The following is a 56054-nucleotide window of genomic DNA, read 5'->3' as shown; positions in this document are numbered from 1 at the left end:
ATCAAGTGTTGGGTTACGAATCAAGATGGAGTTCAACTTCAAAACATGCTGTATTTGACGTGGAGTGCACATTTATAGATGCGGAAGTAGCTCAGCGGTAGAGCACCACCTTCCCAAGGTGGGGGTCGCGGGTTCGAGTCCAGCCTTCCGCTCCAATCTATTTTTGAAGATCTTGACCTGTTTCTTCAAATGTTATATAATAATGATTGTCATTCAAAATCTGCGGACGTGGCGGAATCGGCAGACGCGCTAGATTCAGGATCTAGTGGTCATTAGACCGTGGAGGTTCAAGTCCTCTCGTCCGCACCATATGTGCCCTTAGCTCAGCTGGATAGAGCGTCTGACTACGAATCAGAAGGTCGGGAGTTCGAATCTCTCAGGGCACGCCAAAAACGCACCAGAGTGATGGTGCGTTTTTTTGTTTTTCTCGCTATTAGCGAAAAGGATCTTGGTGAGTGCGGATCCCGGTTTTTTTACAACACTTTTAGCGGTCTTTTTTGTTGGTCTCTCGGATGACTTTCCATGTGTCCGGATCTTCCGCACCGAGATACCAATGAGCAATTCCTGCGAGATCTGGATCCTGTTTTAGGAGGAAGTTCATTTTTTGTCTGTATCCGACGGCATCCTGATAATATACGGTGTGGGTCTGTTTGCCTGCCGAGTATTGAAACCAGGGTTGGTCTCCCTCCCGTTGCGGGGATGCTTGGTGAACATGGATCAGATCTTGCGCCTCTTTAAAGGTCAAGGGGGCCAGCTGATCCGGTCCGGTCCAGAGGTACCCCTGGGCGGAAAGGCTGACATATATCTTGTTAGAGGGGATGTCGGCTTTGGCCTGTTTTAAAGTGTTCTCTAGCCAAGGGATGGGAGCCCCAGGTCCCGGTTGTTTCAAACTGTAATGATAGGCCATGATCTTGACACTGTCCGCTGCCTCGCTGATTCGCTTCCAGTCCTGCCCAGAAGAGGGATCTTGTTTTGAATCTCCCTTGGGCTGGAGGGCAACACTGAGCCAATGCTGTTGTTCATGGAGTTGCTCGGACAACTCTTCGACAAAGAGTGAGAACGAATCCCGGTCTTCCTCCAGGATCGGTTCAAACTGAAGTTCAATCCCTGAATAGCCTTGTTTTTCAACCGTATGAGCAATTTCTTTTATAAGCTGGGTCCGTTTCTGTGGTTGATTCAATATCTCGTGAAGGAGGGCGGAGGAATATTGGTTACCGATGATGGGCAGGAGACGGATTTTGTTTTTTTCCGCCATCTTCAGGACGGGTCCTGCCTTATCCGCCTTTCGGAGAGTGAGAGTACCGTTGGAGTGGATATCATACCAAGGAAAATTAAGCTCATCGATTTGATCGGCCACCTGTTCTAACCGCTCTGTCGCAACGGAATCCCAGTAGGGAATCCGAACTGTGATCTGTAACTTTCTGTTGGGCGGTTTCACAGAGGGTGCCTGTTGCATAGATGGATGAGATAGTGGTGGGACGGAGGGTAAGACGTTGTTGGCTCTCTCTCCCGTTGTGGGAAGGCGGTTCAGGTCTGGATTTCGCCAGTTATTGTGGAGGATGTGCTGGGAAGAGGTAGTGGGCGGTGCTGAAATGACTGGCTTTTTTCCATCCTTCGGGGTGGTTTTTTTATCAGGTGTGATGGAAGGATCCGCCGGATCCCACCAATCCTCGGGCCCCGGGGCGATAGAGTCGTCAGGCTCTTCCGGATGCTCTGCAATGGCGGGAGCTGGCCCAGTCTGGACCTTTTGGTTGTCAGCGGGAGATCCGGTCATGGTTAGAATGATCCAACCGCCGATAAAGATGGCAAGCACACAGAGCAGTCCGGCAAACATGCTCTTTCGCCTGTGTTTGACGGGTTTTCTTCTCTTATCTCTTTTTTTGCGGGAATATCGTTGTTCCCGGGAAGGTGTTTTTTGTTGAAGGTGAAATTGATTACGCAAGTGATTGTTTTCCCCCTTTCCATCTACTCCATATTTTATCTCGATCATCTAAATATTGACATATTTCGATACAAGAATCAATCCTTCGTAGGATTTAATTGAACCCCTTTCCTCTAAATTCGAAAAGGGGCAGGATTTGTTCTTCTTTGGGTCGTATTAGTTTTTAAAGTGTTTTAAAAGTTCATCAAGGGGGAAAACCATGAACAAAATATCTCGTGGTTGGATGTTGTCTCTTCTGCTTATTCTGGCTTTGTCCATAACGTCTCTTCCTGTTCAGGCCCAGATCCATACGGATGAGAAAGCGACATCGTCAAAATCAGACGGCGATTATTACTTTGTCGAGCTGAAGGATGATCCGGTGGCTACCTATGATGGTGAAGTAAAGGGCTATAAAGCCACTCAGGTGGAAGGGCAAAAGAAGCTGACAATGAAGAACAAACATGTAAAAAGTTATCAAAACTACCTATCCAAGAAACGGTCTAGCTATAAAAATTGGTTGAAGGGGAAATCCTCTAAAGCCAAAGTAGTCAAGGAGTATTCCGTCACCCTGAACGGGGTTGCGGTCAAAGCGGACGGGATCAATCCCGATACCTTGCGGAAAGGGCCAGGAGTCAAGAAAGTCGTGAAGAGCCTGAAGTACAAACCGGCGATGAACAAAAGCCACTCGCTCATCAATGACAAGCCCCTATGGAACATGGGTTACCAGGGGGATAGAGTCAAAGTGGCCGTGATCGACAGCGGGATTGATCAGGATCACCCTTTCCTGCAGGATCCCAATCTGAAGATGCCGGAAGGGTTTCCGAAGGTTCCCGAAGAGAATGAGGATTGGGTAGAATATACCACCAACAAGGTGATCGTTGCCAAGGTATTCAGTCCTGATAAAGAAGATACTCCCGAAGCGATCGGGTCTCACGGCACCCATGTGGCCGGGACCATCGCTGGGGTGGAGGATTACAAGGATCCGAGCGGAGCGGCCAAAACCCCTCTCTCTGGTGTAGCCCCCAAGGCTTATCTCGGCAATTACAACGTCTTCCCTTGTGATGGTGAAGATTGCGAGGCTGACAGTATCTACATCGCCGCCGCTGTCGAAGCAGCCGTACGTGACGGGATGGACGTGGCCAACCTGAGTCTGGGAGGTCCAGCGGAACCCGGATTCGACCTTTTAGCGGAAATCGTCAACGCTGCCTCTGATACCGGTATGACGACGGTCATCTCTGCAGGTAATGAAGGCCCCGGCCCGATGACGATCGGCTCTCCAGGCACCGCCGATAAGGTGATTACTGTGGCTGCTGTGGCAAACAGCCATTTTATCGGCCAAGTAATCGATATCACCGTGAACGGGGAGCGTAAGTCCCTGCCTGTTGCTACTTCCGATCCAGGTGGCCAGCTTACGGAAAGAAAAGAGGGATCCTTGGCCGTTGTGAAGGATGGAAATGGTCTGGCCTGCACCGGTATCTCCGAAGATCTAACAGGTAAGATTGCTGTTATCAAGCGGGGCGACTGTTCCTTTACTGATAAGGCTTACAAGGCCCAACAGAAGGGTGCTGCCGGTGTGATCATCGTCAACAATGCCCCCGGGGACCCCTCCGGGATGTCCGTGGAAGAAAAGGTGACTACTCCCGCAGTTATGGTTTCCCAGTCGGATGGGGAGTGGATCTTGAAGGGAAGTGAAGGCTCCGCTGTTTTAGAGCCTGCTGACCCCAAGGAGTTTGATAGTGAATACGGGAAGACGCTTATGGACTTCTCCTCCCGCGGTCCGACTGTCAACTATACCCTGAAGCCTGATGTGGCGGCGGTGGGGGGCAATGTATACTCCAGTGTCGTTGGTGGCGGATTGGCCTCCATGAATGGAACGTCCATGTCCGCTCCCCATGTGGCGGGTGCAGTCGCTCTTTTGAAGCACGCTCGCCCCGATTGGACGTCCCAGGATATCAAAGCGGCTTTGATCGGAACCGGGACCAACATCAAAGGCGGTCCGACGTTGCCACTGGAAGTGGGTGGCGGCATGATCCATGTCGCTAACGCCCTGAACACACCGGCGATGGCTTCCCCCTCTAGCCTCAGCTTCGGTCTGGTCAAGAAAGGGGATAAGAAAACGATTCAAGTCAGTCTGAAGAACACTTCCAACACCAAGCAAGTATACCGCCTCTCCGCCAATAAAGACTCGGATGTGAGCGTCAAGTCCCTTAAAGTTAAGAAAGGGGCCACTGGTAAGTTTAACGTCACAGTGAGGGGCAAAGGCAAAGCGGACACCGACTATCAGGGGTACATCAAGATCACCAATGATAGCGGCAAAAAGATCCGTATCCCATATTATTTCCGCGCTGTCAACCGATAAGTAAAACAGAGAAGAACCGTTCTTCCAAGGAGGAACGGTTCTTCTTCTTGGCACGTTTTTATAGGGTGAAAGTCCCGAGGGGTGAAGGTAGCAGTAGCCGTTAGTTTAAGGCAAGGGTGTCCACGACGAGGTGATGGCCATCTCCGTATTCATGTCTGTACCATTGCATTGTCCGCCTTTTCTGTGACCGGATAAATTCCGTGTCTTGATGTACGGGGTCGGATTTCCTAGGAGAGGAGGAACAAAGGCCGATTTTCCAGATCCGAGCTGTTGATCAACCAAGAAATGGGTGAAGGAAACAAAACTGACCTTACGCTCTTTCCCTTGCCCCATCGTAAAATATGGCTTGAGGGGACGGGGAGGGTGGGACGGCTACGATCTCTTGCCAAGAGCGCAAAGGCGAATCAAAGCCCCACCATCCCGACCCAATTCCTGCCTAAAGTATGGTTAATCAACACGCCTGATTCCAGATATCTAACCAGGCTACATAGGGAAGTCCCAAATCACCAGAAGATGGGGAAGCTCTCCGTCTTGAGGCGGAAAAAACCGCCCCGCTCAAGTCGGGACGGTGAAAGTAAATGTTCAGCGACAAAAGGTGGTTTGGATGATTCCTCCACCCAAACAGATTTCCCCGTCATAAAAAACAACAGACTGACCGGGAGTGACTGCACGTTCGGGCTGATCAAAAATGACCCGTACAGATCCGTCGTCCACAGGTTCGACAGTAACCCCCTGGTCTTGTTGCCGGTACCGGAACTTGGCGGTGCAGTGAAAGGGTTCCATACGTTGTTGGCGATCGACCCAGTGCACTTCTTCGGCGATGAGTCCATCGGAGAAGAGTGCGGGATGGTCATGTCCTTGTTCCACCAGCAACACATTATTCTCCAAGTCCTTACCAACGACAAACCAGGGTTCACCACTTCCGCTGCCACCGATTCCCAGTCCCTGTCTTTGACCCAGGGTGTAATACATCAGTCCATCATGATGCCCTTTTAATTCACCGGAAAGAGTTTGCATTTTTCCGGGACGGGCGGGAAGGTATTGACTGAGGAATTCCTTAAAATCCCGTTCCCCGATAAAGCAGATCCCGGTACTGTCTTTCTTACTGGCAGTGGCCAGACCCGCTTCTTCCGCGATTTCGCGGAGCTTTTTTTTATGCAGGTGGCCGATGGGAAACAGGGTTTTGGAGAGCTGTTCTTGACCCAGGGTATATAGAAAATAAGTCTGATCCTTATTGGGATCGGCCCCCCTCATCAGACGGTAGTTTCCATCCCTCTGATCCAATTGGGCGTAGTGGCCGGTGGCGATATAATCGGCTCCCAGTTGGAGAGCTTTCTCCATGAACTCGCCGAATTTAATCTCCTTGTTGCACATGACATCGGGATTGGGAGTTCGTCCCTTTTCATATTCGTCCAAGAAATATCGGAATACTTTATCACGATACTCTTTCTCAAAGTTGACGGAGTAGTAGGGAATTCCCAGTTGGCTGGCCACTCGTCGAACATCTTCGAAATCTTCGGTGGCTGTACAGTTTCCCAACTCATCGGTATCATCCCAGTTTTTCATGAAAAGGCCGATCACATCGTATCCCTGTTCTTTCAGAAGTAAAGCGGCGACGGATGAATCGACCCCGCCAGACATCCCCAATACGACTCTCGGAGACTTTGCCATCATTTTCACCTTCTATCGATCAAAACCCGCTTCAAAATTGAAGTCGAGATTTGGTTGGAATGCATCGGAGTCCTTAAATCCCGATGAAAATACTCATTTTACATAGTATAACATGTCCTGGCATGTCCTGAAATCGAAGAGGAAAGTTGACCCTGGACCAGGGCAGTTGATAACCAGAAAACAGGTGGTGGAAGGGAGTACACAGCGGAGAAACTGACGAGAGAGCCTGTTGTCAACAGGCCTGACATTAGAATGGTTCCCAGATTTCTGATAGCGTCAATCCCCGATCAGGGCTGGATTCTCATCTCCAGCGGATGTATAGGGCTTCAAGTTTATGACAGGAACTGAGCGATGGTTTTTGTTATAATTCTGATGGTGGGGTTCAACAAAGTTCTCATTTAACTTTTAACAATCATACCATCGACACCTCAACTTTTTTATGTGTTGAGTACGATACAATTTTTATTCTAAAAATTTCATTTGCAGAAACAACAGATATGGGAGGTAGGGGCATGGGAGAAACCCCCTTGTTTGATGAGTTGGGCCACCCCATTTGGATGGACAGGGAAGAGTTTCGAACGCATGTGATTCCAGAAAACATAGAAGCGGATTGGGACGACCCTCATAATCTTTATACCTTTACAGTTCAATTGTATAAGGATGGTTTTCTGAAAGAAGCGGAACAGGGAGTGAACCGTCTCTTGGAACTGACGGACCAAGAGGAGGAGGTCCTGCTGTTGCAGGCTCTGGTTCTGATGAGAGAGAACAACCCTGAGGAAGGGGAACGGGTGTTGCTTCAATGTATCGATAAGTACCCGGACAGAGGCGTCGCCCATACATACTTGGCTCGAATTCTGGATGCTCGTGGAGAACGGGAACAGGCAGTCCAACAGTTGAAGGAAGGCTTATCCAAAGAGCCGAATCAGGAGACCGCTCTTCGCATGTTTACAGAATGGGTCGGCGAGCAGGAAGAGGCAGCCCCCTTTTTGGAGCAGTTGTCGGAAACTACGAACTCTTGGTGGCCTCTGTTGGAACTTGGAAAGTTACACTTCAAAAAGAAGAGCTTCTCCGATGCGATGACTTACTTTCAAAAGTGTTTGGATCGAATTCGCGAGGATCGCACCGAAGAGGATTTGCCATCATGGGAAGAAGAAACAACCACGATGACGGTTTCATCTTTACTTCGTAAGGAAGGCTTGACTGAAGAACTGATTCAATTCAGTAAGAAATATTGGACACCCGCCTACATAACCCCTTTCCTTGGGATGGACTATGCCCAGGCTCTGTATGACTCGGGGGATCCTAAAGGAGCGGTGGATATTCTCGCCCGGATGCTGGAATATATCGCTCCCGAATATCAGCATATGGTCCATCTTCGGATGCAACAATTGGATCCGATCCCCGAAAAATCTTGAAATAAAGCTCCCGCCTCCAGGGATTTGGATGGTGGGTTTTTTGTATAAAAAACGCGCTTAAAAAGCGCGCGGACAGGCTTTCGATCTGTGGGAATGCCTGACTATTCAAGTGTTTTTTTGTGATCCTTCACTGACTTTGATTTCCTTGACGGATCTGCTTTTTCTGATGCGATATTAGCCAATTCACCGCTTTGTTCGTATGCAAATTGCACCGGATCTAGATGAAGATCCTTTGGGGCTTCTCTGCGCTCTTCCTCCTCGTTCATTTCGTAAAGCCTCCTCGGAACCTGGGATTTGGGGTAGAACCCTGGTTCTCAGTTTGTCTTGTGAAGAGAAAATTTATGCGAGGAGGGGAAACGGCGCATATTGTCGTACAGGGACGCGGGATCAGGGGGGATTCGGTGTTTGTATATGATAAAATGGATCTCAATGGTGGGAAGGAAAGGAGCAGGGGCATGGAGTACAGTGAAGACATGAAAAAACGCTTACGTCGGGTAGAAGGGCAGCTACGTGGGGTTTTGCGAATGATGGAGGAGGAGCAATCGTGTAAAGACGTGGTTTCTCAACTTTCTGCAGTTCGGTCAGCGGTGGATCGGGCTAGTGCCTATATCGTCAGTCGCAACTTAGAGAAACGAATCCGGGAGGAATTGAATAAGGAGGAAGGCCAAAATACCGAGAAATTAGTGGAGGAAGCGATCCATCTGTTAGTGAAGAGCCATTAATATATATCGGGTTATGGTCCCGATGTAATTTGAGAGCCCAAATCTCACCTGCAGTATGACTTTTTAAACAATGCGAATCTATCTTCCTTTTAATGTAGCTTCATGGTCTTTCATCCATCCCGAAAATATATGAAAATAAGCATAACGGATGATACAGAGGAGCTCAGGGAAGGGGAAAGAGGATGCGTACCATTTTGGCAGTGGATGATGACCGGGATATCGTTCATCTAATTACAGAAGGGTTTCGGTATGAGTCATCTTTTGAGGTGATTCCCGCCTATACGGGGGAAGAAGCCTTGAAAATCGTGAACAGCCGCCCGGTGGATTTTGTCATTCTCGATATTATGTTGCCTGGATTGGACGGGATGGAGACCTGCCGGCGCATTCGGCAACAGCATACCGTTCCGATTTTGCTGTTGAGTGTCCGGGACCGAGAATTGGACAAAGTCATCGGATTGGAAATCGGCGCAGATGACTACCTGACAAAGCCTTTCAGTCCCCGTGAGTTATTGGCGCGGGTAAAGGCACACTTTCGACGGGTGGAACGAATAAAGCAAGAGATGGGTCCTTCCGCTGGGTCAGGCCCTCTATCCATCAATGAGCAGACTTACGAAGTGGTGGCGGATGGGGAGAAGGTGGATCTGTCTGCAAAGGAGTTTCAAATCCTTTCCTATCTCGCCAAACATCCCAATCAAGTCCTTTCCAGAGAACAGCTCTATCAAAAAATTTGGGGGCAGGAATTCGGGGACCTGAATACGGTGACGGTCCATATCAAAAATATCCGTAAAAAAATAGGACGGGATTGCATCAAAACGATCTGGGGAGTGGGGTACAAATTTGCTTGGGAGAGTGAGGAAGGGTGAAGCTGAAGTGGAAGATCCCTTTCCTCTTTTTTTTGTTGGCCTTTGTGTTGTTTTTTGTCAGTGTTTTCTATCTTCGGGTGGAAGTGATTGAACGCATCTGGGAGCGGGTCTCGGACCGGCAACAGGTTCATCGTGAGAGTGAGGCGCAAATGATGAACCAGGTGGCTCGTCTCCATCCAGATATAGAGAAAATTCACTCTTATTTGCAACAAAGGGCTCTTCGGGAACAACTCTCCGTAACTTTGTTCCAGGCGGATGGGGTAACCCCTCTCCTGAAAATTTCCTCTGCACAAGACGGAAAGACCTCGGAAGAGAGGTGGTTTCCTGTCAGAAGCCAAGGGAAAACGGTTTATTTGATCCAGGTAATCCGTCCTTTCCGGGAGGAGGAGATCGGGTTGGAGGAGGCCCTGACGGACACATTTGCATTTCTGATGCTGCTTCTGTCGGGGTTGATTCTGCTGTTGGCCCTCTATTTTAACATGTTGATTATCCGGCCCTTGGCCCGGCTGAATCAACGTTTGGACCAGGTGAATCTGGAAAACCCGATGCCTCCTCTCACCAGTAAGCGTTGCGATGAAATCGGAGTTCTTTACCGCCGTTTCGGTGAGATGGAAGAGAGACTTCACCATGCCCATCGGGAGCAGGTGGATATGGTGGCTGCCATTACCCACGATCTCAAGACCCCTTTGACTTCCATCCGGGGTTTTTTGGAATTGTTACTCACCCGTCATGACATGTCTGCGGGAGAAAAGGAATACCTTCAACTAATTCGAAAAAAAGAGGAACAGATGAACCAATTGCTTAACTCCTTTTCCGAGTATACCCAAAAAGAAATACAACTAAAGGATGTGGAGTTAACGCAGATGCCGGTGAGCCCTCTGTTTCGATCCGTGGTAGAAGAATATGAAGCGGAGCTCTTCGGTTTGGGACATCGTTTGCTTTGTCGGAATCACCTCGGACTCGAACAAGTCCGGATTCATGAAGGGATGCTGAGACGGGTGTTTGCCAACATCGTCAGCAACTCAGTCCGGCACGGTGACAGAGCTCAGCTGACTCTAACCTGGACTGCTTTTAGTGAGGAGGGGCGAGTCTATTTTCGACTGGAGGATAACGGAAAGGGGGTTTCGCAAGGGAATCTATCGGAACTTTTCCAGCGTTTCTATACAGTGGATCCTTCACGGGGAAGTGGGAAAGGTTCTGGCTTGGGATTGGCCACCTGCCGTTCGATCATCCATCGCCATGGGGGAGAGATCTTCGCTTTCTCCTCTTCCATGGGCGGGTTGGGTATCTCTTTCAGCCTGCCGGTAGTTCATCAATCGTAAGTCGGATGGAGGGCGAAATTTACCTTTCTTCATTTTTGTTTTATCTTTGATTCAGTTTTCATTGGTAACATAAACCCATAAACTCAACGATATGGGAGTGAGGGAGAACCTTGAGGAAAATCATCCGTTGGAAGTGGTGGATCCTTGCTTTGTGGGCGGTCATCTCTGTCCTGGCTGTGATCACCCTACCGGATATGGGTGAGCTGGTCAGAGAGAAGGGGCAGCCTGCCATCCCGGAAAACTACTCATCCCAGTTAGCCGGGGATTTAGAGAAAAAACTAAATGAAACCTCCAGCAAGGGTAATGAGATGACCTTGATGGTCGTTTTCACAGGCGAACAGGAAAAACTGAGCTCCACGGATCTGAAGAATATTAAAAAATCCATTCAACGATTGAAAGATCAGGATCAAGAATTGGGAATTTCCAGCGTATTGACCCATTTTGACGAAAAGGCCCTGAAAGAACAGTTCGTTTCCAAAGATGGTACCACGATTCTCTCCGTTCTTTCCGTGGATCGGGGGCAGCGTTCGGTTCCGGAAGTGAGAGACAGTCTGGAAAAAGCTCTGGGAAACCCTGATGTCAAATATGAATTGACCGGGGCGGATCTGATCAATGAGGACTTCGCCCGCACCACATTGGACGGGGTCCGCAAAACAGAACAGATCACCGTGATTTTTATTATTCTAGTGTTGTTGCTCGTATTTCGTTCCCCATTGGCTCCCTTGGTCTCCCTAATTTCTGTCGGGGCTTCCTATCTGGCGTCACTGGCAGTGGTGGCCCATCTGGTAGATCAGCTTGATTTCCCCTTTACCAATTTTACACAGATCTTTTTGGTACTCGTCCTATTTGGAATCGGCACGGACTACAATATCCTGCTCTTTTCCCGGTTCAAGGAAGAGATGGCCCGGCGCAAGTCTGTCTCTCTCTCCATTGTAGAAACATACCGGACGGCTGGAAAAACTGTAGTTTACAGTGCTTTGGCCGTTATGATCGGATTTGCCAGCCTCGGGTTGGCCCAATTTTCCATCTATCAGGCAGGGGTGGCTGTAGCTATCGGGGTTCTGTTTTTGTTGTTGTCCCTGTTCACGATTATTCCTTTCTTCATGTCGATTCTAGGAAAAACCATGTTCTGGCCTGCTCGAAAGATGGAGGGACATACGGAAAATCGGTTGTGGACGTTTTTGTCATCCACCTCCTATCGACGCCCCTTGGTCTCTTTGTTGGTCGTCGTGATCTTGACCGTGCCGGTCCTGTTCCTCTATGAGGGAAATCTCTCCTACAACAATCTGGAGGAGATGGATAGTGAATCTCCATCTGTCCGTGGCTTCAATATGATCTCTGACCATTTCAGTCCGGGTAAAACGATGCCTGCTTCGGTGGTGCTAGAGAGCGACAAGCCTTTGGACAGCCCGGAGGGGATGGCTTTTATCGATCAGGTGACTGAATCGCTGACCCGGGTGCAGGGAGTGGAGGCGGCCTTTGGTCCCACGCGTCCCCAAGGGAAGCCCATAGAGGAGTTGTACATCGACAAGCAGACGAAACAGACCAAAGATGGGATTGGCGAAGCTGGTAAAGGAACCGGACAGATTCAACAGGGGCTGGATGAAACAGTTCAACAAATTCGGAAAGGAACAGACCAAGATTTCTCCCGGGTGGAAGATCTGGTGGAGGGTACCGAATCGGCTCAGATCGGAGTCTCCCAGATTCGCCAGGCGATGGAACAAATACAGGGGGGAGTGGGGCAAGGGGCCGGTGGGGCCCAGGAGGTTCATTCCGGACTGAAGCAACTGGAATCCGGGATGACCCAACTCTCGTCTTCTACAGATCAGTTATCCGGGGGGATCGGCCAACTAAATACCGGGTACCAACGTCTGGGAAGCGAGTATAAAAACCTGGAGAATCAACTGAGCGGGCTTCAGTCCCTCGCCTTGCAAATGACAAAACAGGTGCAGTCATTGGAGCAATCCCATCCCGAACTTTCCGCTGACCCGAATTTTCAGGGGTTAAAAGGGATGTCTCAAAAACTGGAGGGATCTTTGGGGCAGCTGGAATCGGGTTTGAATACTCTGAACAGCAACCTGGGCAAGACCAATGCCAGATTGTCTGAAGCCCACACCGGATTGAAACAAGTGGCTGAGGGGCAACGGAAAATGTTGGCCGGTATGCGCGAACTAAAAGCAGGTTCTTCTCAGTTGGCTGAAGGATTGCAAAAAGGGGCCCAGGGACAGAGTCAGGTGACTGACAGTCTGTATGCAGTGGAAAACGGTCTGGGAGAGATCACGCAAGGGCAGAAGCAATTGAATACCGGATTGCAAGGGCTGGAAAGCAATCTGAGCCAGTTAAGAAACGGTCTTGGAAAAAGTGCCGATGGGCTGGATCAGATTACAGAAGGATTGCAACAAGCCGAAGGATATCTCGGAGATATGTCCCGGACAGAGGCTTCCCACACTTTCTTTGTTCCGGAGAAGGTTCTCAAGGGAGAGGAGTTTCAAAAGGGACTGGATGCGTATATGTCCGATGACCGCAAGGTGATGAAATGGGAGATTATTTTAGAGGGGGATCCCTATGCTGAGGACGCGATGGATACGGCGGCTGAACTGGATTCCACAGTTTCCGGGAAACTGGAAAAGACCGAATTCGCCGATGCCCGTCACGGAGTCGGTGGAGTCTCTTCCCAAAATCGTGATCTGAACCAGATTTCCACCGGAGATCTAAATCGAACCGCTCTGTTGATGTTAGCGGGGATTACGTTGGTTCTGCTGTGGATTCTGCGTTCTTTTTGGAACACCGTCTATATTATCGGCTCGCTGATTTTGTCCTATTTCACAGCATTGGCGACTACGGAACAAATTTTCTCCAACTGGTTAAGCATCGGTGAACTGACCTGGTCGGTCCCCTTCTTCTCGATGATCATGGTGATCGCACTGGGAGTTGACTACAGTATCTTTCTCATGATGCGCTACCGGGAGTATCCGACGCTCACACCTGGCGAAGCATTCGCCCTTTCCGCCAAAAAAATCGGATCGGTGGTGATTTCTGCAGCGGTGATTCTTGCTCTCACCTTTGCAGCTTTGTATCCCTCTGGAGTATTAACCCTGATCCAGATCGCCACGGTGGTGATTATCGGACTATTCCTCCTCGCTTTTGTCATGCTCCCCATCTTCCTTCCCGCGATGATTTCCGTTACAGAAAGACTGAATACGGTGCCAGCACAGAAGAAGGAAGAGATTTCTTGACCCTATGCCCCTGCGGGGGCTTTTTACATGGGGTCACGTTCCTGTATGAGAGACAGGGGGATAGGAAAATATTTGTAAATGAATGTTTGAGCCGGATTATTATTTCCTTTCCAACACAAAATGATTATTATAAGATAGGATTGGTTCTAGATGAGTCCACTGGGAGTAAAAAATTGCCGTCCATTAGGGGGTATCCAGTTTGCTGTTTAATCGCTCAAAAGACTCTGTGTTCTATCAAACACTTGTGGAGGCGGCGGGGAATATCGTCGAGGCCATGCAGCTTTTCCGCCAAAACGTGGAGACGTTGGAGCACAAGGAGGAGTATGCAGAGAAGCTCAAAGACCTGGAGAACAAAGGAGATGAACTTACCCATCTGCTGGTGCGTGAACTGAACCAAACCTTTGTCACACCCATGGACCAGGAGGATATCCTGCAGTTGGCTTTAAAACTGGATGACGTGCTGGACGGGGTCGAAGCCTGCGCTTCCAGGTTTGTCTTTTGTCATGTGGACAAGACTACGCCTTATCTGATGCAGTTCGCGGAGATTCTGGAAAAGTCAGCTGAGTTCCTGCAAGAGGCTTTTATTTCACTGGAGAAGCGTGATTTTAACAGCATTCAGAAGTATGTGGTGGAAATCAATCTGTTGGAAAACCAGGCGGATCGATTGATGCGGGAGTCGGTGGGTTCTCTGTTTGAAAATCCGGTGGATCCGATCGAATTGATTAAGATGAAAGAAGTGTATGAGCGGTTGGAAGATGTGACCGATACCGCTGAAGATTTGGCCGATGTGCTGGAAAGTGTGGTTATGAAGTATGCTTGACCCGACCGTGTTGATCGTTCTGGTCGTCGTCCTTGCTCTGATCTTTGATTTCACCAACGGTTGGAACGACTCGGCCAATGCGATCGCCACCGTGATCGGGACCCGTGCCCTCACTCCTTTCAAGGCGTTGATGTTGGCTGCTACGCTCAACCTAGCTGGGGCTTTTTTTTCCACGGCTGTCGCGAATACGATAGCCAAAGGGATTGTTGACCCTGAATATGTCACCCAGCTGGTGATTGTGGCCACGCTGGTAGCCGCAATCATCTGGAACGTAGTGATGACACTGATGGGCTTGCCTATCAGTGCTTCCCACGGATTGATCGGGGCATTGGTTGGAGCAGCTGTTGCTTTTAAAGGCTTTGCCGCCCTCCAATGGAGTGGGATCATGATGATCCTGGTCGCTCTTCTGGTTTCGCCGATCCTGGGAGCGATCTTGTCATGGCTCATGATGAAGCTGATCCGGGAACTGTTTCGGAATACCGCCCCTTCCAAGGTAAAGCGTCTCTTCCGTCCTCTGCAGATCTTGTCGGCCTCATTTATGTCTTTTAGCCATGGGACTTCAGATGCACAGAAAGCGATGGGAATCATTACTCTGGCTTTGATTACCGGAGGATTTATCCCTGATAATGGAGGGGTTCCCTTGTGGGTGATCGCCTCCGCTGGGCTGGCGATGGCTCTGGGAACAGCCCTCGGCGGATGGAATGTGATCAAGACCCTGGGTATGCGCCTCAACCATCTGAACACTGCCCAGGGATTTGCAGCGGAAACTGCAGCGGCGGTCCTGTTGGCGACAATTTCCAAGATCGGCATTCCAGTCAGCACCACCCATACGCTCACCGGCTCGATCATCGGCGTGGGGGCTGCAGAACGGGTGAAATCGGTTCGGTGGGGTGTAGCTGGAAAAATTGTGTATGCCTGGGTTTTCACCCTTCCCGGAACGGCTGTGATGAGTTGGTTGATCTATCAGGTGTTGAGCATTTTAGAATAGAGCGGATGTTTTTGGACAACCTCCTGTCAAGACCGCTTGTCCGCAATCGAAGGCCCTCCCGATGGGAGGGTCTTCACTTAGTTCGGACCACTGGTGTGAACACGGGTCGCTCTTTTTTGTAGCTACCCTCCTTTCCTGTATCGCAAAAGAGGTTTCCCAATAAATCGTACAGGGTATCCTCGGCAATCTCGCCTTTCCAGAAAGCGAGGGTCCAGCGGAGAAGATCGGCTCCTTCCTCAAGGGCGGACTCCCAGAGTGTGAGGAAGCTATGTTCTTCTTTGGAAAAAGGGGGATGGACCCATTCACCTGACTCGTTCAGGAAATCCATCTCCTTCCGAACAGGTCGGTAACGGAAAGGAGAGATGGCTCCCAAGGTGAGCAACCATTTGAAACCCGTCGGATCATGAAAGAGGGAAAGGGCCCGCTTCATATCTTGATAGCTTTCATTCCAATGATGGGGTAAAACAGGTATTGTCTCTTGCGGGAAATGTTTTTGGGCAGCTCCTTGCAACACTTTCACCCATTGTCGGGGAAGGGAAGTTCCGATATCAATTCGGGGTACCACTGGACTCTTCCAAGTCTGAATCCCTTCCAAGTGTTGGGCCAACAAGGTGTCGATCATGGTATCAAGTTTCTGGTTGCTGTATTTTTTGTCTCCGGATGGATAGCGAATATAGAGATGGGTACGATGATCCAAGATCTGATGGGTGAGAAATCCGGACACATAGTCCCGCATACCGGGATGTTCCGCTGCGGCTAAGATCAGATCCATCAAGAATGGTCCGCAGTGCTTTTGATGAATGGCTCGGCCCAATCGACGCACAGATTTGTCCCGCTTCCAGGGCCAAAAGTTATGGTACAGGAGAAAATCAGAACCCTGACAGCCGAGGTGAAAGGTGCGTAAGTCGTCTGAAATGGACCATCCCGCCTGCTTCCGGACCCGGTCTCCGAACAGGATGTGACTCCATACATGGGGCAAAAGAGATCAGCTCCTTTCAAAGGCTGGATGAATACCGGGTCGGAAAGGAAAAGGTTGATCCATCTCTATTCGTTTTTTTGTGACAATATTCCTTTCTCTATTTTCATAAAAAAGGATATCCTGTTAGGTTCATGGAAAAGTGAGTTGAAGATCCATGAAGCAGCCGGTAATTGTAATGGGAAGAATTATGATAACATGAAGGAATCATGGTGAAATGAATCACTTTTTAAGATCCTGGTAGTGATTTACGTTTCGAATGGGGAGTCGTAAAGGAGGATGTAATAGTGTCGATCGATTGGCAACAACAGATGAGCAGGCTACAGGGAGAGATGATGGAACGGTTGAAGGAGCTCTGCTCCATTGAGAGCGTCTTGGACGAGTCCACTGCTGGACCCGGTGCCCCCTTTGGCAAAGGAATCGCTGAAGCCCTCAGCTATATGTTAGAACTGGGGGAACAAGAGGGGTTTCGCACTAAAAATGTGGAGGGTTACGCCGGCCATGTGGAGTATGGTGAAGGGGAAGAGACCCTTGGGATCTTGACCCATCTCGATGTGGTGCCGACAGGGGAAGGCTGGATATCGCCACCCTTTGCGCCGGAGATTCGGGAGGGGAAGTTTTATGCCCGGGGAGCTCAGGATGATAAAGGACCGGCTATGGCTGCTTTTTTTGCACTGAAGTTGGTGAAAGAGCTGGGCCTGCCACTGAACAAACGGGTCCGCCTCATCCTCGGCACCGATGAGGAGACCCACTGGCGGGATGTGGACTACTACTTCCAGCGGGAACCGATGCCGGAGACAGGGTTTGTTCCCGATGCGGACTTTCCCATTATCCATGCGGAAAAGGGATTGCTGGATCTGACTCTGACGGGAACCGTCCAGACCGCCACCGACGAGGAGAGAGAGTGGATACTGACCCGGTTTGAAGCCGGTCAACGAGTCAACATGGTGCCGGAACTGGCTGCTGCCCGCCTGGAAGGGGAAGGCGATGTTTTTGCCTTGAAAGAGAAGTATCAGGAATACCTACTCAGCCATGGGATCCGGGGATACGCCGAAGAGGCGGATGATCACCTGATGCTGGTGGTGGAAGGGGTGGCTCATCATGGATCCGAACCGGATCGGGGGGTGAATGCTGCCTATGGATTAGCCCGGTTTCTGGACGGACTCTCTCTGGATGAACCGGGAGGACGATATGTCGCTTTCATTAATGACCTCCTGGTGGATGCCTTCTTCGGCGAGCATCTGGGCATTGAGCAAGAGGATGATCGTGTCGGCCGGTTGACGGTGAATGGTGGTGTCTTTCGCTATGAGCCCGGTGAAGGACAACATGCGGAGTTGAATATCCGTTATCCCATCTCCGGCGATGTGGAGGCGATCCGTCGACAGGTGGAGGAAAAAACCAAGGCATACGGCCTCTTGATCTCAGAAGAGGATCACAAGCCGGGGCATTTTGTGGATCCGGAGGCTCCTCTGGTACAGACCCTGCGCAGGGTGTACGAAGAGGAGACAGGGAAAAATGGCGAGCCCTTCGCCATCGGGGGCGCCACTTATGCCCGGGCGCTCCAGAATGGAGTGGTTTTCGGGCCCCTCTTTCCAGGAACCACTGAGACGGCGCACCAAAAAGATGAGTTCATTCCGGTGGATGAATTGGTGAAAGCAGCAGCTCTGTATGCCCGGGCCATTTATGAATTGGCAAAATAAGGGGGCTGGGAGATTTGCGAGAGGCGAGACTCTTGTCGGTTCAGGTGGGGAAACCTCAGGTATACTCGGTGGATGGTAAAGAATGGATCAGTGCCATTGCCAAGCAGACGGTGGAAGGACCGGTTTTCTTGGGGAAGCTCCACCTGCAGGGAGACGATCAAGCGGATCGCAAGCACCATGGCGGCCCGGATAAGGTGTGCTGGCCTACGCTGCCTCCCACTATGAGATGTGGAGAAGACAACCGGATCTGCCAGGGATCGGCCCCGGTGGCTTTGGGGAAAATTTCACGATATCCCATCAAGATGAAGATAGGGTTTGCATCGGGGATATCTATCAAGTGGGAGAAGCTCGGATTCAGGTATCCCAACCCCGGATCCCCTGTTGGAAGTTGGATCGGCGCTGGGGAGTGAAGGGATTGGCTAAGCGCGTGGGGGATTCCGGTACCAGCGGTTGGTACCTGCGGGTCTTGAAAGAAGGTAGGGTGGCGGCGGGGCAGACGATGGAACGGGTGGAATGTTCCGATTCTCGCTGGACTGTCCGCCAGGTGAACGAGATCCTTCACAAACGAGACTCGGATCCTGGGAGGATCCGGGAGTTAGCTACTTTCCTGACTCTAGCTGAAAGTGTACGCCGGATCTTGTCGGACCGCTTGGAGAGAATGAACTGATCTTCAACTCCGGGGGGCATGTTTAAGGGGAGGCGAATGCATGGCGGAAATACTGGATATCATGGGGCCGGATCTTAGAGTGATCGGGGTGGCCGATCGGGAACGGGTGCACCAAGAAGGGCTGTGGCATCATACCTTTGACTGTTGGTTGTACCGACGCGTGGAAGGAAAGATCTATCCTTTGTTTCAACTGCGTCATCCTAGCAAGAAAGCCCATCCTCAACAGCTGGATATCACCGCCGCTGGCCATCTCCAGAGTGGAGAAAGCCGGAAGGATGGGGTGCGGGAGTTGGAGGAGGAGTTGGGAATTTCGTTACAAGCGGAGGAGCTGACTTACCTCGGGGTTCACCGGGAAGAGATGCAGGGGGAGGGATGGATTGACCGGGAGTATCGTCATGTCCATCTCCACCTCTTTAGGGGATCTTGGGAAGATTTTCGCCTGCAACCCACTGAGGTCTCGGGGCTGTTTGAGGCAGAGCTGTCGGAAGTGGTGCAACTGATGGAGGGAAAAAGGAGCACCGCCCTTTTTCAGGGGTTCACCGGGACGCAAACTGTGACTGGCAGGCATGGGGAGCGGCAAGTAACTTGGGAGGAGTTGGTTCCTCACTCCAAAGAGTACTACCAGATGGTGTTTAAAGCCTTGGAAAAGCAAGGGCAATAGAAATGAACAAAAAAGGAAGCCGGGTGACCCGGCTTCCTTCTTTTTATTCCGATTCCTGTTCATTTTTCTCTCCATTGCGGCGGTTTCGGAGGCGAATCAAGCGATAGGTGTGACTCACCACCACTTTGAGGACTGCGTAGGTGGGAACTGCCAGTAGCAAGCCGAGGAAGCCTCCCAAGCTACCCGCCACCAGCAGTAACAGGATGATCGTCAGAGGATGAATTTTGAGGCTCCTGCCCATCACCTGAGGCGAGATGAAGTTACTGTCTAGTTGCTGAACCACTACAATTACGATGAGCACTTTCAAGGCCATCCAGGGGGAGCCGATGATCCCTACAATTAGGGCGGGAATGGCGCCCATCAGGGGCCCGATGAAGGGGATCACATTGGTTAACGTGGTGACCAGAGCCAAAATCAGAGAATAGTCCAAGCCGATGATTAGATAACCGATATAGGTCAGAATCCCGACGCAGAGACTGACCAATACCTGTCCCTGGATAAAGGAACTGATCGCCTGATCCATATCATCCAGAATCCGTTTCCCCCCCGCTCGCTGGGTGGAGGGAAGCAAGCGGAGTACTTGTTTCGGAGCTTTTTCCCCATCTTTTAGCAAGTAGAAGAGGATGAAGGGCACCGTCACAAAAACGACGATGATGTTGGTCAGGACTCCGATGAAATTGGCAATGTTGGCGAAGATCACAGATGCGCTGCTGCTCAGATAGTCTGTGATATCTTGAGTCATACTTTCCAGATTTTGCTGTTCGAAATATTGGCCTAGATAGGGATTCTGTTTCAATTTGACCAAGTTGTTTCCCAATTTTTCAATGAGATCATCTGTGTTCGCCACCAGTCTGGTGACCTGCTCCTGCAGAGGGGATCCGATCAGGAAGACTGCTAAGATCATCAATCCGACGAACAGCAGGTAGATGAGGAGGATGGAATAAATCCGAGCCACTCCTCGCTTTTCAAAAAATCGGACTACGGGTCGGAACAGGTAATATAGCACACCGGCAAGCAGAAAAGGAAAAAAAAGTGTTTGTACCAGTACGACCAGCGGCGTAAAGATAAAGCTGATCTTCGTTCCGACAAAGATGATCAAAAAAGCCAACAAGATTCCGTATCCAATTTGAAAAGGTTTCGTTTGCGGCATGATGGCACGCCTCCTTTCAAAAAATCTCAGGGCTGTTGATTAACTATAAAGTGGATGATGGGAACGAAATGGCCCTTTCGCTCTTCCTATTGCCCCCAACGTTAAATATGGCTTGAGGGGACGGGGATGGTGGAACGGCTACGATCTCTTGCAAAGAGCGCAAAGGCTCTACACCCTCCCACCCTCCCGACCTTAGTTCCTTCCTAAAATATGGCTAATCAACACGTCTGAAAAAATCTATATATCCATCTTATCCAAATTACAGGATAGACCGTACAAAAAAACCCGTAAACCAGGCGGGCTTACGAGGCTTTTTTGTACGACGGAGTGAGTTATTCCACCTTTTCCCAATCATCTAGGATCGGTTTGAGAGGACATTCAGGCTTGGAATGATCCCCGTCTCCCTGTTCTGGATCTTCATCGGGCTCTTCCGGATCCTCACCGGGTTGGTCCGGATTTTCACCAGGTTGTTCTGGATTTTCACCGGGTTGTTCTGGATCTTCACCGGGGGATTCTGGATCCGGCTTTTCATTGTCAGGAGGGTTTCCCTCCTCGGGGGGATTGGGTTGGGGCTTGTTATCGGTCGGGTCCTTTGGTTTGTCTCCGTCACTGGGCTTTGAATCGTCCGGAACAGGCTTTTCCTTTCCAGGGTGGGTGACCGGAGTCGTCCCGGATTTCCCTGAGTTTTCCTGTTTTGCCGAACGGCTCATTTGCTGTTGAGTTGTCGTGTGAGTTCGGACGGTCTCAGAATGGCTTCTTTCCAACGAATCCAGTTTGGACTGGTTGTCGTTTTCCTGGGTTTCCTCCTTGTTACGATCGGAGTCTTCCACTTGGGAGAGCCGGATCCGTTTCTTAGTGGTCTGATCATCAGACACCGTTGATCCGACAGCTTTTTTTCCCCAGAGGCTCCAAGGATGTCCCTGAGGTGCCTGCGCTACCGGCACATATCCGGAAATCATCAAGGTTCCAACAAAGCTGAATAAAGCTACTTTACGAAATTTACGGGTCCGATAGAAGTTGACGGGCACTTTTAGTTCCCCTCCCTCCGTCAAAAGCTTACGTCGTTTTCCGCATCCATCCTAAGTGTAACAAAAACCGAAAGGGTTGTCTTGGCGAAAGTGAGATATTTCCCGATTTTTGATGGTAAAAGAGTTCATGAAGAGGATCAGGGGAGGCGGGAGCGGAGGTCAGAAACCGCCTTCTTTAATCTTTCGGTCAGGAGGTGGATTTCTTCTTCTGTAGTCTGGGGTCCCCAGGTGATTCGCAGACTTTGGTAGGCTGCTTCGTCGGATTGCCCCATGGCTTTCAAGACGTGGGAAGGTGCTTGTTTTCCGGAACTGCAGGCGGATCCACTGGATACCGCCACATTCCACCGGTTCAATTCTAAAAGCACGGCCTGTCCCTCCAATCGATCAAAGGAGATATTCAGATTGTTGGGGAGACGGTGAAGGGGATGCCCGTTTAAACGAGTGTCGCCTATCTCATTACAGATTCGCTTCCATAGCAGATCCCGTAATCGGGCCATAGTTTCCCGAGTCTGGTTTACTTCGGAGGCCGCCAGTCGGCAGGCGGATCCCAGTCCAACAATTCCAGGCACATTCAAGGTACCGGGACGAAGTCCCCGCTCTTGGCCCCCTCCGAACAGGATTGGATCCACCCGTACCCCCTTGCGTAAAAACAGAACCCCCGTTCCCTTGGGTCCTCCCACTTTATGGCCGCTGAGGCTAAACAGATCGACACCCCATTCCCGCACATTGACAGGAATTTTCCCAAAGAACTGTATGGCGTCAGTGTGAAACAGGATGCCTCGCTCCTTTGACAGAGAGGCAGCTTCGCGGATCGGCTGCAAGGTTCCCACCTCATTGTTGGCGGCCATGACTGAGATAAGAATGGTTGTGGGAGTGATGGCTCTTTCCAGATCCCTGATCCGAATACCTCCCCACTCGTCTACGGGCAAAAATGTGACGGAGAATCCTTCACGTTCCAGTTGGCGGCAGGTTTCCAACACAGAGGGATGTTCGACTTGGGTAGTGATGATATGATTCCCCCGTTGTCGATGTTTACGGGCTGCTCCCAGGATGGCCATATTGTTGGCTTCACTTCCTCCACCTGTAAACAGGATTTCCCGCGGGGAGCTGCCGATGGATTGAGCCACCTGAAGCCGGGCTTCCTCAGTTAATTCAAATGCTTGTTGTCCCGGATCGTGAAGACTTCCGGGATTGGCGAATGTCTCCATCATGGCACGGACCATGGATTCTTGCACTTCTTTTCGCAAGGGGGTGGTGGCCCCATGGTCAAGATATAATGATTTCATTTTTGTCAGCCTCCTGTGATGGGCCGATGGTATGGTTCGTGAGAATTTGGCGTGGGTTTCGGTTATAGATAACGAGAACCGAGAGGGCGGGGATTCATTATTGTGAAATAATGATCAAAAAAGCTTGACAAATCCCCTCTTCCTGAGAGAATAGAGATGACTTTTTGTTGAAATATTTGTGAATATAATCACAAGATGGTATCGATTTTGCAGTGTTCAGTGGGTGGGACTCATGGTGAGAAGGTGCGCCAGAGGGTCAGTGTGGAGAGATGTGAGCACCGACATGATCATTATTTCACAATCTTTTTATTGTGGGGTGTGAGCAAAGGTGGGCAGAGGTGAACCTTCGCATCGAAGTTTTCTGTCACCCGCTATATAGGGAGCGAGATGAAATCATCTGTGGAGGGGATGACAGTTGAACCGGTTACAACTGAGACCGCTGGTAAGTGAAGCATTGAATGAAGATATCGGAGCAGGGGATTGGACCACGGAATCCCTGGTGACGGTGGGGCAGAGAACCACAGGAATCTTCCTGGCAAAGGGAAACGGGGTGGTGGCGGGATTGCCGGTAGTGGAAGAAGTTTTTCGCCAATTGGACCCAAACATGCGGTTGATCTGCGAGGTGGCAGAGGGGGAGCGAGTTTCTCCCGGTGCCGTCTTGGCCCGGATAGTAGGAACCACCCAGGCTCTGCTCACCGGGGAACGGGTGGCACTCAATTTTTTGCAACGTCTGTCCGGGATCGCCACGGTCACTCGTCAGGTGGTGGATGTGCTGGAAGGATTGGACTGTCAGGTATTGGATACCCGAAAAACCACACCGGGGCTGAGGATGCTGGAGAAGTATGCGGTCCGGTCTGGGGGTGGGATCAATCATCGATTAGGGCTCAGTCACGGAGTGATGATCAAAGATAACCATATCGCCGTGGTTGGCAGTATGCGGAAAGCAGTGGAGCAGGTCCGCTCTCGGGTGGGCCACATGGTTCAAGTGGAGGTGGAGGCAGACACTCTAGAACAGGTAGCGGAAGCAGCCGATCTCGATGTGGATGGGATCCTGTTGGACAATATGGCCCCGGAGTGCCTGCGGGAGGCTGTATCCATCGTGGGTGGTCGTCGGGTCTGGACGGAAGCATCGGGTAACATCACCCCTGAAACTGCTCGTGAAGTGGCCAAGACCGGTGTGGATTTCATCTCTTTGGGATGGTTGACTCATTCGGTTCAAGCCTTGGATATCAGTCTGGAGATTCAAGAGAAGGAGAGATGATCGATATGGAACGGTTAAGGGCGAACTTATCTGTTCTTCCAGAAAGTTACCGCCACTTGTCCAATAGGGAAATGGATGAGCGGATTCAGCAGGCCAAGGATACACTGGGCCGAGATTTGGTGATGATGGGGCATCATTATCAGCGGGACGAGGTGTTTCGCTTCGCCGATTTCACTGGGGACTCCCTGGAGTTGGCCCGAATTGCTGAAAGGCAGAGCCGAGCCAGCTATATCGTGTTTTGTGGCGTTCATTTCATGGCTGAAACGGCAGATATCCTGACCAAGGAGGAGCAGATCGTGATCCTCCCTGACCGAAGAGCCGGTTGTTCTATGGCGGATATGGCTACCATCGATGAGCTTGAAGAGGCTTGGGAAGTGATGCAGCAAGAACTGGGGGATACGATCCTGCCTGTGACCTATGTTAATTCCTCCGCTGACATCAAGGCTTTTGTCGGTCGTCATGGTGGGGTGACCTGTACTTCTTCCAACGCAGCAGGGGTGTTGAAATGGGCCTTTTCTCAAAAGAAGAGAATCCTGTTCCTTCCGGATCAGCACCTGGGACGGAACACTTCCCATGCCATGGGAATCCCCTTGCAACAGATGGCCGTCTGGGATCCGATCTATGGACAGTGGGAGGAAGTGAAGGGACCGATGGAGGAGCTTCGTGTTCTGTTGTGGAAGGGATTTTGCTCGGTTCATACCAAATTTACTGTGGATCAGATTCGCCAAATGCGGGAGCAGGATCAGGAAACCCGAGTGATTGTCCATCCCGAGTGTACCTTTGATGTGGTTCAGGCCGCTGATGAAAAGGGATCTACCAGCTACATTATTCACCGGATTCAACAGGCTGCTCCCGGAAGCAAATGGGCTGTAGGTACCGAGGTGAATCTAGTGCAACGACTCGCCCAAAATCATCCCGAACAGCAGATCCAGCTTCTCAGTCGAACGATGTGTCCTTGTCTGACTATGAATCGGATTGATCTTCCGCATCTGCTGTGGGCTTTAGAGAGCTTGCTGGAAGGCCATCCGGTCAATCAGGTGAGTGTGGATCCAGAGACCTCCTACTGGGCTAAACAGGCCTTGGATCGAATGTTGTCGATTACGTGATATAAAAATGGTATTTATACTAGAAATATGGAGTTATTTGTGTGACAATGGATCCGTTCGTATAATCATCTGAGGTTGTTGATTCATCAGAAAACAGGAGTCGGAAGGTAGGCGTTCCATCACAATCATTTTAAAATCGAGGATGCACCATAGGCACTACAATCTGAAAAATAAGGATGCACCATAGGCACAACAATTTGAAAAATAAGGATGCACCATAGGCACTACAATCAGAAAAACAAGGATGCACCACAGGCACTACAATCCAAAGGGGCTGAGGCCCTAAATAAGTAGCGGAGAAGTCTTAGAGAGGTCGCCTGGAAGCATTGTGAAAAAGTCGTCCTACCACAAGATACGGATCCTGCTTAAAAGCGTTCGTTCTCTCCTTATGCCACAGGGAGATGAGGGAGTAGAAGTAGCTCTGGGGTGCATTGGACTTCCTACCTCAAATCAGGCGAATCAGCATACTCGGTGATTACCATTTTCAGAGTAGGGAGAGGATTCATCTATGTTGCGTTTATCCCGTTTGTTAGCGATTTCGTTGCCAATAGTCCTTCTGTTCACAGGTTGCCTGTCTCAAAGCCCTGCTGCGGAAAAGGGGGAGGAGAAGGAAGAGAAGGAGCCGGCGAAGAAGTTGACCACCCGGCAAGTGATTGCAAAAACTCAAAAAGTGACAAAGGAAGCAAAAGGACTCACCTACAAGATGGAGGGTGACCAGAAAATCCAGTTGGAAGCAGAGGGTCAGACTCAAGGAATCGATCAAAAAGTCAACATCGATGCCAAAATGACCAACAACCCGGCAGCCATGCAATTTTCGGGTACAGTAGAAGGGGGCGGGGAATCAAGCAAGATGGAAGCCTACCAGGTGGGGGATGAAATCTATCAGCAGTTGGACGGAACCTGGGTGAAAGGAAAAGGTGCCGATTTGGGGAAAGCCACCGGCGGTCAGGCGGAGGACCCTTCCAAGGCTTTGGAAATGCTGGAGGACATCTTCTCCAAGTTCAAGGGAGATCAAGACAGCCCCTTTGAGATGGAAGAAACGGATGAGGAGTATATCATCACACTGAAAGTGACGGATGAACAAAAAGAGATCAAAGATATGATGATGCAGCAACTCTCCGGTGCCTTGGTTCCGGCGATGAAACAAGTAGGTGTGAGCGTCAAAGAAACGGACATCAAACTGAACGCACTGGAGCAGGTCTATCATATTGATCGGAAAACCTATGAGCAAAAGAAAGTGGATCAGTCCATGGAACTGGAGCTTCCGATTCAAGAAAGTGGAGTGTCCGGTGTCATCAAAATGGAACAGTCCACCACCACCACCATGACTGGCAAATTTAACGGAACGATTGAAGTGCCTCAGGAAGTGAAGGATCAAGCACGGGAAATCTCCATGTAAATGTCCTGTACAAAACCAGTAAAGGCACCCCATTTCGGGGCGCCTTTACTGGTTGTCCTTTCAGCGGACGATGTTTTGATGGATAAAGGCGATTTGGCCGTTCTTTAGGCGAATTTTCACCCAGTTTCCCTTTTTGCCGATAGCTTTGAGTTGCTTGCCACCGACTACCCGTTGCAAAACCTGTCCGCTCATAGAGGGGGCTTTGCGGATGTTGGCGAGTTGGGCAGTCACTGTTACCTTTCCTGAGGTTGTGGTTACCTTGGGATTTGGCTTTCCGTTATGAATCTTGACCTTGGTTCCCGCGGGTACCCGCTTGTACAGGTCGATCACATCTCGGTTTTTCATTCGAACACAACCGCTGGAGGCGTGGGTGCCGATGGAATTCGGGTGGTTGGTCCCGTGAATTCCGTAAGTGCGGCCTTGGTCTCCATTGACTTGAATCCCGATCCATCGTTCGCCCAAGGGGTTTTTCGGCAATCCTCCGGCAATCCCTTTCCAGCCGGGTTTGATGAATTTCGTCACAACTTTAAAAGTACCCTCAGGCGTTAAGTTCTGAGACCGGCCAGTCGCCACAGTATAGGTTTTGGCGGCTTTTCTTCCTTGATGAAGAGTGAGTCGGTTGGTTGCTTTATCCACCTCGATCCAAGGCCGGGTGGAGGTGCTTGCTTGTACAGTGGGAACCGTTCCACCTAAAAATAGGGTAGTGGTAAGTAATATAGAGATTCCCCACGTTCCCCAGGACGCTAACTTATTTATTTTGTTTCCCCTCTCTCTATGCAGGTGGCGGATGGGTTTTATCCTCCGTCACCAAATATGGTTGTTTATCCTATCTTCATCATATATAGGAAAGAAGTGTCGGGGTAGATGGGTTAAGAGCGGAAAAAGGTTGTTTTCCCGGAAAAATCCCTGCCGTTTTTCTTCGCGCGCCTTCTTCCTCTTCAGTACTTCTGTTTACTGATTCATCAAGGGAAACCCTGGATGGATGCGGGATTCCCTTTTTAAGGTAGTTTGTGGGAAAAGGCAGAGTAGGATCGACGGAAAGACTTAGACTGGAAGAACTAATTTTCTTTTTTATATGAAAAACACAAAGAGCAGAAAAGGATTTCTCTCTCGGGTATCAAAGAAATAAAAGATAGTTGACTTCGAAGATGGTAGAGGAGTTAGTGAACATGCCTCTGTTGCCACGTTTCTCTCTGGGAATTGAAATGGATGATTCTCTATTTAAATTAGTGGAGATGAAAAAAAGCCTGCGTCGGATACGCCTGACCCAATATGTGGTTCATCCCCTGTTACCGGTCTGGCAGGAAGAGCGGACTGCGGTGGATCGGGATGAACTGATACAATCCCTGCGGGATGCCCTATTGAATCGACATTTCCGGACTCATCGGGTTCATCTCACGCTCAGTAACCGACATGTGACTACCGGGGTATGGAATATTCCTGAGATGCGTTCCTCCCGGATGCGACGGTGGATTGAAAAAAAAGTGCTTCCGGAGTGGGATCTCCCTTATGACGATCCTCATTTCGATTATCAGCCGATCGGTCCGATCTGGCAGGAAGGGGATCGCCAGGCTGTGGTGGTGGCGGTCACCTCTCGTTCTTATGTGGAGCAGCTGGTGAATCTGATCGGTTGTTGTGGTTTGGAGCCGGTCACCATCGATTTGGCGGCTCACAGTTTGCAACGGTGGCTCCATTTTTCCGCTGAGGAATCCTTGCCCCGCTTGGTTAGCCTCCATGTCTCCGAGGAAGGAGTGGAGGTCAATCTATTCCACCATGGAGTGTTGCAGGGAGGAATCTACCTATCTTTGGGGATGGACTCCTTTGTGAGGGAAGGGGTTCGTCCTGGAGTGGACCCCCTGACCCCGGTATTATCAGAGCCGGATCCTGTGGCTGCTTATGGCTATGCGCTCCTAGACGCACTGAGAAAGGAGGGTCCGGATTGGATGAGACGCGAACTGTGGAAACCGGGTCGAGTGTGGACTCTGACAGGGACGGGGATCGACCTGAATCAACTGCTCGACTGGATGAAGACCAGGGAGACTCCCCCGATTCGCCTGGGGATCGGCCCATGGGAGATCATGGAGGAGGAGATGAGCCTTCAATCTTCTCCCTGGCTGGAGACCGCCTTGTCCGTCCCCTTGGGAGCGGCACTGAGCGGCGTGTACGGCGAATGAATTTGATGCCGCCGGTTCCGGCGGGAAGACGTTATTTCCGGCTGGGATGGATCCTGATCCTGCTCTGGTTGCTGAACTTTGCTTTCTTTATGGGGTGGTACTTAAATCAGCAGTACCTGAAAGTCATTGAAATGGAAGAAAACCATCGGGCCCAGATGCAGGCGTTTCAGGAAGAGCGGGAGATGGTGGATTCCCACCAGAGATTTATGAAGCGTTTTGGTCCGGAAGTCGGCTACCGAGATGCGGTAGAGGCATTGGAGAAAAACCGAATTTTGTGGGCGGAGGGTTTGCAATGGGTCAATGATCACCTCCCTGCCGGTGTGGAGCTTTTCCATGCGGAAGCCGACGGACGGCGAATGGACGGATGGGCGGTGTTTCCCTCCCTGTCCGAGGCGTCTGCCTTTCTGGAATCCTTGAAAAAAGATACTCATGTGGAAGAAGTCTCTCTGGACTGTTTGGGCAAGAATTGTGCCGGGGGCACTCCACCACAGAAAATGGATCGAGGGGCGCAAATCCTACACTTCCATTTTTTACTGAAAGTGCAACGAGGGTTTGCTAAGCAACTATTTGCACAAGGAGCGGACAAACGGAGTGTCATGCTTGTGGGAAGCCCTCAAGAAATTATTGAAAAGATATTGTATCAACATGAACAATTTGGTCATCAACGATACATGGCACAATTGGAATTTGGCGGCGTTCCGTTTGACAGGATAATGAAAAATATTGAAATTATTGGTACCGAAATTGTACCGGCTATTAAAAAATATACAGCAAAACAATAGGAGGTAATAAGTGTGAAAATAGTAGGTTTATCTGGTTCCATTGTGGGTTCTAAAACTAGAACAGCAATGAATTACCTATCCAAAGAAATCTTAGAAAAATATCCAGAAGTAGAATTTAATCTAATTGACCTAGCAGATTACGATATTCAATTTAGTGATGGGCGAAATTATTTGGAATATGAAGGTGATACTGGATACGTTACAAAACAAATTATGGAGGCAGATGCCATCATAATTGGAACACCTATATTTCAAGCATCGATTCCAGCTACATTGAAAAATATATTTGATTTGCTTCCTGAAAAATCATTTTGGGACAAAATCGTAGGTATCCTTGTTACCGCTGGATCATCCAAACATTATTTAATCGTAGAACAACAATTAAAACCAATTTTATCTTATATGAAAGCACAAGTTGTTCAATCGTATGTATTTATTGAAGAAAAGGACTTTTATAGGAAAGAAATAATCAACGATGATATTATCTTCCGGATCCAACGCTTAGTCGAAGATACAGTAGTGTTAACTGAAACCTATACGAATATTCGTAAGGCTAAGGAAGAGGAGTATGATTTTTAAGAAGAAAAAAGTGACACAATTTAGAATGAAAGACAGGATTATTTCCTTGGGGGAAGATTCCTGTCTTTTTTTAAGTTGAATTTGATTTATGATTCATAAAAGTTATATGTAACCCCAATTGTATTGTTGCACTTATGAGTAAGATAAAAGTACTGTTACAACAACTTTTAAGTTATTAAAACCAAGTAAAATGGAATATACTGAATAATTCATTTCCTTTGAAAATGATATTTACAAGCCCTAAAACTCATGATAGAATACGAACATAAGGTTATCGGGTCATCTGATGAGTTGGCAAACATATGAACTGTCCAAGTATTGTAAGCGATTTAAATTGGGGTGAATTAATTAATTGGGGGGAGAAACACAATGTTAAAGGGGAATGTAAGGGTACTTTGTGCTAGTTTAATAGGTAGTGCGATCGAGTGGTTTGATTACTTTTTATACGGTACGGTTGCTGCCTTAGTTTTTAACCAGTTATTCTTCGTAAGTGAGGATCCAGTATTGGGGTTAATTATTGCGTATACTTCCTTTTCAGTTGCTTTTTTCTTACGACCTATCGGTGGAGTCCTTTTTAGTCATATTGGGGACCGTTTAGGTAGGAAAAAGACGTTAGTACTAACGCTCAGTTTAATGGGCTTATCTACCTTTGGTATGGGGTTGCTGCCTACTTATCAAGTGATTGGTATTTGGGCGCCAATTTTTCTAACTTGTTTACGTTTCGTGCAAGGGTTGGCACTTGGTGGCGAATGGGGCGGTTCTGTACTGTTAGCGGTAGAATATGCACCGAAAAATAGAAAGGGGTTATTTGGAAGTGTGCCGCAAATAGGGATTTCCCTGGGATTGATTTTAGGTTCCTTGGTTATGTCGGTGATGACACTTCTACCAGATGAGCAGTTCATGTCTTGGGGATGGCGTGTACCGTTTTTATTAAGTGTCTTACTTGTTTTATTCGGTTTATGGATTAGGAAAGGTATTGATGAAACTCCCGCATTTAAAAAAGCCCAAGAGGCGGGTGAAATATCAAGGCTTCCGATTGCAGATACATTACGTTACCATTGGAAAGCAGTGTTAATCGCGATGGGGGCAAAAGTAGTTGAAACGGCACCATTCTACATATATGGAACATTTATCGTTTCTTATGCAACATCCAATTTGTCATTCAATGAGTCCGAGGCTTTGAATGCGGTTGTAATTGGCTCCTTAGTTGCTACGATTCTTATTCCGATTATTGGACATCTATCAGATCGAATTGGTAGAAAGAGAATTTACCTATTTGGTATTGTGGCGACTGTATTATATGCTTTTCCATATTTCTGGATGCTGCAACAAGGTTCGGTATTTTTACTTATTTTAGCAACGGTTATTGGTTTGGGATTCATCTGGGGTTCCCTCAATGCTGTCCAGGGAACGATGATGTCGGAATTTTTCCCGGCGAAAATACGTAATACCGGGATTTCGTTAGGATATCAGCTTGGTGCGGCATTTGCAGGAGGAACGGCTCCGCTTGTGGCAACAACATTATTAGCCACTTTTAACAATTCTTACGTACCGGTTGCGCTTTATATGATTTTAGCTGCATTAGTCAGTTTCATTGCGATTATTTCGATCAAAGGTAATGGTCAAGTGAAGGAGCAAAGTGATTCAAATCTTGAAGAAGTTAGCGGTTAAGTTTTGTTGGAAGGATTCTGTTTCTACTTCATTTAAAAACAAAATCGGCAAGGTATTATGCCTCGCTGATTAAACATTAAAATTTTGCCAGATTACTTTCTTTAGGAGTGAACCATTGTATCAAAAAATATAACAATAGATTATCATCACAACTAGAAGGGATTTAATAGATTTAAGAAATCCAACAACTATGAACAGGGGTTGAACATGAATTGGAATATAAAAAAATAAGAAAGCGAAAAATCTACGAAGAAGTGGCAGATTCTTTAATCGAGATGATTAAAAATAAACAACTAAAACCGGGGGATAAGTTAGATTCTGTTGAAAAACTGGCAAATCATTTTGATGTTGGTAGATCTGCTATTCGGGAAGCACTTAGCGGACTTCGTTCAATGGGGTTACTTGAGATGAGACAAGGGGAAGGGACTTATGTAAAGGATTTTGACCCGTCTAGATTCACTTTGCCTGTTACTACAGCTTTTTTAATGAAGAAAAACGATGTTAAAGAGTTGTATGAACTACGGAAAATATTAGAGGTAGGAACAGCCAGCCTTGCTGCAAAAGTTTATAAAGAGGAAGATTTAATGCCAATAGAAAAGGCACTAATTGTTATGAAAAATGCAAAAGATAATGATGAACTAGCAGCAAGTGCGGATACCGATTTTCATATGGCGATTGCAAGTGCAACACATAATCAGTTACTTATCAACCTAATGAGTAGTGTGTCCGATCTACTTACCGAATCCATTCGTGAAACAAGGAAAGTCTTGTTATATTCGCAGGGGCGATCTGAAAAGTTATATTTGGAACATGAAAGGATTTTTAATGCTTTAAAAGATAGGGATTCAGAACTTGCGGGGCAATGTATGCATGATCATTTAGAAGAGGTAAATAAAGATCTATTTAAACATATTGATAAATGGTAAGAAGCTATCTTGGTAGTCTACATAATGAAGAGGTGAGAGGTTTGAAAGTATCCTTATTTATTACATGTTTAAGTGATATGTTTTTTACAGACGTTGGAAAAAATACGGTTGAGATTTTAGAAAGAGCTGGCTGTGCGGTGGATTTTCCTGCATCCCAGACTTGTTGTGGTCAACCAGCTTTTAATAGTGGTTATTTAAAAGAAGCAAAACAATCTATGAAACAGATGATGAGGAGTTTCAGAGATTCGGAATATGTCGTAGGTCCTTCTGGATCATGTATTGGAATGTTAAAAGAATACCCCAAGATATTTGCGGGAGATAAAGAGTGGGAGGAGGATGCAAGGGATCTTGCCAATAAATCCTATGAATTAACGCAATTTCTTGTTGATGTTCTTGGAATAACAGATGTTGGTTCCACATTTAAAGGAAGAGTGACCTATCATCCATCATGCCATATGACAAGAATTCTTGGTGTTAAGGATCAGCCAAGGAAACTTTTGCAAAATGTTAAGGGAGTTGAATTAATTGAACTTCCCGTTGCAGAAGATTGCTGTGGCTTTGGTGGAACATTCTCGGTGAAAAACCCTGACATATCTCGGGAAATGGTAAAAGAAAAATCAAGGCATGTATCCGAGACAGGAGCGGATTACTTGGTTGGTGGTGATATGGGATGTCTTATGAATATAGGTGGAAGAATGCGTAGAGAAGGGAAACAAGTAGAAGTTATCCATATTACAGAAATATTAAATACTCACTAATGGATGGAGGAGTTTACATGAGCGTTAAAATTGGGGAAGCTCCGTATAATGAACGTATAACAAAAGGGATTGAGAATGATTTCATGCGTGAAGCCGTTTCTTCCGCACAAGGGAGATTTAGAGCTGGAAGACTTTCTCAAGCAGAAGAACTTGGAAACTGGGAAGATTGGCGCAGGTTAGGAGAAGAAATTCGTACACATACAATAGAAAATATTGATTTCTATTTACAGCAATTGAGCGATGCAGTTTCTAATAAAGGTGGAAATGTCTATTTCGCGGAGACTGCTGAAGAAGCGAACCATTATATTCAGAATGTCGTTAAAAAGAAAAACGCCAGAAAAGTAGTGAAAGCGAAGTCTATGGTAACGGAAGAAATTGGTTTAAATAAAGCGATAAAGGATTTAGGGGTGGAGGTAGTCGAGTCAGATCTTGGAGAATGGATTTTGCAGTTGGATGAGGAAGCACCTTCTCATATTGTTACCCCTGCTTTACATAAGAACAAGGAGCAAATCCGCGATATTTTTGCCAAAAAAAGAGGGTATGATAAATCCGATGACCCAGAAGAGCTTGCTGCTTTTGCTAGAAAGGAATTACGTAAAGATTTCTTATCTGCTGATGTTGGTATTACGGGATGCAACTTCGCTATAGCAGAATCAGGAGCAATTACGTTAGTAACGAATGAAGGAAATGCAGAAATGGTAACTACCCTTCCAGATACTGTTATCACGGTGATGGGGATGGAACGCATTGTCCCTACATGGGAGGAAATGGAAGTACTTGTTAGTTTATTAACGAGATCGGCTGTTGGACAAAAGTTAACTAGTTATATCACAACCTATGGTGGGGCGCGCTTAGAGGATGAAGTAGATGGCCCTGATGATTATCATCTAGTTATTGTTGATAATGGTCGTTCGAAAATTTTAGGAACGGAATTTCAAGCTGCTCTTCATTGTATACGCTGTGCGTCCTGTATCAATGTTTGTCCAGTTTACCGACATGTTGGAGGTCATGCATACAATTCCATTTATCCAGGACCAATTGGTGCGGTTATTACGCCGTTATTGGATGGATATGATGATCATAAAGAACTTCCTTATGCATCTTCTTTATGTGGTGCTTGTACAGAAGCATGTCCAGTTAAAATTCCATTACATGAAATGCTTATCCGCCACCGACAAATTATCGTGGAAAGGGAGAATAAGGCACCAATGACTGAAAAGATTTTGATGAATGGGTTTGCTAAATGGTCATCAAGTCCTGCCGCTTATAAAATAAGTACTAAATTAGCAAGGCCTGCTTTAATCCCATGGATCAAAGACGAGGACATGATTGAAAATGGACCAGGGCCTCTAAAAAGATGGACAGATGTACGTGATTTTCCTGCCCCTAGCAAAAAGTCATTTCGTGCTTGGTTTAAAGAAAGAGAGAGTGAACAACATGAACGTTCAAAATAAGGAGTCATTTTTAAATAATCTAGCCGATAGACTTAACAGGCCACGTCGAACCCAAGGGGTAGCACGGCCTGATTGGAGCGTTTATCCTCAATATGAAGTATTTAAAGGGGCATCGCAGGATGAATTGGTTGAAGTTTTAGAAAAACAGTGTGAAGCTATCCATACTGATTTTATACAAACAGATCAGATGGAATTACCAATAGTTCTTGAAGAAACGATTAGGAAATATGATGGAAAGTCGATTATAGTATCCAATGATCCTCGTAATGAGAAATATGGACTAAACCGTTTTTATAAAAATTTAGATGAAAATGTAAATGTTCATATTTGGGATCCCGAATTAGGAAAGGGAAATCAGGTAATTGCGGAACAGGCAGATGTAGGAATTACATTTAGTGATATTACATTAGCTGAATCCGCTACTGTGACATTATTTAATAATAAAAATAATGGCCGCTCCATTAGTTTATTACCCAAAACGTATATAGCCATTATTCCAAAAAGTACGCTTGTTCCTCGCATGACACAAGCAGCTAATCAAATTCATGAGGCAACGCTTAAAGGGGAGACTGTTGCATCTTATGTAAGTTTTATATCTGGGCCAAGTAATAGTGCGGATATTGAAATGAATTTAATTGTTGGAGTTCATGGTCCGGTGAAAGCAACTTACATTTTAGTGGATTAAAATGATCACACTAACTTCAATAGGACATAGGATAGTTTTTAGACTTTCCTATGTCCCTAATCTCTTCTAAACTTTATATTATACAGATAAGAACCCCTTCGCCTTCTCTTCCGGTGCTTTTGTCAGCAAACTTACACTGATGAAAAGGATGGTTGAAATAAGAATACCCCAAAGTCCGGAAGCTAAACCTAAAGGCTTTATTTGCATCAATTCCAGGATAATAACAATGAATCCACTAACTACTACACTAGAAATAACCCCAGCTGCCGTTCCACGCTTCCAAAAGAACGCCCCGATTATGGCTGGTACAACTACTAACAAACCAGCGGAGGAAGAAACAGATAAAACTGCAATCAGGTTAACTTCCATTAGCGAAAAGATAAATGCTAAAGCTGCTATTACAGGAATGATAAATTTACCAACTTTAAGTTGTGCGGAATCACTTGTATTCTTCTTCACGTTCCCATATACATCCCTAGCAAACAAAGATGAAAGGGTAAGTAAAATGGAATCAATAGTCGAAATGGCAGCTGCCATAATTCCTACCATAACGATAGCCCCCAAAATTGGCGGTATTAGATCTGATTGAAGAACTAATGGTGTTGCCATGTCCGCATTTTCTAAATTTGGAAACATGATTAAAGCGGAATACCCCCAAATAATTGCCACAATCGTATAAATCAATCCAAATATCAAAAATCCCATAAGCATATGCCTCATACTTTTTAGTGATGAAGGCATGTACAATCTTTGACTAACCTGTGGATTGGATAAGCTAAAGAAAAACCAAGGTAGACTTAAACCTAAAAAGTTTAGAAAGCTAAAAAAGCCATTTCCGGGCACGGTTAAATATTCAGGATATTTTGTTTCAAGTGTGCCAAAGAAACCGCTAAAACCACCGAGCCCTTTAATTAATACTAGCACTACAATAGTAGAAGTAATAATCATAAAAAGTGCCTGTAGGGAGTCTGTCCATGCCACTGATCTAATTCCTGCGATATAAGTGAAGAAGATAGCTAATGCTGTAGCAAGAATAACACCAGTAGAAAAGGAAATAGCATTATTTGTCACACCTTGTAATAAGTAACCAACACCTGATAATTGAACCGCACTATAAGGAATTAAAAAAATACAGTTCGAGACAGCAACGAGAATCGCTACTGTTTTACTATCATAGCGATCACCTAGCATTTCGGATGGAGTTACATACCCAAATTTCTTTCCTACCTTCCAAAACCTTGGTCCAAAAAAGGCAACAAGGGAAACCCCCATTAAATAAATCAGTTCAAAACCTAATGCTCCAACTCCACCATTATAAGTAAGACCGGCGAGTCCTACTAACATGAACGCACTATAAGTTGTGGCACTATAACTAAGCGCAGATACAAACCCATTCATCTTTCGGTCTCCAAGAAAGTAACTATTCATGTTATTTTGTTTTCCAGACCTTGATAAAAATGCAATGAGAATGGCAACTGCGACATATATAACAATGGCGCTCCATACTAAAGTTGTACTCATTTTTCTTTACCCCAATCCTTTGTTATAAAATAATTAATCCCAATAACGATGACGGCTAGGATGATCCAAACAAAGAAACTCCCATACCATTTTGTAACATTTGTTAAAAGCGTATAGGGGAGGATATACGCTATAAGAACAAAAAATAAAATCATAAGCCCCCATTTTAATTCTCCTTTCAAGATAAAACCTACTTTCTATAAAAAAATTTTGTTAATAGAATAATAGATAATGCTTTTAATGTGGTATAGTGAAATATTTCACAATTTAGGTATGAAAAGGTTCGTAAATAGATGGTTTTTTATATCATAACAAATAGTGCCATTCTTTTCTATATTTAAATAAATTTTAGTAGATACCCCTTCTTAGACAAAAAAATGAAACCATTCATCATGGTTTCATTTTTGGATGTTATATTTTAAAATCCAATTTAATAAGTCCAGCTTCTTTTGCTGACAGTATGGCGATGATGGATAATGGACCGATAATTAATCCAATGACACCGAAGAAGTATAAACCTAACCATAAACCAATTAAAGTTGGAAGAGGAGGTAAACCAATTTGGTCTCCCATGACTTTAGGTTCAACTGTTCTACGTATGATTAATAATATTGCAGCTAAAACAAGCAATTGAATTCCCGTACTCGTATCTCCTGCTATTAAATCAAATAACGCCCAAGGTGCAAGGATAACAATGGAACCGATGATTGGGATTAAATCGATTATCCAAATTACTAAAGACATGACAAGTGCATTATGTGGAGAGATAAAGATCAGACCGATATACGTTACAATAAAAATAATAATACTAACGAAAAACTGTGCTTTCATAAAACCAGTAAAAAATCGAGTGGAACGTTGTAAAATATATTGGATTTTTTCAGCATTTTCTTCACGGAACTTGGAGTAAAATATTTTCCTATATTTCGGAAGGTCCATACTTATTAAAAATAAAGCTATTAAATAGATAATAATAACAACTACTAAATTAGGAATTCCCTGTATCCAACCCGCTAGTATCGGTATCATTCCCTGCGCCATATTGGTCAACCATTCTAGAAGGTTAGAAATCTGTCCTTCCATTTCATTTATAAAAATAGGTGGAAGTCCCGCCGCAGTTTTATTAATATCCTCTAGTAGTTTTTCAATAAAGACATTGATATCAATAATGTAATAAGGTAATCTTTCAGCAAATCGTATTGTTTCATTTACGACTCTAGTGATAGCAACATAAAATATAAAGGCGATACTTAAAACAAACAAAAGAAATGAAATTAATACTGCAGGTGCCCTAGTTTTCAGCTTTAAATGTTTCTGCAGGAACCGAACTAAAGGTTCTAAGACGAAAGCTGTAACCGTGGCTAATATTAAAGGCATGAAAGCGGAAGAATAGAAATATAGAATAATTGCAATTAATATAAGTGAAACTGCAATAATAATCCGTTTGGTTGTAAAAAACTTAGCCAAATAAAAACTCCTTTCAATTACGAATACTTTTATTATATATGAGGTATCCAATTGTTCCCAATACTTAAGAAAGTAATTTGTTATATATTTTTTTCGCGTAATGACGAAATGAAGGATTTTTCTTGAGTTTTCTTTCTTTTACAAAGGATTCAAATTGCCTTTTACGTTCAAATTGTATTTGCTCGCTTTCCATCCCGGTAGCAAATTGATGTAAGTCTTTAAAGGTTAAATTTTCTTTTTCTTTCTCCTCAGGGATATATCCTGCAGTTTTGAGTATTTTAAAGGTCCTTCTAATTTCTGGAGATAATCCTTGATACTCTTCTCTTAGATTAAGAGGTTCACCTTTTCCTGGAAGGTTATCCAATTCACCATTTTCGATCGATTCTTTGATTCTTTCTTCTACTATATGATACAAGTTTCCTTGCCTTCTTTCATTGTTAGATAGATATTTCTAGTATTCATCAGTTTTCTAAAAATACAAGTTGTTAAAAGTATATCCTAGAGACTTAGATTTAATCAATATAATTAGGTATTTCCAGTGTTTTTAGGCTGTTTGACGAATAGATGATAGAGGCTGTCTTAAGTGAGTTTATTTAACGACAGCCCCTATTATTTATTTCGTATAACGGTTTGCGTAGGAGCTTGCTACAAAGGATTCTGGTTTTATTTTTGGTTCTACACCAATGGATTCCATTCTAGATACCATTTCGTTTACAAAGATTCTTGTTTTGTTTCGGTTGCCTGAGCCAATATCGAGATGTCCTTCGATAGTAAAGGAAGCACCTTTATAAATATTCGGCAAAATAATATCAATTAATCGGAAAATCCGGCACGTCTTTCGCAACCGGAGGTGGAGGATGATGTGGAATAAAAAAATGAAGCCGATTCGTCCTGCCGGCCATTGGAAAAACGGTAAAACCCTCTTTCTGATCTGGGCGGGGGCTACCTTTTTGATCTTATCCGCTTCTCTGGCAGCTCTTTATCCGATTCAACATCGGATCCAGGAGATCCGGTTGGAAGAAGCACAAGCGCAGACCCACCGACATCAGCACCGGGAAATCCTCCAACCTGGGTTCCAAGCACCGACAGCGCCTACCTCGGAAGAATTGGCCTCTCTACAGGAAAAAGTTCCGGTTTCGGCGGAGCCGGCCCATCTTCTGACTGCCCTGCAACAGGCAGTTGCTAGCTCCGGTACACAGTGGGAGAAATTTACGACTGCGGAGAAGGCATCGGAACTTGCCGAGGAGGCGGAGGGAAAAAACAAGCAGGATCAGAGGAGTGGGGAGGAAGGGAAACCGAAGGAACCTGTCCCGCTTCCCAAGTTGCCTGAGGGTTCCCAACTTCATCCCCGCTGGGCGGATCTTTACATTCGGGGGACTGAGGAACAACTGCTCACTTTGTTCAGCAACTTGCACCAGATGAAACGTGTCGTCTCCGTTCAGGGCTGGGAATATGTCGACACGAAGGGGGAATCCCCCGGCCGGATTCGGATTCGACTCACCTGGTATGAGTATCAGGACCCTGCACTGAAAAAATTGCCTCCACCACCGGATCAGCAAACGTCATAGAGAGGTATCCTGGATGGAGAAAACCACCTCCCGACAACAGGGAGGTGGTTTAGTTTAGCCGTGGAGATCAAGCTCCGTTGGAACGAAAGCGGCGGATGAAGAGCATGGCTGCGCCCAGGAGGGACATCATCAGGCCGCCGGCCATCTGGGTCGGGTGGGAGACAGAAGTCTTGGGCAACTTGCCGCCTTCTTCTTCCGTCTTGCTCGGTTCAGCCCCGTCTTTGGAAGCCAGTTGCTGTTGGTCCTTGGCATGGGGCAGGGTGTTTACTGATTCCGGATTGTGAGGCGGGGTTCCAGGATCGGTAGGTTCCGGTTGGGTGATCCCACCATCGTTACCGTCATCACCAGGGTTGTCTTCACCAGGGTTGCCATCACCAGGGTTATTTTCACCGGGGTTGTCTTCGCCAGGGTTGTTATTACCCGGTTCTTCGGGATCGGTCCCCGGATCAGGGGTATCACCCGGATCTTCGGGATCTGGCTCAGGGCCAGGATTGTCACCGGGATCTGTGGGGTCCGGTTCCTCACCGGGGTCGTCACCCGGATCTGTAGGATCTGGCTCATCACCGATGTTTTCACCGGGGTTATCCTGAGGTCCCGGCCCCCAAATGGGTTGATCCAGGTTCGTGACTGGGAACGCGATCGGGCTTTCCAGCGAAATTTCGTTGTTTCCCAACTCCGGTTGGATTTCTGGTGAAGCTGGGGACGTCTGTTCTTTTGCTTCCTCGGAAAGGCCTTCAGCAGGATTAGCATAGACTGGGCTGGTAGCCATCAACCCCACGACAGTGAATGAGGTGATCGCAGCCAGTCTTTTCTTATGAACTACCAAATCATCTTCCTCCTCTGGTAAATGTTCACTTCTGATTATGTCATTTATTACAAAAGGGAGAAATCATACTTAAGGTCTAAATTTGCAGTAAAATTCACATAGGTTGGATAAGGGAGGGATTTTAAGTCACGATTCTTCCCGGTTCATGGTAAAATAGTGTACTAGAATCAGTGATGATCGGTCTTACATATTCATGGGGAGCAATAGGAGTGAAGGAGCCGGATAATGGATGGACAAAAAGCGTCAGGGTGAGTGGATCCGGGATACCTATCAGGTGTTACAAACTTTTCCCTTTGTACAAGGTGTTCTCTATTATGTGGAGATTTCCTCCTACAAGAGTGGAGATTTGCCGGGGACGGCCTTTATCCATGCCATGGAGCCAAAGGGACTGGAGAAGGACACTTCTTTTCCTAAATTGTTGCAACGGGACTCCCATGTCTTTTTGCCGTTGCAGGATGCCTTTGTGGAAAAAGGGATCTTCTATCAAGTGTTCGATTCCTTAGATGGAACGTTGTTGGCGTACCAGATGTTAGGATCTGAGCTGCTGCCCTTGGGAGAAGTCTCCCAGATGTTGAAGGAGATCGCCGATCAGTTACATCGGTTGCGGCAAAATGGTGAGTTTACGGTGGTTCATCCGCAAAATATGTTGCTCACTCCCGAGGGTGTCCGCTTTTTATATGGAGGCCCGTCAGGGTGGATTCCGGAACCTGAATACTCATTGTGGCTGGATGGGACGGGCGAATCGGAGGAAACCCGGGAGGTGTATCTGTGGGGAGCTCTGGCCTACACCTTATTCACCGGTGTAGTGCCCAAATCGGAGGAGATGGAGCCTCTCCGCCGGTACCGGGAGGAGGTGCCGGTGGAGTGGGAGCGATTGATTTTGAGCAGTCTGCGGGCAGATCCCGCCTGGAGACCTGGTTGGGCGGAGATTTATAAGGAACTGGAACAGATTCCAGCCTCGATGCCACATGGAACTCCCGCTGTTAAAGACGCATCCGCCCCGGCAATTTCTAGTGACCTCTATTCCCGAGCGCTACTCCAGAGCACAGAGCCCCGTTCCCGTGAAGAGGAGCAGGTGCAGTCGGAAGAGAGTGAGGGGCAAGAGGCTACGCAAGGGATTCAGCCGCAGCGGCGGCAGAAAACCGATACAGACCCCGCGCCGCGACAGGCTCATTCCAAGGGAAAAGGCTTGTTGATCACAGGGATCGGCGCTGTGGTACTCGGGCTGGTGGCGGGGGTGTACTTTTTATTCAGCGGGGTATGGGGCGACGATGCGGAGGATGCGGCGCGCTACTATGGAGAGTCGATGCGACTCTTGCAGGAGAAACAGATGGACGAAGCGATCACCCAAGCCCAACAGGCAGTAGAAGCGGATCCGGAACAGAAAGAATACCTGCTTCATCTGGCTAATCTCCACGCAGAGAAGAAGAATTACAAAAAGGCGACGGAAGTCTTGGTTGAAGGGGTCAAAAACGTTCCGGATCCCGAGGTGTATGATGCTTTGGCGGTGTATGCCCTCGATTCCGGGGATCTGAAGCAGGCACAGTCCGCTGTAGAAAAGGCGCTCTCCTCCGATCAAAAGAATCCTCTCTTCCATTATCATCAGGGGCAAATTCACAGTGCAAAAGGGGAGGATGATGCAGCCGTCGATTCCCTGCGGACCGCTGTCCGTTTGAATCCGAAAGAAGGCTCATACCAATATCTACTCGCTTCTTATCTGTTGAAGTTGAAGAAAACGGAGGAAGCTGTCAAACACGGGCAAGAGGCTGCCAAACTGAAACCTGACAATGTGATGGTTTGGTATAAGCTGGGTCAAGCTCATCTGGCGGATCGAGAACGGATTGCGAAACAGACGGGGCTGACGAAAAAGAAACAGGCGAGCCTTATGGCAAACACCGTCGAAGAAGCGATGCATGCATTTAATCAAGTGATCAAATTGAAACCGGAGCATGCCGCTAGCCACTATTATCTCTCCATAGCCTGGTATTACACAGGGGATTTGCAGTCCTCGCTGAAAAGTGCCAGAGAATCTGTCCGAATCAGCCCGAAAAAAGCGATTTACCATTTTCAACACGGTGTGGTCCTTCAGGCACTGAATAAACGAAAAGAAGCCGCCGAAAGCTATCAAAAAGCTCAGGAGTTAGATCCAGGTGATATCCGATACAAAGAAGCATTGGATCAGATCAAGTGATCACTGAAAAAGCCGCCGAAGCGGCTTTTTTTAACTGTCATGACCCGATGGCGAATCGTCGGGATGTGGGGGTTGGGAGGAGGCTACCTCCTGCATCGCCAAGGAGGCTGTCTCCCATGCTTCCCATTCGTGCATCTGGGGAACCTGAAAATCCTCCGATGTTGCCAGATTGCGGGCACGCCGGGCCTCCTGTTCCAGTCGAAAAGCCAACTGGTTAAAGCGGGCCCGGATGTTTTTCTCCATGGATCCATTGGCTTGTTGGCGGCAGTAATGGAGGCAATTAGGGCACATCATCCATTTCAAGGCACCATCCACATAGACATCAGCAAAAATAGCTCCAGGGTAAAAGTGGTCGTTGATCTCGCAGAAGTCGCAGAACAGTTCATTCCTACCGGTCATAAACCCCAATTTTACACTTACCTGACGGTTTTTTTCTTCTTCCTGTACTTCTTTTCTTCGTTTTTCCTCAATCATCTGAAAAAATCGCTGCATCCATTCTTTCCACTTTTGTTGGGAGAGGGGTTTTAGTTTCCGCAGTTGTTCGGTCACTTTTTGGAAGGCAGATCGCCAAGGGTTCTTGTCAGGATGATCATGGGTTTCCTTTTTTACCGGGATCACCTCTCGGATGTCACTGGTATCCATTTTAAAAGAAGGGGATTCTTCATGTTCGGACGGGGGGGCGTTCTCTGTCTCCACTTGCAAGTCCCGGATCATCTCCACAACGGTTTCCGGGTGTCGATCCTTCTCTTCCTCCAGGAGATGAAAGGAATCCGATAGGATCTCCGGCTGCTGTCGGATTCTTTCTAGCTCCTCAGCATGGATCCAGAAGATACCGTCCAATTCCAAGCTCTCGATCTTCTCCGCCAACACCAAATCCTGAATTTTGTACGCGGAAATAGGCAGATGTTCGGCGGCCTCTTCCAAGGTAAACCAGGGATGCCCATGGGGAGTCGGAATTTTATCCGGTTGTGGAAACGGCATATTTCTGCTCCTTTCTCTGTCAGAATTGAGGTTAATTATCTATTTATGTATTCCTGGGGGAATCCCCTGCCAACCGGACAAAACAGGACAAAAGGTTTTTTATACCGACAAGCAGGCGTGTTGATTAGCCATATTTTGGGTGGGGAGATCGTGTTCACCCACGCGACCGTTGCCATCCGGCAAGGAAGTGAAAACTGGCCGCTCCAAATCTTCCGATCGGGCAGGGGCAAAGCCTTACGGAAGCAACACAGGGAAGATGTTGCCCCTAAACGCCCTCCCTCCAGATTCTCCGCTGGGTAGGATGGCAAAGGTCGCTTTGGCAGCACACGACTCCCTTCCGCCGCCCATTTTCTGGTTAATCAACAGCCCTGACCGACAAGATCTGTAGGTGATCCCCGTCTGAGAAAAAAGTCGAAAATTCGTCTCACTTTTGTGCCCGATTTGTCTAAATTCCTTGATGAGATCTTGAAGAATTCGGGTTATGATCACACTGAGATATCATTGACTCCCCTGTCCTCCAATGGGGGAGCTAGAGAGGAGAACGGATATGACACTCGCGTTAACGATTGCACTGTCACTGATTTCCACCTGCCTGCTCTCCACTGCCACCCTTCATCTGATGATCAAAAAAGAGGATCAGATGGTGGCCCAATCTTTGGGAGAAGAATAAGGTTTCCAATCCACCCCGGTCGTGCTGTTCAGGAACCGGGGTTTTCAGGCTCCGGCATTTGCCGGAGCTTTTTTCATACTTTGGTTCATTCCTATGATTTCATGGCGTTTTGCAGGTTGGGATTCACACTTTTCTCTGGTAAAGTGAGTACCAAGATCGGGAATAGGAATGAGGAGGCGGATGATCTGATATGTATGAAATGATCCTCTTTGATGTGGACGGGGTGCTGTTGAGTGAGAAGCGTTGTTTTGATACCACTTGTTTGGCGGTATGGGAACTATTGTACAGTGACCAGATGCTGGGATTGCCTGAGGGAAGTTTTACCCCTGCCCCCGATGAGGAAACCATCGGAGAAGTGCGGCGGGACGTCTTTGACGGGGAGAAGATATTGGAAGGGCTGAAAGCTCAGGGGGTTAATTCCAACTGGGATATGGTGGCCTTCTTATTTGGGTTTCAGCTTCAGGAATTGTTAAAACAGCTGTTTGCAAAACAGCCTGATTTTGTGAGTCGCTTGCTGACAGAGGACCTGGACAGGGAAACCTTGGTATGGATCGGAGAAAGTTGTCGTAGGGAAAGAATCAAGTTTCTACCCCGTTATGGAAAAGTGACAGAGTATTTGGAGGAGATGTCTCCGGACCAGGGAGATCTGCTGGGGCAAATCAACGGGTTAGCTCAGTCGTGGTCAGGGATTCAGGCTACTTGTTTCTCTCATGGGGGCTCGCTGTGGAATTTGGGTTTAGAGGTTTATCAAGAATGGTACTTGGGAGGGGACCTGTATGAAAAGCAGGAACAAAAAGCACCTCTCTATCCTGAAAAGACGGGCTTTCTGAAACAGGAGATACCGATTGTGGAACCGTCAGCGATCCGTGATATGCTGGATCAATTGAAACTATCCGTCACCCTCGGGATTGGAACCGGGCGGCCGTCCTTGGAAACTCAGATGCCCCTGGAAGCGATGGAATGGTTGCCTGCTTTTGATCCCGATCGGATTGTGACGGCCAGTGATGTGCGACGGGCGGAGAAGAGCGGACCCGATCTGGGACCCTTGGGGAAACCCCATCCTTTCACCTATCTGAAAGCGTATAGAGGGAAGAATTTTTCCGATGCCGACATCTTGGCCATCGATCTTCCTATCAGTGGGGGAGAGCGGGTTTTGATCGTTGGAGATTCCGTGGCGGATCTATTGGCCGCTCGCCAGATGGGTTGCCATTTTGCCGCCACTCTGACTGGACCTTCCGGAGAGAAGGCGCGGGCCAAGTTTGAAGAGCTGGGGGCGGATTACATCCTACAGGATGTCACCGAAGTACTTTCACTGATTCGGGGTCTCGGAAAATAGGAAAATGACAGGGTTGTTGATGAACCCTAAAGTGGATGATTGGGAACGAAACGACCCTTTCGTTCTCCATCGTAAAATATGGCTTGAGGGGACGGGGATGGTGGGAGGGCTCCGATCTCTTGCAAAGAGCGCATAGCGAGACCCGGGAGCGAAAAGCGACCCTGGCGAGACTTGTGCCCTATGGGTGCAAAGGCTCTTCACCGTCTCACCATCCCGACCTGATTTCCTACCTAAAATGTGGCGAATCCACACGCCTGTTCATTATCTCAGGCGTGTGGATTGGATTCATTGCTCGTTGCACCTCTTGGACACGCGCTTTCGTTCCTTCGTGTTATGCTATCCAATCCTCCGATGGGCAGGGAGTGATGTGGGCTCGCAAGATTAATGGAAGGTCATGTGAAACCCGTTTCGGACCGATCTGGCCTCAGATCCAGTGGATCTGATACACCAGAGGAGGGAGAGATGCAAACTGAGTGAACGGATTTGGTTGATATTTTCCAGGGTTTTCTGCATAATAAAAGTGGGTAAATGATTTAAGAGAGGCATCGTTTCAAATGATGTCCCTTTGCCGAACAAATTACATAGCGGGAGGGTTTATTGATGGCCAAACACGAACTGCCGGCATTGCCGTACGCTTCGGATGCATTGGAGCCTCACTTTGACAAAGAAACTATGGAGATCCACCATGGACGTCACCATAAGACCTATGTGGACAAATTGAATGGGGCACTGGAAGGTCAAGCTGCTAACCTGCAGGAACAATCGGTGGAAGACCTGATCAAAAACATCGACCAGGTACCGGAAAACATTCGTACCGCGGTTCGCAACAACGGGGGTGGACATGCCAACCACTCTCTCTTCTGGAAGATTTTGAGCCCTAATGGCGGGGGTCAGCCGACAGGTGAACTGGCAAAAGCCATCGACGAGGCCTTTGGTAGCTTTGAGAAGTTCAAGGAGGAGTTTGCCAACGCAGCCACCGCACGTTTTGGAAGCGGCTGGGCTTGGTTGGTTGTAGACAAGGATGGCTCTTTAGCTATCACCAGTACTCCTAACCAGGACAGCCCGCTCATGGAAGGTATCCAGCCGGTCCTGGGTCTGGATGTTTGGGAGCATGCTTACTACCTCAAGTACCAAAACAAACGCCCGGATTATATCAAGGCGTTTTGGAACGTTGTCAATTGGGACGAGGTAGGCCAACGCTATCAGCAGGCCAAAAAGTAAACTGACCGTTTTTCCGGCGCAACGATCAATTCGTTGCGCTTTTTTTGTTCCATATATCCAATTTTTATCTTATATAGCAATCTTTATGTGTTGAGGGATTACCAGTCAGCCACTATAATTCCTAATGTGTGTAAATCAAGCCGAATCCTGACTTCAGGTACGGGGGATTTATCTTTACTTTGGGGTGGAACCGCTGTGCGGTCGGGACCTCATCCTGAACCCGTCAACTAACCTCGGAGGCTATAAGGAGGAATACTGTGAAAAAGAAACTGATGATCTTTCTCACTGTGGCCACGGTCAGCCTTACAGGCGTTGTCCTCACCGGAGGGAAGAAGGCGGAGGCAGCGGCGCCGACCACGGTATACTATGGAAGCGAGAATGGAGACGTTTGGGATCTGCAGGCTCGTTTGAATCAGTTAGGGTATAAAATTGATCGTGATGGGATCTACGGACTGCAAACCGAACGTCAGGTGGTTCAATTCCAGAAAGATCACAACTTGCGGATTGATGGAATTTCTGGTCAACAAACCTGGGGACAGTTGAAAAAAATGACGCCGTCACATGGGAACCAAGTTGCTGACAAAGCAGCTACTAAGGACAAAGTCTCCCTGAGCCAGGAAGACCGACAGTGGATGGCGCGGGCTGTTTACAGTGAAGCTCGTGGGGAACCCTACAAAGGACAGGTAGCAGTAGCTTCAGTCATCATCAACCGGATGCAGTCCGATAAATTCCCGAACACCGCTAAGGGTGTCATTATGCAGAAGGGAGCGTTCACAGCAGTGGACGATGGCCAAATCTGGATGAACCCGGATAGCGATGCGAAAAAAGCGGTGGAAGATGCCGCCAAAGGTTGGGACCCTTCGAGTCATGCCCTGTATTATTTCAACCCGGATACAGCTACCTCCAAATGGATTTGGAGCCGTCCACAGATCCACAAAATCGGAAAACACATCTTTACTAAATAAATGATGGCAGCTGTCCTGAGGGACAGCTTTTTTCTTTGGGGAAGCTAAGGGAGAAAGGAGGTGAGCTTCATTTCACGGAGACGACGGAACCGTCAATTGTTGGTACCGGAAGCGCGAGAAGAGATGGATCGTTTGAAAGCATGGGTGTTGAAGCAGCAGACCGGAAAGCAGGTCCAGGGTCCTGTGGATGCAAAAATGGAAATGGCCCGGCAAGCAGGGGTTTCATATCGCCCCGGAGGATCCAACGGGGATATGAAAACCTCTGAGGCGGGTAAGATGGGTGGACCAGTGGGTGGGCAAATGGTGAAAGAACTGGTTCAAATGGCCCAAGAAGAACTGACCCGTCGAAAGTGAATGTAGACGGTCCCCTGAAGGGGGCCGTTTTAGGCTCATGGAAAAAGGTTTGACACCCGGATCACTCCTGTTACATAATAGACTCTAATTACAATCGAAAACGGATTCTACTCGTTATCCAGAGTGGTGGAGGGACTGGCCCGATGAAACCCGGCAACCCGCTTGCGCAATTTTGCAGGCAAGGTGCCAAATCCTGCAACGCCTAAGCGTTGAGAGATAGGGAGTGGGATGAATTTCGGCGATATTGATCCGCTGCGGTCCACCCCCTCTCCATCCTGAGGGGGTTTTTCCATTTTCAAAGGAGGAATCGGAGATGAAGCGAATCGGTGTAGGGCTGTTGGGGTTTGGCACAGTCGGCGGCGGTGTTTACAAAACGTTGCGAAGCCAAGAGGATGTGATTCTGAAAAGAACGGAAACGTTATTTGAGGTCCGATCCATTCTGGTGAAAGAAAAGGAGAAGGAACGTTCAATCGAGGGAGTGCAACCGTTGATCACCACGGATTTTGACCGGGTCTTGGAATCCGGGGTGGAGGTGATCGTAGAGGCCATCGGTGGAACGGAGCCAGCACGGATGTATGTGGAACGAGCGTTGGAGGCGGGGTGCCACGTGGTGACCGCCAACAAAGAATTGATGGCCAAACATGGGGTGCAACTGGAGCGCTTGGCTCGGCACCATCAGGTTCAAATTTTGTATGAAGCCAGTGTGGGAGGCGGCATCCCTGTATTGGGGACGATGGGATATTTCTTGAAGGCCAACCGTGTGCAACGGATTACGGGAATTCTCAATGGGACTACCAATTATATTTTGACTCGGATGGCCCGGGAAGGAGCCTCTTTTGAGGAAGTGCTGGCAGAAGCGCAACAGAAGGGATATGCCGAGGCGGATCCCGCAGCGGATGTGGATGGATTTGACGCTGTCTACAAATTGGCGATTCTTTGTCGACTCGCTTTTGAGACACAGGTTTCGGTGCAGCAGATCCTCCGAGAGGGAATTCGGGACATTACACCAGAGGAGTTGGAACTTGCCCAAAGGCTGGGTTATGTCGTAAAGCTGTTGGCGACAGGTGAACAATACGGGGAGAAAGGACCGGTCAGTCTCGGCGTGAGCCCCTCTTTGTTGCCCATATCCCATCCTTTGGCCGGGGTAGAAGGTGTGTATAACGCGATCCATCTGGAGGGAGATGTTGTTGGGGATGTGACCTTGGTGGGACGGGGAGCCGGAGAGAGGCCAACTGCTAGCGCAGTGGTGGAGGATTTGAGCAATCTGTTTCGCCTTCCGTCTCCCAAGTTGCCTTTGTCGGATTCTATGCTTCTGCCTGCAGGGGAAGCAGGGGGAAGCCGATTTCTCTTTATGAAGCTACGTGAAGGGGAGGTGCCAGAACCGGAGAAGTTACGCCAAAAACTGGAGAGGATAGGGCTGGAGGTGGTGGACGTTGTCTCTGCCCGTGGCGGGGTGGCTTTCATCCTGCGCCGTTGGGACCCTTCCCATACCTCGGTTGTGGTGACGGAGCTGGGGCTGGAGCTTTCCCAGATTGTCTCCCGCCCCGTCCAAGGCGGAGGTCTTTGTCAGGAGCAGCAACCGGAAATGGAGGGTGTCGTCTGAACCCTCCATCCTTTGGAGTGGGGGGATTACAGAGACAGGGACTCTCAAATGAACGGACTCCTCATTTGATTTTAGGATCACGAAACCGGCGTTGCCGGTTCTTTTTTTATGAAAATACGAATAGATGTGGAGGAGAATGAGGTGACAGCGATGGCCAGAATCCGGACGAATAGGAAACAGACCGCATTGTTGGGACGTTTGATGCGGGCAGAAGCGGAGGGAGAAGGGGAAACAGGGATGATCCTGGTGGGCATCGTCGGAGTAAACCGAGTGGTTGCCGGATGTCTCGACTTTGAAGACATTCGGACCCTGCAACAGATGATCTTTCAGTCACCGGGAGGATTTGAAGCGGTGCAATCGTCTTATTTTTATCAAAAGGCTCGGGAGCGGGACATTCGGTTAGCCCAGCGGGTCATTCAGGGTGAACGAAGGGACCCGGCAACCAATGCCCTTTGGTTTTTCCGCCCGGTAGGCACCTGTCCTGGGACCTGGTATAACCAGAGTAACAGCGGACAATACAAGTCCCACTGTTTCTACATTCCCACCCCCCAGGAGTGCCCCGATGTCTATTAGGATGTGTTGAACCTTTTGTCACACAGTCTTCCCCTTCTCAATGACGAGACACGCCTGCGTCTGGAAACAGGGTTCCACCAAGGAATAAGAAAACCTTTACCCCGATGTCCAGTCCCAGATGGGGATTTATAAAGAAGGAAGGGAGAGAATTCGATGTATTATTGGCAACAACCGCCCTTTTACACTTCTGCCGCCAATGAGACCCCTCAACGGCGGACAGAACGAGTGTACACGGAAGATGTTTTGAATCGAAACATCGGGAAAGAGATCACTCTGCACCTGACCTATGAAAACAATAATCAGTGGAATGCGATGGTGGTCACAGGAGTGTTGCGGGAGGTGGGACGGGATTTCCTTTTGCTTAGGGACCAAAAGACAGGAAAAGATATGATCTTTATGAATATCAATATTGACTATTACATTTTCGAAAGTGGGCCAGCCAATCTAGCCCGGCCCCAAAGATGAGTCAGTTCCCCCATGAAAAGACACCGGTTCCTGGAAACCGGTGTCAGCTGATTCATTCCAAAATGTAGGCCAGGGCCTCCAAAGCCTGCTCCGGTGTTTCAACGACTACCTGTGCCCGTTGCGCCAGCTCTTTTAGAGGATGGATCAATCCTTCAGGACGGACGAGGATTAAGGGCTTTCCCGATTGAATAGCGATGGTGGCATCCATGGCTGTGTTCCATTGGCGATATTTTTCTCCGAAGAGGGCGATCACTACATCTGCTTTTTCCATCCAGACACGGGTGCGGAGGTTGTTGAATTCGGAGGCTGCCTGGTCACGAAAGACAGGATCCGGTTGTTTCCCTTTGATTTTCTCTCCGATATCATCTGAGCGGTCATGATTTTCCTGGGGTCCTTTGAATAGGATGGGGAGCCCTCGTTCTCTTACCTTTTGCCGCAGTTCCTCCCGCCAGTCGTCATGGATTTGTCCGGCCAGATAAACCACCAGCTCCATATCCACCAGTCTCCTTTCACATGGACTTGAGTGAGATTTGTCAAAGCTATTGTATCAGATGAAGGAGACGAGGGTCTTTCTCATCGGGTGTAGGCAGGTTTACGCACGTAGGTAAGGAAAGAGGGCTCTTTGAAATCACTTTCCTGATGGGAGGGTGTTTTTTTTGTGTGGGATATGTGACCAATTGACGCCGATTCGAATATGGAAGGAAGGGAGGAGGGAAAGAAATGTCCAACCAAACTGATGACAATTATTCCCCCCAGAGTACCGGGGAAGGATCACTGACATCTGAAGAGATTCGACTGGCATCTGAAGAGTTCCGAGGCAAAAAACCGTGGGAAGTCTTGCAATGGGGTGCAAAGCGATTCGGAAAATCGATGACGTTGGCTTGCAGTTTTGGTTATGAAGATGTAGCGTTGGTTCACATGTTGCACCGAGTTGCACCAGAGACGGATATCTTTTATCTGGATACTGACCTTTTATTTCCGGAAACTTATGAGACGCGGGATCGGTTGGCCAAAGTATTGGGCAAATCCTTTATCCGGGTTCGCCCAGAAAGCAGTTTGGAAGAACAGGCCCGTCTTTGGGGAGAAGAACTGTGGAAACGAGACCCCAATACCTGTTGTGGGATTCGAAAAGTAAGGCCTTTGCGCCGTTTTCTCAAGAATTACTCGGTCTGGTGCTCTGGAATCCGGCGGGAGCAATCCCCTACAAGGGCTCACACTGAAGTGGTGGAATGGGATCATCAATTTGGATTACTGAAATTGAACCCATTAGCTTATTGGAGTAGCGAGGAAGTCTGGGACTACATCAAGGAACACGATATTCCCTATAACCCGATGCATGATCGTCATTACCCCAGCATCGGGTGTATTCCGTGCACTCGGCAGGTGCGACCCGGTGAAGATGCGCGGGCGGGCCGCTGGTCCGGCATGGACAAGACGGAATGCGGCCTCCACCCGTCGGAAAAGCAATAATATGAGAAAAGGGGCTGAATCCTATGGTGGCATCCCCTCATGGGGGCGTGTTGATCGACCGTCTTTGTCGAGGCCAGGAAGGCGAGGAGTGGTTGAAAAAGGCGGAATCACTTCCGTCATGGACACTTGATAAGCGACTTCTGTCTGATGTGGAATGTATCGCCACCGGGGTTTACTCTCCGTTACAGGGATTTTTGGGGGAAGAGGATTATTTGTCAGTACGGGATCAGATGCGTCTGGCTGACGGAACGGTCTGGAGTCTGCCTGTCACCCTGCCGGTGGAAGAAAATGAAGCCCGCCGAGTGCGGGAAGGGGATCAGGTGGCACTGCGGGGACCGGATGGACGGGTGTATGCTCTGATGGAAGTGACCAGTCTTTTCCGAGTAGACCAGCAACGGGAGGCAGAGGCTGTTTTCGGGACTCCGGATTCAAATCATCCGGGAGTGGCCCGCTTATTTGAGGCTTCTTCGATCTATGCGGGGGGGCCGATTTGGATGATCCGGCTTCCGGACCATGGTCTATTCTCTGGAGAATGGATGGAACCCGCGCAGACCCGGCGGATTTTTGCGGAGAGAGGTTGGAAACGAGTGGTGGGTTTTCAAACGCGCAACCCGGTGCACCGAGCTCATGAATACATCCAGAAGTCCGCTCTGGAGACTGTGGATGGTCTCTTCTTCAACCCGCTGGTAGGGGAGACGAAGAAAGATGACATTCCAGCGGAGATTCGTCTGGAGAGTTACCGCACGATCCTCAATCACTATTATCCCCAGGAACGGGTCCTGTTCGGAGTTTATCCGGCGGCGATGCGTTATGCGGGACCACGGGAAGCCGTCTTTCACGCTCTGGTTCGCAAGAACTACGGGTGTACTCATTTCATTGTCGGCAGGGACCATGCAGGAGTGGGAGACTACTACGGAACTTATGATGCCCAACAGATTTTTTCCCGGTTCAAGGAAGAGGAGCTGGGAATCACACCGCTCTTTTTTGAACACAGCTTTTACTGCCGAAGTTGCCAGGGGATGGCTTCCAAGAAAACCTGTCCCCATCCTCCACAGGATCATGTGACCCTGTCGGGGACTCGGGTGAGGGAGATGTTGAAAAAAGGGATGACACCACCCCCAGAATTTTCCCGCCCAGAGGTGATCCGGGTTCTGATCCAGGGTCTGCAGGAGTCCAAAATCAGCCGCTGATGAGAGGTTAAGGTACCAAGACACCGGAGTTTCCGGTGTCTTTTGATTTTTTAGGGGATTTTGAGGTGAATAGTGGCAGAATCTGTTGAAGGGTTGTGGGAGACGGTCAGTTGTCCGGCTCCGGGTTGATCTCTTGTTGCACGTGGTACATATTTTCCATATAACGAAGGAAGGACGGAGGGTCTTTTTTTTCGTGGCATTGAGCCAGCTTGAACAGGATCTCCATCTCCTTTTTCCGATGGGGATGTTTCTTAGATAATTCCAAGGCTCGTTTGAAACGTTGAATCGCTTTTTCGACTTCCCCGGTTTGACGATAAAGGTCTCCGGCCAAGGTGAGTGTTTCCAACATCAATGGGGTTTCCGGACCTGACTCTCCCAGGCGAATGGCCCGGTCCATGATCTCTTCTGCTGATTTCCATTTTTTTCGCCGAAGATACAGAGCGCCCAATCGATTGTATAAGTGAAGCAGATATTCCTGGTGATCCATAGGCGGATCCAATTGAAGAGCCAATTCTAGACAGAGTTCCGCTTCCATCCAGTTTTGTCCCGCCTGATAGACGTCTCCCAATGCGGACCATAATTTAAAGGTGCCCAGAGGATCTTGGTTGACCCGGGCGATTTCCAATCCCTCCTGTGCGCAAACCACCGCCTGCTGATACATTCGGGTCGTTTGCAACAACTGCATCCGCAGAAGATATAGTTCTATGAGAACCCGAGTCGGCTGTATTTGGGAACGTTCTTTCCATAATTCATCGATCAGTTGTAAAGATTCTCCGAAACGGTTGAGCTGAAGAAGAATCCCGGCCCGATTCACTTCCAGAAAGTATTTGATTTGTTGCCGTTCTCCGTCGGGGTTGAAGGCTTTCAACCCGAGATAGGTATATTCCAGTGCTTTTTCGGGGAGATTTTGTCGGATTGCCGATTGACTCAATTCATGATAACTGCATGCTTCCAGATTGGACGGGGAGGGCTCATCATGTTGGCGTTCCAGTCGAATCACATTGGAGAACATCCGATCTGATCGCTTTAAGCTCCCGGTCAGGGCATGACTTCTTCCCAGCAGATAGCGGGCTCGGGAAGCAAAAGGATGGGAATCGGGGATTTCCAACTCTTTTAACTTTTGTCGAGCGGTCTTTTTCTGACCGAATTCGAGAAGAGTCTCTATGGAGTCCAGCTGAAATTTTAACCGCTCCATGGATTGTTGTTCTCCGAGTAACAACTTCGGCAGGTCTTCTGGGTTTAACTGGAGTTTGGAGAGAACATAATGTATTTTCTCCTGATGGACGTAGGGAACTCCCCGTTCAATATTGCTGATGGTGGCAGGAGAGATGTTCTCATCGGCTAGATCTTCCAATCGCAATCCTTGTTCTCGTCGTTTTTTGCGGATCAGTTCTCCAATTTCAGTGGTCTGTATGGAATTCAATTGATTCCACCTCCGTTTACACAGATGGATGAGTTGTTGGTTATGAGAATCTTCCTCCTATTTTATCAGAGGAAAGCAGCATCGTGCCCATTTCAATAGAAAAAAGCTGGTTGTTTGGACAGGATCTGATAAAAAAGCCCCCTCCGATTCGAGGGGGAGAGGGGTGATCCGGTTTTGTGCCATCCCATCCATTCGGGGTGTAAACGGCATAGGGGGAAGGCCACATGGAATAGATTTGGCTTGCAAGAACTTTGGTACTGCCACTTGAAACTCCATCTTGATCCGCCATGGATCTGAATGGCCTCGACGACCCTAACCGATTTTGCTGTGAAGTGAGCGGTCTGTAAATTGGCTTGGAGAAAGAGTGCTGTTTTGGTGGATTTTTATAATGAAACAACACTATAAACACAAATCACCTCGGCTTAAAGCCGGGGTGATTTTTCGGACAGTAAATAAGGTCGGGATGGTGGGACGGTGAATGGGGGCAATGGGAAGAGCGAAAGGTCAGTTTTGTTTCCATCACCCATTTCCATTAATCAACAGCTCTGTTACTGCGTATCAGGCGTGTTGATTAGCCATATTTTGGGTGGGGAGATCGTGTTCACCCACGCGACCGTTGCCATCCGGCAAGGAAGTGAAAACTGGCCGCT

At 48.0% G+C, this 56054-nt stretch carries 48 protein-coding genes, 3 tRNA genes, 2 pseudogenes and 2 riboswitches; of the genes and pseudogenes, 37 read left to right on the top strand and 16 right to left on the bottom strand.

Annotation, left to right across the window (positions count from 1 at the left end):
- Nucleotides 1-80 precede the first annotated feature (80 nt).
- The 3 genes from JOD24_RS13165 to JOD24_RS13155 all read left to right on the top strand — a co-directional run bounded on the left by JOD24_RS13165 (nucleotide 81) and on the right by JOD24_RS13155 (nucleotide 389).
- Nucleotides 81-155: transfer RNA gene (locus tag JOD24_RS13165), tRNA-Gly, on the top strand.
- A 67-nt stretch (nucleotides 156-222) separates the two neighbouring features.
- A tRNA-Leu gene (locus JOD24_RS13160) sits at nucleotides 223-309 on the top strand.
- 3 nt (nucleotides 310-312) lie between these two features.
- Nucleotides 313-389 (top strand) — tRNA-Arg (locus tag JOD24_RS13155).
- A 95-nt stretch (nucleotides 390-484) separates the two neighbouring features.
- Here JOD24_RS13155 and JOD24_RS13150 read toward each other — a convergent pair.
- Nucleotides 485-1942, bottom strand: a complete 1458-nt coding sequence (locus tag JOD24_RS13150) for a glycosyl hydrolase family 18 protein (protein WP_429247065.1) — start codon at nucleotides 1940-1942, stop codon at nucleotides 485-487.
- A 199-nt stretch (nucleotides 1943-2141) separates the two neighbouring features.
- Here JOD24_RS13150 and JOD24_RS13145 point away from each other — a divergent pair, with 199 nt between their 5' ends.
- Entirely contained in the window at nucleotides 2142-4280 is a 2139-nt protein-coding gene (locus tag JOD24_RS13145) for a S8 family serine peptidase (protein ID WP_429247064.1), read from the top strand.
- 582 nt (nucleotides 4281-4862) lie between these two features.
- Here JOD24_RS13145 and mnmA read toward each other — a convergent pair.
- Nucleotides 4863-5954, bottom strand: a complete 1092-nt coding sequence (gene mnmA, locus JOD24_RS13140) for a tRNA 2-thiouridine(34) synthase MnmA (RefSeq protein WP_380165470.1) — start codon at nucleotides 5952-5954, stop codon at nucleotides 4863-4865.
- 509 nt (nucleotides 5955-6463) lie between these two features.
- On the opposite strand from mnmA, the gene JOD24_RS13135 reads away from it, so the two are divergent.
- Entirely contained in the window at nucleotides 6464-7366 is a 903-nt protein-coding gene (locus JOD24_RS13135) for a tetratricopeptide repeat protein (RefSeq protein WP_380165468.1), read from the top strand.
- Nucleotides 7367-7467: 101 nt separating this feature from the next.
- Here JOD24_RS13135 and JOD24_RS13130 read toward each other — a convergent pair whose 3' ends face one another.
- A complete protein-coding gene (locus JOD24_RS13130) occupies nucleotides 7468-7632 on the bottom strand; it encodes a hypothetical protein (RefSeq protein WP_380165466.1) in 165 nt (54 codons plus the stop codon).
- A gap of 189 nt (nucleotides 7633-7821) precedes the next feature.
- On the opposite strand from JOD24_RS13130, the gene JOD24_RS13125 reads away from it, so the two are divergent.
- The 6 genes from JOD24_RS13125 to JOD24_RS13100 all read left to right on the top strand — a co-directional run bounded on the left by JOD24_RS13125 (nucleotide 7822) and on the right by JOD24_RS13100 (nucleotide 15317).
- A complete protein-coding gene (locus tag JOD24_RS13125) occupies nucleotides 7822-8088 on the top strand; it encodes a metal-sensitive transcriptional regulator (RefSeq protein ID WP_380165490.1) in 267 nt (88 codons plus the stop codon).
- Nucleotides 8089-8270: 182 nt separating this feature from the next.
- Complete coding sequence (locus JOD24_RS13120) at nucleotides 8271-8951, top strand: response regulator transcription factor (RefSeq protein ID WP_429247063.1); 681 nt, start codon at nucleotides 8271-8273, stop codon at nucleotides 8949-8951.
- Complete coding sequence (locus JOD24_RS13115) at nucleotides 8948-10273, top strand: HAMP domain-containing sensor histidine kinase (RefSeq protein ID WP_380165464.1); 1326 nt, start codon at nucleotides 8948-8950, stop codon at nucleotides 10271-10273. Before JOD24_RS13120 ends, JOD24_RS13115 begins: the two co-directional genes overlap by 4 nt.
- Before the next feature lie 110 nt (nucleotides 10274-10383).
- Complete coding sequence (locus JOD24_RS13110; RefSeq protein ID WP_380165462.1) at nucleotides 10384-13509, top strand: MMPL family transporter; 3126 nt, start codon at nucleotides 10384-10386, stop codon at nucleotides 13507-13509.
- Nucleotides 13510-13708: 199 nt separating this feature from the next.
- On the top strand, nucleotides 13709-14329 hold the full coding sequence (locus JOD24_RS13105) for a DUF47 domain-containing protein (protein WP_380165460.1): 621 nt from the start codon (nucleotides 13709-13711) through the stop codon (nucleotides 14327-14329).
- Nucleotides 14322-15317, top strand: coding sequence for an inorganic phosphate transporter (locus JOD24_RS13100; RefSeq protein WP_380165458.1), 996 nt, complete (start codon nucleotides 14322-14324; stop codon nucleotides 15315-15317). Before JOD24_RS13105 ends, JOD24_RS13100 begins: the two co-directional genes overlap by 8 nt.
- Before the next feature lie 73 nt (nucleotides 15318-15390).
- Here the strand turns inward: JOD24_RS13100 and JOD24_RS13095 are convergent, their stop codons facing one another.
- Entirely contained in the window at nucleotides 15391-16296 is a 906-nt protein-coding gene (locus JOD24_RS13095; protein ID WP_429247062.1) for a hypothetical protein, read from the bottom strand.
- Between the two features lie 284 nt (nucleotides 16297-16580).
- Here JOD24_RS13095 and pepV point away from each other — a divergent pair, with 284 nt between their 5' ends.
- The 3 genes from pepV to JOD24_RS13080 all read left to right on the top strand — a co-directional run bounded on the left by pepV (nucleotide 16581) and on the right by JOD24_RS13080 (nucleotide 19321).
- Nucleotides 16581-17993, top strand: a complete 1413-nt coding sequence (gene pepV / locus JOD24_RS13090; RefSeq protein ID WP_380165454.1) for a dipeptidase PepV — start codon at nucleotides 16581-16583, stop codon at nucleotides 17991-17993.
- Nucleotides 17994-18189: 196 nt separating this feature from the next.
- Nucleotides 18190-18660: an MOSC domain-containing protein gene (locus JOD24_RS13085; RefSeq protein ID WP_380165452.1), complete on the top strand. Its 471-nt coding sequence runs from the start codon at nucleotides 18190-18192 to the stop codon at nucleotides 18658-18660.
- 40 nt (nucleotides 18661-18700) lie between these two features.
- Nucleotides 18701-19321, top strand: coding sequence for an NUDIX hydrolase (locus JOD24_RS13080; RefSeq protein ID WP_380165450.1), 621 nt, complete (start codon nucleotides 18701-18703; stop codon nucleotides 19319-19321).
- Between the two features lie 43 nt (nucleotides 19322-19364).
- On the opposite strand, the gene JOD24_RS13075 is transcribed toward JOD24_RS13080, so the two are convergent.
- The 3 genes from JOD24_RS13075 to JOD24_RS13065 form a co-directional block, all read right to left on the bottom strand.
- On the bottom strand, nucleotides 19365-20471 hold the full coding sequence (locus JOD24_RS13075; protein ID WP_380165448.1) for an AI-2E family transporter: 1107 nt from the start codon (nucleotides 20469-20471) through the stop codon (nucleotides 19365-19367).
- 332 nt (nucleotides 20472-20803) lie between these two features.
- On the bottom strand, nucleotides 20804-21499 hold the full coding sequence (locus tag JOD24_RS13070; RefSeq protein WP_380165446.1) for a hypothetical protein: 696 nt from the start codon (nucleotides 21497-21499) through the stop codon (nucleotides 20804-20806).
- Nucleotides 21500-21636: 137 nt separating this feature from the next.
- A complete protein-coding gene (locus JOD24_RS13065) occupies nucleotides 21637-22785 on the bottom strand; it encodes a cysteine desulfurase family protein (RefSeq protein ID WP_429247061.1) in 1149 nt (382 codons plus the stop codon).
- Nucleotides 22786-23200: 415 nt separating this feature from the next.
- Here JOD24_RS13065 and nadC point away from each other — a divergent pair, with 415 nt between their 5' ends.
- The 3 genes from nadC to JOD24_RS13050 all read left to right on the top strand — a co-directional run bounded on the left by nadC (nucleotide 23201) and on the right by JOD24_RS13050 (nucleotide 26551).
- Complete coding sequence (gene nadC, locus JOD24_RS13060) at nucleotides 23201-24046, top strand: carboxylating nicotinate-nucleotide diphosphorylase (protein ID WP_429247060.1); 846 nt, start codon at nucleotides 23201-23203, stop codon at nucleotides 24044-24046.
- On the top strand, nucleotides 24043-25152 hold the full coding sequence (gene nadA / locus JOD24_RS13055; protein ID WP_429247059.1) for a quinolinate synthase NadA: 1110 nt from the start codon (nucleotides 24043-24045) through the stop codon (nucleotides 25150-25152). The genes nadC and nadA overlap by 4 nt, the downstream gene beginning before the upstream one ends.
- Before the next feature lie 508 nt (nucleotides 25153-25660).
- Nucleotides 25661-26551, top strand: a complete 891-nt coding sequence (locus tag JOD24_RS13050) for a DUF6612 family protein (protein ID WP_429247058.1) — start codon at nucleotides 25661-25663, stop codon at nucleotides 26549-26551.
- Nucleotides 26552-26611: 60 nt separating this feature from the next.
- On the opposite strand, the gene JOD24_RS13045 is transcribed toward JOD24_RS13050, so the two are convergent.
- Nucleotides 26612-27187, bottom strand: coding sequence for a L,D-transpeptidase family protein (locus JOD24_RS13045; protein ID WP_429247057.1), 576 nt, complete (start codon nucleotides 27185-27187; stop codon nucleotides 26612-26614).
- Nucleotides 27188-27720: 533 nt separating this feature from the next.
- Between JOD24_RS13045 and pilM the strand changes: the two genes are divergently transcribed.
- The 8 genes and pseudogenes from pilM to JOD24_RS13005 all read left to right on the top strand — a co-directional run bounded on the left by pilM (nucleotide 27721) and on the right by JOD24_RS13005 (nucleotide 35580).
- On the top strand, nucleotides 27721-28725 hold the full coding sequence (gene pilM, locus JOD24_RS13040; protein ID WP_429247056.1) for a type IV pilus biogenesis protein PilM: 1005 nt from the start codon (nucleotides 27721-27723) through the stop codon (nucleotides 28723-28725).
- 545 nt (nucleotides 28726-29270) lie between these two features.
- A pseudogene (locus JOD24_RS13035) lies at nucleotides 29271-29507 on the top strand (LLM class flavin-dependent oxidoreductase); the annotation flags it as partial.
- A 12-nt stretch (nucleotides 29508-29519) separates the two neighbouring features.
- The gene (locus JOD24_RS13030; RefSeq protein WP_060668415.1) at nucleotides 29520-30086 is read left to right on the top strand and encodes an NADPH-dependent FMN reductase; all 567 of its coding nucleotides are present in this window, start codon (nucleotides 29520-29522) and stop codon (nucleotides 30084-30086) included.
- Nucleotides 30087-30455: 369 nt separating this feature from the next.
- Nucleotides 30456-31757 (top strand): MFS transporter, encoded by a 1302-nt coding sequence (locus tag JOD24_RS13025; RefSeq protein WP_047184504.1) that lies wholly within the window; start codon nucleotides 30456-30458, stop codon nucleotides 31755-31757.
- Between the two features lie 212 nt (nucleotides 31758-31969).
- The gene (locus JOD24_RS13020) at nucleotides 31970-32683 is read left to right on the top strand and encodes a FadR/GntR family transcriptional regulator (RefSeq protein ID WP_047184505.1); all 714 of its coding nucleotides are present in this window, start codon (nucleotides 31970-31972) and stop codon (nucleotides 32681-32683) included.
- A gap of 41 nt (nucleotides 32684-32724) precedes the next feature.
- On the top strand, nucleotides 32725-33441 hold the full coding sequence (locus tag JOD24_RS13015) for a (Fe-S)-binding protein (RefSeq protein WP_047184536.1): 717 nt from the start codon (nucleotides 32725-32727) through the stop codon (nucleotides 33439-33441).
- Nucleotides 33442-33458: 17 nt separating this feature from the next.
- On the top strand, nucleotides 33459-34895 hold the full coding sequence (locus tag JOD24_RS13010; RefSeq protein ID WP_429247055.1) for a LutB/LldF family L-lactate oxidation iron-sulfur protein: 1437 nt from the start codon (nucleotides 33459-33461) through the stop codon (nucleotides 34893-34895).
- Entirely contained in the window at nucleotides 34879-35580 is a 702-nt protein-coding gene (locus JOD24_RS13005) for a LutC/YkgG family protein (protein WP_047184507.1), read from the top strand. Before JOD24_RS13010 ends, JOD24_RS13005 begins: the two co-directional genes overlap by 17 nt.
- Nucleotides 35581-35658: 78 nt before the next feature.
- Here the strand turns inward: JOD24_RS13005 and JOD24_RS13000 are convergent, their stop codons facing one another.
- The 4 genes and pseudogenes from JOD24_RS13000 to JOD24_RS12985 all read right to left on the bottom strand — a co-directional run.
- Nucleotides 35659-37101 (bottom strand): sodium:solute symporter family protein, encoded by a 1443-nt coding sequence (locus JOD24_RS13000; RefSeq protein ID WP_429247054.1) that lies wholly within the window; start codon nucleotides 37099-37101, stop codon nucleotides 35659-35661.
- A 411-nt stretch (nucleotides 37102-37512) separates the two neighbouring features.
- Nucleotides 37513-38568 (bottom strand): sporulation integral membrane protein YtvI, encoded by a 1056-nt coding sequence (ytvI, locus tag JOD24_RS12995; protein WP_429247053.1) that lies wholly within the window; start codon nucleotides 38566-38568, stop codon nucleotides 37513-37515.
- Nucleotides 38569-38632: 64 nt separating this feature from the next.
- Nucleotides 38633-38983, bottom strand: coding sequence for a DnaJ family domain-containing protein (locus JOD24_RS12990; RefSeq protein ID WP_047184511.1), 351 nt, complete (start codon nucleotides 38981-38983; stop codon nucleotides 38633-38635).
- Nucleotides 38984-39181: 198 nt separating this feature from the next.
- Nucleotides 39182-39388 (bottom strand): annotated as a pseudogene (locus JOD24_RS12985) (ribonuclease H-like YkuK family protein); the annotation flags it as partial.
- Nucleotides 39389-39428: 40 nt separating this feature from the next.
- Between JOD24_RS12985 and JOD24_RS12980 the strand changes: the two are divergent.
- Nucleotides 39429-40136 carry a hypothetical protein gene (locus tag JOD24_RS12980; RefSeq protein ID WP_429247052.1) on the top strand — a complete coding sequence of 236 codons (708 nt, stop codon included), beginning with the start codon at nucleotides 39429-39431 and terminating at the stop codon, nucleotides 40134-40136.
- A gap of 67 nt (nucleotides 40137-40203) precedes the next feature.
- Here JOD24_RS12980 and JOD24_RS12975 read toward each other — a convergent pair whose 3' ends face one another.
- Entirely contained in the window at nucleotides 40204-40962 is a 759-nt protein-coding gene (locus JOD24_RS12975; protein ID WP_429247051.1) for an LPXTG cell wall anchor domain-containing protein, read from the bottom strand.
- 229 nt (nucleotides 40963-41191) lie between these two features.
- On the opposite strand from JOD24_RS12975, the gene JOD24_RS12970 reads away from it, so the two are divergent.
- Nucleotides 41192-43153 carry a tetratricopeptide repeat protein gene (locus JOD24_RS12970; RefSeq protein WP_429247050.1) on the top strand — a complete coding sequence of 654 codons (1962 nt, stop codon included), beginning with the start codon at nucleotides 41192-41194 and terminating at the stop codon, nucleotides 43151-43153.
- A 30-nt stretch (nucleotides 43154-43183) separates the two neighbouring features.
- Here the strand turns inward: JOD24_RS12970 and JOD24_RS12965 are convergent, their stop codons facing one another.
- The gene (locus tag JOD24_RS12965; RefSeq protein ID WP_380165417.1) at nucleotides 43184-44134 is read right to left on the bottom strand and encodes a hypothetical protein; all 951 of its coding nucleotides are present in this window, start codon (nucleotides 44132-44134) and stop codon (nucleotides 43184-43186) included.
- A gap of 547 nt (nucleotides 44135-44681) precedes the next feature.
- Between JOD24_RS12965 and JOD24_RS12960 the strand changes: the two genes are divergently transcribed.
- From JOD24_RS12960 to JOD24_RS12925, 8 genes are all read left to right on the top strand, one after another.
- Nucleotides 44682-44804, top strand: a complete 123-nt coding sequence (locus JOD24_RS12960) for a hypothetical protein (RefSeq protein ID WP_380165415.1) — start codon at nucleotides 44682-44684, stop codon at nucleotides 44802-44804.
- A 190-nt stretch (nucleotides 44805-44994) separates the two neighbouring features.
- Nucleotides 44995-46140 carry an HAD family hydrolase gene (locus tag JOD24_RS12955; protein WP_380165413.1) on the top strand — a complete coding sequence of 382 codons (1146 nt, stop codon included), beginning with the start codon at nucleotides 44995-44997 and terminating at the stop codon, nucleotides 46138-46140.
- Between the two features lie 600 nt (nucleotides 46141-46740).
- Nucleotides 46741-47361: a superoxide dismutase gene (locus JOD24_RS12950; RefSeq protein ID WP_380165411.1), complete on the top strand. Its 621-nt coding sequence runs from the start codon at nucleotides 46741-46743 to the stop codon at nucleotides 47359-47361.
- 128 nt (nucleotides 47362-47489) lie between these two features.
- Nucleotides 47490-47618, top strand: a riboswitch (cyclic di-AMP (ydaO/yuaA leader).
- Complete coding sequence (sleB, locus tag JOD24_RS12945; RefSeq protein ID WP_429247049.1) at nucleotides 47619-48326, top strand: spore cortex-lytic enzyme; 708 nt, start codon at nucleotides 47619-47621, stop codon at nucleotides 48324-48326. It abuts the riboswitch before it with no gap.
- Nucleotides 48327-48386: 60 nt separating this feature from the next.
- Entirely contained in the window at nucleotides 48387-48680 is a 294-nt protein-coding gene (locus JOD24_RS12940) for an alpha/beta-type small acid-soluble spore protein (protein ID WP_429247048.1), read from the top strand.
- A gap of 111 nt (nucleotides 48681-48791) precedes the next feature.
- Nucleotides 48792-48903, top strand: a riboswitch (SAM riboswitch).
- 90 nt (nucleotides 48904-48993) lie between these two features.
- On the top strand, nucleotides 48994-50283 hold the full coding sequence (locus JOD24_RS12935; protein WP_429247047.1) for a homoserine dehydrogenase: 1290 nt from the start codon (nucleotides 48994-48996) through the stop codon (nucleotides 50281-50283).
- A 150-nt stretch (nucleotides 50284-50433) separates the two neighbouring features.
- Nucleotides 50434-50856: a cell wall hydrolase gene (locus JOD24_RS12930; RefSeq protein WP_380165403.1), complete on the top strand. Its 423-nt coding sequence runs from the start codon at nucleotides 50434-50436 to the stop codon at nucleotides 50854-50856.
- A gap of 153 nt (nucleotides 50857-51009) precedes the next feature.
- The gene (locus JOD24_RS12925) at nucleotides 51010-51321 is read left to right on the top strand and encodes a spore coat protein GerQ (protein ID WP_380165401.1); all 312 of its coding nucleotides are present in this window, start codon (nucleotides 51010-51012) and stop codon (nucleotides 51319-51321) included.
- A 52-nt stretch (nucleotides 51322-51373) separates the two neighbouring features.
- Here the strand turns inward: JOD24_RS12925 and JOD24_RS12920 are convergent, their stop codons facing one another.
- Nucleotides 51374-51814, bottom strand: coding sequence for a YtoQ family protein (locus JOD24_RS12920; RefSeq protein ID WP_380165399.1), 441 nt, complete (start codon nucleotides 51812-51814; stop codon nucleotides 51374-51376).
- 227 nt (nucleotides 51815-52041) lie between these two features.
- On the opposite strand from JOD24_RS12920, the gene JOD24_RS12915 reads away from it, so the two are divergent.
- Complete coding sequence (locus JOD24_RS12915; protein ID WP_380165397.1) at nucleotides 52042-52791, top strand: phosphoadenylyl-sulfate reductase; 750 nt, start codon at nucleotides 52042-52044, stop codon at nucleotides 52789-52791.
- A gap of 23 nt (nucleotides 52792-52814) precedes the next feature.
- Nucleotides 52815-53981, top strand: a complete 1167-nt coding sequence (sat, locus tag JOD24_RS12910) for a sulfate adenylyltransferase (RefSeq protein WP_380165395.1) — start codon at nucleotides 52815-52817, stop codon at nucleotides 53979-53981.
- Between the two features lie 106 nt (nucleotides 53982-54087).
- Here sat and JOD24_RS12905 read toward each other — a convergent pair whose 3' ends face one another.
- Nucleotides 54088-55404, bottom strand: coding sequence for a tetratricopeptide repeat protein (locus JOD24_RS12905; RefSeq protein WP_380165393.1), 1317 nt, complete (start codon nucleotides 55402-55404; stop codon nucleotides 54088-54090).
- Nucleotides 55405-56054 lie beyond the last annotated feature (650 nt).

The organism is Kroppenstedtia sanguinis, from assembly GCF_050433445.1.
In the GTDB taxonomy this organism is placed as follows: domain Bacteria; phylum Bacillota; class Bacilli; order Thermoactinomycetales; family DSM-45169; genus Kroppenstedtia; species Kroppenstedtia sanguinis.
The sequence above is the reverse complement of the archived record's forward strand: the minus strand, read 5'-3'. Positions and strand labels throughout refer to the sequence as shown.

Bases quoted from the DNA above. Each gene is read 5' to 3' on its own strand.
- JOD24_RS12920 (WP_380165399.1), bottom strand. From the start codon at position 51,814: ATGGAGCTGGTGGTTTATCTGGCCGGACAAATCCATGACGACTGGCGG.
- JOD24_RS13025 (WP_047184504.1), top strand. From the start codon at position 30,456: ATGTTAAAGGGGAATGTAAGGGTACTTTGTGCTAGTTTAATAGGTAGT.
- JOD24_RS13120 (WP_429247063.1), top strand. From the start codon at position 8,271: ATGCGTACCATTTTGGCAGTGGATGATGACCGGGATATCGTTCATCTA.
- JOD24_RS13005 (WP_047184507.1), top strand. From the start codon at position 34,879: ATGAACGTTCAAAATAAGGAGTCATTTTTAAATAATCTAGCCGATAGA.
- JOD24_RS12980 (WP_429247052.1), top strand. From the start codon at position 39,429: ATGTGGAATAAAAAAATGAAGCCGATTCGTCCTGCCGGCCATTGGAAA.
- JOD24_RS12935 (WP_429247047.1), top strand. From the start codon at position 48,994: ATGAAGCGAATCGGTGTAGGGCTGTTGGGGTTTGGCACAGTCGGCGGC.
- JOD24_RS12925 (WP_380165401.1), top strand. From the start codon at position 51,010: ATGTATTATTGGCAACAACCGCCCTTTTACACTTCTGCCGCCAATGAG.
- JOD24_RS13075 (WP_380165448.1), bottom strand. From the start codon at position 20,471: ATGCCGCAAACGAAACCTTTTCAAATTGGATACGGAATCTTGTTGGCT.
- JOD24_RS12960 (WP_380165415.1), top strand. From the start codon at position 44,682: ATGACACTCGCGTTAACGATTGCACTGTCACTGATTTCCACCTGCCTG.
- JOD24_RS12915 (WP_380165397.1), top strand. From the start codon at position 52,042: ATGTCCAACCAAACTGATGACAATTATTCCCCCCAGAGTACCGGGGAA.
- JOD24_RS13050 (WP_429247058.1), top strand. From the start codon at position 25,661: ATGTTGCGTTTATCCCGTTTGTTAGCGATTTCGTTGCCAATAGTCCTT.
- nadA (WP_429247059.1), top strand. From the start codon at position 24,043: ATGATCGATATGGAACGGTTAAGGGCGAACTTATCTGTTCTTCCAGAA.
- JOD24_RS12930 (WP_380165403.1), top strand. From the start codon at position 50,434: ATGGCCAGAATCCGGACGAATAGGAAACAGACCGCATTGTTGGGACGT.
- JOD24_RS13010 (WP_429247055.1), top strand. From the start codon at position 33,459: ATGAGCGTTAAAATTGGGGAAGCTCCGTATAATGAACGTATAACAAAA.
- JOD24_RS12965 (WP_380165417.1), bottom strand. From the start codon at position 44,134: ATGCCGTTTCCACAACCGGATAAAATTCCGACTCCCCATGGGCATCCC.
- JOD24_RS12970 (WP_429247050.1), top strand. From the start codon at position 41,192: ATGGACAAAAAGCGTCAGGGTGAGTGGATCCGGGATACCTATCAGGTG.
- sat (WP_380165395.1), top strand. From the start codon at position 52,815: ATGGTGGCATCCCCTCATGGGGGCGTGTTGATCGACCGTCTTTGTCGA.
- JOD24_RS13125 (WP_380165490.1), top strand. From the start codon at position 7,822: ATGGAGTACAGTGAAGACATGAAAAAACGCTTACGTCGGGTAGAAGGG.
- JOD24_RS13135 (WP_380165468.1), top strand. From the start codon at position 6,464: ATGGGAGAAACCCCCTTGTTTGATGAGTTGGGCCACCCCATTTGGATG.
- mnmA (WP_380165470.1), bottom strand. From the start codon at position 5,954: ATGATGGCAAAGTCTCCGAGAGTCGTATTGGGGATGTCTGGCGGGGTC.
- JOD24_RS13080 (WP_380165450.1), top strand. From the start codon at position 18,701: ATGGCGGAAATACTGGATATCATGGGGCCGGATCTTAGAGTGATCGGG.
- JOD24_RS13130 (WP_380165466.1), bottom strand. From the start codon at position 7,632: ATGAACGAGGAGGAAGAGCGCAGAGAAGCCCCAAAGGATCTTCATCTA.
- pilM (WP_429247056.1), top strand. From the start codon at position 27,721: ATGCCTCTGTTGCCACGTTTCTCTCTGGGAATTGAAATGGATGATTCT.
- JOD24_RS12950 (WP_380165411.1), top strand. From the start codon at position 46,741: ATGGCCAAACACGAACTGCCGGCATTGCCGTACGCTTCGGATGCATTG.
- JOD24_RS12955 (WP_380165413.1), top strand. From the start codon at position 44,995: ATGTATGAAATGATCCTCTTTGATGTGGACGGGGTGCTGTTGAGTGAG.
- JOD24_RS13145 (WP_429247064.1), top strand. From the start codon at position 2,142: ATGAACAAAATATCTCGTGGTTGGATGTTGTCTCTTCTGCTTATTCTG.
- JOD24_RS13100 (WP_380165458.1), top strand. From the start codon at position 14,322: ATGCTTGACCCGACCGTGTTGATCGTTCTGGTCGTCGTCCTTGCTCTG.
- JOD24_RS13000 (WP_429247054.1), bottom strand. From the start codon at position 37,101: ATGAGTACAACTTTAGTATGGAGCGCCATTGTTATATATGTCGCAGTT.
- JOD24_RS13065 (WP_429247061.1), bottom strand. From the start codon at position 22,785: ATGAAATCATTATATCTTGACCATGGGGCCACCACCCCCTTGCGAAAA.